Source organism: Methylorubrum suomiense (genome assembly GCF_022179765.1).
GTDB lineage: Bacteria > Pseudomonadota > Alphaproteobacteria > Rhizobiales > Beijerinckiaceae > Methylobacterium > Methylobacterium suomiense.
The window spans coordinates 332,297-387,743 of record NZ_BPRE01000002.1; the positions used below are offsets into that span (position 1 = coordinate 332,297).

Here is a 55,447-nt window from a genome sequence, read left to right on the forward strand (position 1 = left end):
GCGCGCTGGCACTCACCGGCGGCTTTCTCGCCTTCGTCACCGCGATCGAACGGGCCGAACGCCCACCGACCGGCCGGGCCGACGCCATCGTCGTCATGACCGGTGGATCTCAACGCATCGGCGATGCCATCGATCTGCTGGCGAGCGGCCACGGCCGACGGCTGCTGATCTCCGGGGTCAACGAGCGCACCAGTCGCGACGAGATCGCCCGCCTCAATCCGAACCAGCAGCACTGGATCGATTGCTGCATCGATCTCGACTACCGGGCGCGCAACACCATCGGCAACGCGATCGAGACACGGCGCTGGATGCGACGTCACCGCTTCGGCAGCATCGCCGTGGTGACCTCGAACTACCACATGCCGCGCACCCTGGTGGAACTGCACCATGCGCTCGACGAGGATGAGACGGTCATCCCCTATCCCGTCGTGTCCGACGGCTTCGACATCTCGCGCTGGTGGGCCGACCCGGCCGCAGCTCGGCTCGTCGGGGCCGAGTATCTGAAGTTCCTGGTCGCTTGGCTGCGCACGAAGGTCGAGTCCGACCCGGAGCAATCGCATTTCGCGGTGCTGGTCGGCCGCCGCAAGCCGGTCAAGATGGTGGCCGAGCACCTGATGCGTGAGACGAACTGAACTCGTCGTCGTTGCGCGAATACCGGATCGAGCGGCTCGCCCGCGGCATGGGCAGGACACCGCCGGTTCACATTGCCAGGTCTCGGCGGGGCCCTCTCGTCGCGGCGACCGAACGGGCCCAACCGATCGTCAGCTGAGCGCCTCACGAAACGCCCTCAGGTTCGAGCGCATCATGTCCAGATAGGTCGGCGCCGTGCTGGTCGGACCACTGAGAGCGTCCGAGAACAATCGGCCGCCGACCTTGGCGCCGCTCTCACGGGCGATCTGCTGCATCAGGCGTGGATCGGCGATGCTCTCGACGAAGACGGCCGGAATTTTGTCACGGCGGATCTGACGAATGATGCGGGCGACGTCCTTCGGCCCGGCCTCGCTGTTGGTCGAGATGCCTTGCGGTGCCAGGAAGCGAAGACCGTAGGCCGCCGCGTAGTAGCCGAAGGAATCGTGGGTCGTGATCACGCGGCGCTGACTCTCGGGAATCTGCGACAATGCCGTGCGAATCTCGTTCTCGAGAGCGTCCAGCTGCGCGCGATAGGCTTCGGCCCGCGCAGCGTAATCCGCGGCGTGATCCGGATCGGCCTTGGCCAGGGCATCACGGATGTTGGTGACGTAGATCTTCACGTTGGCCACGCTCTGCCACGCATGCGGGTCAGGATGCTCGCCGGCTTCAGCGCCATGGGTATGATCGTGGTCGTGATCTTCACTGGCCGGGATCGTCGTGATGCCGTTCGACGCCGTGACGACCGGCGCCCTGGTGCCGGAGGCTCGGATCAGACGCTCGATCCAGCCCTCGAAGCCGAGCCCGTTGACGACCACGAGATCGGCCTCGGCCACGCGGCGCGCATCACCGGGCGCCGGGCTGTAGCCGTGTGCGTCGGCGTCCGGTCCGACGAGACTCGTCACCGCAACCCGCTCGCCGCCGACCTGAGTGACGAGATCGGCCAGGATCGAGAAGGTCGCCACCACTTTCAGCTTGGCTTCGCCGGCCGCCGCGGCAACCGGCACCAGTGCCGCCAGCACGACGAGGATCCTCAACAGCGCCCGACTCATTCCATCCACCCCCGATCAAGGTGGGTTCGCCATAATGTAACATTATCACATCGCCAAGGCGCAAAGCCCGATGTGCACGGCAATCGCGCAGAGCGGACGTCGGAACCGAAACGGCGGCGAGGGCTCGGAGGCGGCGTGCAAATCCTGAGTCGCCGCGCCGATCGAAGTGAGCGTGGACCCTCCGAGCCCGGCACCGGTTCGGTGAACATGGACAACCTGTCATATGACGGACACGCTGCGGTGAGGCGAGCTTGTCCATTCTTGTCGGTTCGGGGGAAGGCACTGACGGGATGGAGGAGATCCATGCTAAAACGTAGGTTGGTGGGCATTGTCGCCCTGGCCTTCGCCGGGATCGGTACGGCGGCTCTGGCACAGACTTTCCCTCAGCCCGGTGGACGGTCGGATCCGTTTGCCCGTGGCCATTGGCAGGGACGCTGGAATGCCTTGTCGCCCGAGGATCGGGCGGCCTTCGCCGATGCCCGTATCGCCGCCTTGCGCGCCGGTTTGAAGCTCACGCCTGACCAAGAGAAGTTGTGGCCGCCGGTGGAGGCCGCGATTCGCGATCTCGCCAAGCAGCGCGACGCGCAACGAGCGGCCCGACGCGAGCGCGGACGCATGGTGGACGACGCTCCGGGGACCCTGCGCGGCATGGCCGACGCGGCTACGGCCCGCGGCGAGGCGCTCCGCAAGCTGGCCGATGCCACCGCGCCGCTCTTCGCCACCCTCGACGACAGCCAGAAGCGTCGCGCCATGGTGCTGGCCCGGCCTCTCCGACCCGGCGGCGAGGGCCGCGGCTGGCATCACCGCCACGGTCATGACCGCGACTAGGTCGCACCGCGCTTGATCCGCAGCCGCTGCGGCGGCAAACACCGCGGGGAGTCGGGCGAACGCCCCGCGGACACGATACGGATCGAAATGGCGCGCCGGCCGCTCCTGAGGGGCGACACCCTTCCCCTGCTCGGCCGGGTCTGGCGCGAATGGCTCTCCCCGCATCGCGGCACGCTCGCCGTCGTGCTGGTGCTGATCGCCTTGGTCGGCGCAGCCACCGGTCTCTACCCGGTCCTCATCAAGGCGGCCTTCGACGCATTCGACCACAAGGACGCATCGGGCTTGGCCTATGGTCCCCTCGTCGTCATCGCGGTGACGTCGGTGCGCGGGTTCGCCCTGTTCGGCCAGACCGTGCTGACGAACCGGGTCGTCACGCGGGTGGAGGCGGACATGCAGGCCGCCCTCTACGCCCATCTGATCGACGCCGATCTGGCGCAGTTGGGCCGAGAGAGTCCCGCCGCCTTCACCCAGCGCTTCACCACCGACTTCGCCTTCATCAAGGAGGCGCTCACCCGTATCTCGACCGTGCTCCTGCGCGATCTCGCCATGCTGATCGCGCTGGTGATCGCGCTGGTCTGGATGGACCCGCTGCTAACGCTCGCGGCCGCCGTCACCGTGCCCTTCGTCGCCGGGCCGATCGGCAAGGTCGGCAAGAAGCTGCGCCGGGTTTCGACCACGACCCAGGAACAGATGGGCCGAACCGCCAGCCTCATCACCGAAAGTCTTCAGGGTGCGCGCGTGGCCAAGACCTATGCGCTTGAAGGCTATCTCAAGGACCGTGCGGCGGGCGCCCTCGACGAGGTACGCCGCCTCAAGATGAAGGCCGCCAATGCCCGCGGACGGCTCGACCCGCTGCTCGAAGTCGGCGGCGGCGTCGCCGTCGCCGGCGTGCTGGTGCTCGTCGGTCAGCGGGTCATGTCGGGGGACCGGACGGTCGGCGATTTCACCGGCTACGTGACCGCGCTGCTCCTCGCGGCGCAGCCGGCACGGGCCCTCGGCACCCTCAACGCGATCCTTCAGGAAGCGGCGGCCGCGCTCAGCCGCTACTTCGCCCTGATGGACGAGGCGCCCACGATCCGTGAGAAGCCCGACGCGAAGCCGCTGACCGTCACCCACGGCGAGATCCGCTTCGAGGCCGTGCAGTTCCGCTATCGGGCGGACGCCCCGGCGCTGGAGGGTATCGATCTCGTCGTCCCCGCCGGTGATACCACGGCTTTGGTCGGGCGCTCGGGCTCCGGCAAATCCTCGCTCCTCAACCTCGTGCCGCGGCTCCACGACGTCAGTGCCGGCCGGGTGCTGATCGACGGGGTCGATCTGCGCGACGTGACGCTGGCCTCGCTTCGGGCCAATGTCGCCGTGGTGTCGCAAGAGGTGGTGCTGTTCGATGACACGATCGCGGCCAATATCGGCTTCGGTCGTCCCAACGCTTCCCAGGCGGAGATCGAGGCCGCCGCCCGTGCCGCCGCGGCTCACGGTTTCATCGAGCGGCTGACCGAGGGCTACGCGTTCCGCGTCGGTCCGGGCGGGGGGCGTCTGTCCGGCGGGGAGCGCCAGCGCATCTCCCTGGCCCGCGCCTTTCTCAAGGACGCGCCGATCCTGCTCCTCGACGAGGCGACCTCGGCGCTCGATTCGGAGTCGGAGCATCTGGTGCAGGAGGCGTTGGAACGCCTGATGCGGGGCCGCACCACCCTCGTCATCGCCCATCGTCTCTCGACCGTGCGGGAGGCGGGCCGCATTGCCGTGTTGGAAGCGGGCCGCGTGGTCGAGATCGGCCGACACCGAGATCTGGTCGCGGCCGGCGGCGCCTATGCGCGGCTCCACCGGCTGCAATTGTCGGACGACACGGGTCACGACCCGCACGACGCGGCGTCGGCCTGAACCGCTCAGGCGTAAGACGACTGGGCCCGGCAGGTTTCCGGTCGCAGAAAATGATGCCGCCTCTGCCACCGGCCGGAGTCTCGCGCGTATCCCTCGCGGACGAGGACACGCTGCATGACATCGGAACTCTTCGGACGGACCGCCGCAGGCGAACCGGTGACGCGCCATGCGCTCACCCGGGGGACAATGCGCGTCGAGATCATCACCTACGGCGCCGCCATCACGGCCGTCGAGGTGCCGGCGCGCGACGGGACGAGGGCGAACGTCGTGCTCGCGCTCGGCTCGGTCGAAGCCTACGAGACCCTCAGCCCGCATTTCGGTGCGGTGGCGGGCCGCTACGCCAACCGCATCGCTGGCGGGACCTTCACGATCGACGGGCATCGCTACACCCTGCCCATCAATGCGGCGCCGAACACGTTGCATGGCGGACCGAACGGGTTCGGTAAGCGCAATTGGCGCGTGGTGGCCGAGGAGCCCACCCGATTGGCGCTCGCCCGCCGCTCCCCGGACGGCGAAGAGGGTTTTCCGGGCAATCTCGACGTCGAGGTGATCTACAGCCTATTGGACGAGGGCCTTCTCCGTCTCGATTATCGGGCTTGGAGCGACCGTCCCACCATTCTGAACCTGACCAACCACAGCTACTTCAATCTCGCGGGTGAGGGCGCAGGCGACGTGTTCGACCACGAAGTCGAGATCGCCGCCGACGCCTTCACGCCGACCAACGGGACGCAGGTGCCGACCGGCGAGATCCGACCGGTCGAGGGCACGCCGTTCGACTTCCGCACACCGACACCGCTCGGCGCCCGGATCCGGACGGGCGACCCTCAGATCGTGATCGCCAAGGGCTACGACCACAATTTCGTGCTGCGCGGTCCCGTCGACACCTTGCGTCCGGCGGCACGCTGCACGCATCCGGCGAGTGGGAGACGGCTCGACATCGCCACGACGCAGCCCGGTCTGCAGCTCTATACCGGCAACAATCTCGACGGCACGCTGGTCGGTCCATCCGGACAGACCTACCGCTCCGGGGACGGCGTCTGTTTCGAGACGCAGGGATTTCCCGACGCGCCCAACCAGCCCGGTTTCCCCAGCGCGATCCTGCGACCGGGACAGCGCTTCGTGTCGAGTACGACTTATCGTTTCTCCGTGGCTTGACGAGCAGCTCAAGCGGGAAACTGCTTGACAAACAGCTGTCGAATTCTGACATTTCAGTCATGCCAGAAATTCCGGATCGGCCGACGACATTGCCCGCTGCGGTCGAGCGCTTCGTGTTGCACTGGGGCGATCTAGGCGGGCAATGGGGCGTGAATCGCTCCGTCGCGCAGATCCATGCCCTGCTGTACCTATCCGACCGTCCGCTGGCAGCCGAGGATATCGCCGGAACGCTCGGCATCGCCCGTTCGAACGTCTCGACCTCTCTCAAGGAATTGGCTGGCTGGAACTTGATACGGCGCGTGCCGGTCCTGGGCGAGCGGCGCGATTTCTACGTCGCTGAGACGGATCTCTGGGAGATGGTCACGCGCATCGCCGCAGGACGGAAGGAGCGGGAAATCGATCCGGCTATCGCGGCGCTCCGTGCCTGCGTGGCCGAAGCGGAGGGCGATCCGACGGTCGGGGCGGTGGCCGGACGGCGTCTCAAGGTCATGCTGGAGTTCACCGAGACGCTCGACGGCTGGTACGCGCAGATGCTGCGGATACCCCACAACACCTTGGCCAAGCTGATCCGGCTCGGCGCCGGCATCGTTCGCTACTTGCCGGTGCGATAGACGCGAGCGACCCGCGGGGCTCAGCCCGCGAGCAGTGCCCCGGTCGGGCGGTCGGCGCCCCAAATCTTCTCGAGATTGTAGAAGCCGCGTACTTCGGGGCGGAAGATGTGGACCAGCACATCGCCCGCGTCGATGAGCACCCAATCGCAGGCCGGCAAGCCTTCGACGCGGGCATTGCCGAAACCCTGGTTCTTCATCTCTTGGATGATCTTGTCGGCGATCGAACCGACATGACGCTGCGAGCGACCTGAAGCGATGATCATCGTGTCGGCGAGCGAGGTCTTGCCGACGAGGTCGATTTCGACGGTCTCTTCCGCCTTCATCTCGTCGAGACAGCCGAGGGCAAGGGCCTTGAGGGCGCCGGACACGGCGGCCTGGGCATCGGAGCCTGCGGCTCCCTGTTGAAGCGTTGAAGTCAGTGTCTCGGTTCCCGCGCAAGGACGGCCCGTGGCGACATCGCCACCCCAATGAAATTGGCGGCTTTCGCGGAGCTTTTCAAGTTTGCAGAATGCCCTAGTGCCCCGTGTGACGGGACGGCGTCAACACGCGCGTGACGCTGAACGGGCGCGTTCGGCCCGCAGGGCTGTCGAGGAAAGCTCGGAACGGGGGCCGTGAAGGAAGACCCACGCGGGCGGTTCACGGAACGGGAGCGTCGCCGCGTCGGATTCGCGAACACGAGCGGCGGCGAGGCGATGCGCGGCACGGGCACTCAGCGGCGTCATCGTGTGACCGGGACGATCGATCACCGCGATCGGCATCAAGGTCGCAATCGCCTCGAAGTGGCGCCAGCGGTGGAAGCTCCCGAGGGAATCTGCGCCCATGATCCAGACGAAGCGGAGATTGGGACGTCGGCGGCGCAGCCAGCGCAGGAGATCGACGGTGTAGCGGCTACCGATGGCGGCCTCGAAGCCGGTCACATCAATGCGCGGATCGGTGGCGATGGCGCGCGCTTGGGCGATGCGTTCATGCAGCGGCGCCAGCTGGCCGGGATCCTTGAGCGGATTGCCGGGGCTGACGAGCCACCACACCCGGTCGAGCCGCAAACGCCGTAGGGCGGTGCGGCTGACATGGAGGTGTCCCGCATGGGCCGGGTTGAACGAACCGCCGTAGAGGCCGATCCGCAATCCCCCCGGCGCCGGGGGAGGGACGTCCGTGCGCAGCGTCGCCTGCCGTCAGTGCCGGCTCACGGGCGGGTCTGGCCGCTGCCGTGGACGCGATACTTGAAGGTCGTGAGCTGCTCGACGCCGACAGGGCCACGGGCATGCATCCGACCCGTGGCAATGCCGATCTCCGCGCCGAAACCGAACTCGCCGCCATCGGCGAATTGGGTCGAGGCGTTGTGGGCAACGATGGCCGAATCGACCTCGTTGAGGAAGCGGGTCGCCGCTTCGGTATCGTCGGTGATGATCGCATCGGTGTGGTGCGATCCATGGGCCTCGATATGGGCGATGGCGGCATCCAGCCCATCGACCACGCGGGCCGAGATGATGGCATCGAGATACTCGGTCCGCCAATCGGCGTCGTTCGCCGGCGTCACCCTCGGATCGACCGCCCGGACGGCCTCGTCGCCGCGCACGGCGCAACCGGATTCGAGCAGCGCCTCGACCAGCGGCTTCAGGTGGGTTTCGGCGACCGCTGCATCGACCAGCAGCGTCTCGGCAGCACCGCAGATGCCGGTGCGGCGCATCTTGCTGTTCAGCAGGACCGTCCGGGCCATGTCCAGATCGGCGTTTTCCGCCACGTAGACGTGGCAGATCCCGTCGAGATGGGCGAAGACCGGCACCTTGGCCTCGGACTGGACGCGCTCGACCAAGCTGCGACCACCGCGGGGCACGATCACGTCGACGCAGCCATTCAGGCCCGTCAGCATCAGGCCGACCGCCGCGCGGTCCCGCGTCGGCACCAACTGGATCGCGTCGGCGGGCAGGCCGGAGCGGGCCAGTCCCTCGCTCATCGCGCGGGCAAGGGCGGTTGCGGTCCGATGGGAATCGGAGCCCGCCCGTAGGATCGCCGCGTTTCCGGCCTTGAGGCAGAGGGCACCGGCATCCGCCGTGACGTTGGGGCGGCTCTCGAAGATCACGCCGACGACACCGAGCGGCACCGAGATCCGCTCGATCAAGAGGCCATTGGGCCGCTCGAAGGCGGCCAGCTGGCGACCGACCGGATCCGGAAGGGCCGCGACCTTCTCCACTGCATCGGCGATGGCCGTGACGCGGGCCTCGTCGAGGGTCAAACGGTCGATGATCGCGGCGGTCTGACCCGCCGCCTTGGCGGCGCTGACGTCGCGGGCATTCTCGCGCAGGATCGCCGGTGCGGCGCTCCGGATGCTCTCGGCGACAGCGCGCAGAGCCAGATCCTTGGCTTGCGCCGAGGCCAGCGCGATGCCGCGGCTCGCGGCGCGGGCGCGTCGACCGATCTCGGCCATCTGGGTCGCGAGGTCGTCGGCATCCGCAAAATCGGATTTGAGATTCAGGACCGGCACCTTCCCGCTTCCCCGATGATCATTCCATGAGGTCCATATGGATCTCGAACCGCCCCTTTGCACAACCTCAGGGGTACGAACAAGCGCGTAAGACAGATCTCAGGCACGATAGTTCATCGCGCCGCATGGCAGGGGGATGCCCAGAGTGACGGTGCGCGACCGCCTCTCAGGCCCCGGCCATGGCAAGATCGTCCCGATGAATCATTTCGGTACGGCCGGGCTGAAGCGTGTTCAGCGCGATTTCGCGGCTCGATCGTCCGATGATGGCCGCAGCTTCGGCGCTGTCGTAATTGACGAGGCCCCGGCCGAGGACACGCCCCTCCGGCCCGCGGATCAGTACGGCGTCGCCCTTGGCGAAGCGGCCCTCGACGGCGGTGACGCCGACCGGCAGAAGGCTGGCGCCGCCCTGTAGAGCCTGAGCCGCCCCCGCATCGACGACGAGCGTCCCCGACGGTTCGAGCGCTCCGGCGATCCAGGTCTTGCGCGCGGCGGTCGGGGTCGAGCCCGAGAGGAACCACGTGCAGCGCCCGCCCTCCCGGATGCTGCGCAGGGGATTCTTTCCGCGCCCGTCGGCGATGACCATGTGGGTGCCGCCGCTGGCCGCGATCTTGGCCGCCTCGACCTTCGTCCGCATCCCGCCGCGCGACAGTTCCGAGGCGGGGCCGCCGGCCATCGCCTCGATCTCGGGGGTGACGCGGTCGACCACGGGCAGATGCCGTGCCGTCGGATCGGTATGGGGCGGGGCGGTGTAGAGCCCGTCGATGTCGGAGAATAGCACCAGCACGTCGGCGCCGATCATGGTGGCGACGCGTGCCGCGAGGCGGTCATTGTCGCCGTAGCGGATCTCGATGGTCGCGACCGTGTCGTTCTCGTTGACCACGGGGACGGCGCGCACTTCCAGCAGCTTCTGCACGGTGGCGCGGGCGTTGAGATAGCGGCGGCGCTCCTCCGTATCCTTCGGCGTCACCAGCACTTGGCCCGCGATGATGCCGTGATGGCCTAGAACCTCGGTCCAGTGGCGTGCGAGCGCGATCTGCCCGACGGCGGCGGAAGCTTGGCTCTCCTCCAGGCGCAGCGGTCCCGGGGGCAGCCCCAGCACCGTGCGGCCCAGGGCGATGGCGCCGGATGAGACGACAAGGACATCGACCCCGCGGGCATGCAGGTCGGCGATGTCCTCGGCCAGGGCGGCGAGCCAGGCGTGACGCAGACGGCCCCGGGCACTGTCGACGAGCAGGGCGGAGCCGACCTTGACGACGACGCGGCGGAACTCTTCGAGGGCAGGCGGTTGAGGCACGGTCATGGCGAGGCGGTGTCGGAGATCGTGGTTCCTGTGCCCGAACCGAGCGGCCTTGACCAGACGGCCGGGGCGCATGGGTGCCGCCTCCGTACCGGACGACCCGGTTTTCCCTTCCCGACACAAACTCTCTACAACAAGGTGCGATCACGCTTGCCGCCTTTCGGGCCGGCGTCGCTGGCGGGAGAGTGCCGTTGTCCGAGAGCCACGTCCGAGAAAGCGCCCTCCAGGGGCGCCGCGTGCTCGTGGTCGAGGACGATTACTTTTGGGCGGACGAGCTGAGCGCGGGCCTGCGCCGCGTCGGCGTCGCGGTGCTGGGCCCCACGGGTACCATCACGTCGGCCCTGGACCTGCTCGCGCCGGAACCCGATCTCGACGCGGCGGTGATCGATATGAATCTTCGGGGCGAGCGCGCCGATCCGGTGGCCGACCGACTCCTCGAACTGGGCGTGCCGGTCCTGCTCGTGACCGGCTACGAGACGGCCACGTTGTCGCCGGCCTACGCCGCGCTGCCTTGCCTCGAGAAACCGGTCGGGCTCGGCCCCGTCCTGGCAGCCCTGGGCCGATTGCTGCCCCCGGTTTGATTCGGTCCAGGATCGTAAGCGCTATCCGCCGATGCAGCTTTCCCGCGTCTCATCGAGCGGATCCCATACAAGTCCCACCGCGCAGCCGACACGGGTTGATTGCGTCCAAAGGTCGGTGCGGGCGCCGTGGCGGTAGGAGCCCTGTTCCTTGTCCTCATCCATCGCATTCTATGCCGCGGCGGCGGTCGCCGGTGTCGCCTTCGTGGTTCAGCAGGCCGCCAATGCGAAGCTGCGCGGTGCGCTCGGCTCCGGTCTCTGGGCGGGCTTCACCAATTTCGCGGTCGGCGGGGTGGCGGTGCTCGTCCTCATCGCGCTCCTGCGCGAGAGCGTCCCGCCTCTCGCCGCAGCGGGACGGGCCCCTTGGTATGCCTGGATCGGCGGCCTTCTCGGCGCGCTCTACATCGTCGGTTCGGTGTTCCTGCTGCCGCGCATCGGCGCGGCCGCTCTGATTGCGCTGATCCTGGTGGGTCAGATGCTCACGTCATTGGTTTTCGACCATTTCGGCCTGTTGGGCGTACCCGTTCATGAGGCCAACGTACCCCGGATCGTCGGGGCCGTGCTGCTGATAGCCGGTGTCGGCCTGATCAGCGCGTTCTGATGGGGCGGAGATCCCGGCGAGGCCCCGAAGGAACTCGCCGGGTCACGCATCGTTAGCGCGAAAACTTCTTGTACTTCAGCTTCTTGGGGATGATCGAGTCGGTGCCGAGACGGCGCTTCTTGTCGGCCTCGTAATCCGAGAAGTTGCCCTCGAACCACTCGACATGGCTGTCGCCTTCGAAGGCGAGGATATGTGTCGCGATGCGGTTCAGGAACCAGCGATCGTGGCTGATGATGACGGCGCAGCCGGCATAATCCTCCAGCCCCTCTTCGAGTGCCCGCAGGGTCTCCATGTCGAGGTCGTTGGTCGGCTCGTCGAGGAGCAGGACGTTGCCGCCCTTGCGGAGCGTCGCCGCGAGATGAACGCGGTTGCGCTCCCCACCCGAGAGCACCCCGACCTTCTTCTGCTGATCGCCGCCCTTGAAGGCGAAGGCCGCGCAATAGGCGCGCGAATTGATCTCGCGCTTGTTGAAGTAGAGGATGTCGTTGCCGCCCGAGATTTCCTGCCAGACGGTCGAATTCGGGTCGAGCGCATCGCGGGACTGATCGACATAGCCGAGATGCACGCTTTCGCCGATCGCGATCGTGCCGGCATCCGGCTTCTCGTTGCCGGTGATCATTTTGAACAACGTCGTCTTGCCGGCGCCGTTCGGGCCGATCACCCCCACGATGCCGCCCGGTGGCAGCTTGAACGAGAGATCCTCGATCAGCAGGCGGTCGCCGTAGGCCTTGTTGAGGTTTGTGAACTCGATGACGTTCTGGCCCAGGCGCTCGGTGATCGGAATGACGATCTGCGCGGTGGCGTCGACCTTCTGTTGCTGCTTGGCGACCAGTTCCTCGTAGCGGGTGATACGCGCCTTCGACTTGGTCTGACGGGCCTTCGGCGAAGCCGAGATCCACTCCTGCTCGCGGGCAATCGAGCGCTGGCGGGCCATGTCCTCGCGGCCCTCCTGCTCCAGGCGCTTCTGCTTCTGCACCAGCCAGGACGAGTAATTGCCCTCGTAGGGAATGCCCTTGCCGCGATCCAGCTCGAGGATCCAGCCGGTGACGTTGTCGAGGAAGTAGCGATCGTGGGTGACGATCAGGATCGCACCCGGATATTGCCGCAGATGCCCCTCGAGCCAGTTCACCGTCTCGGCGTCCAGGTGGTTGGTCGGCTCGTCGAGGAGCAGGAGTTCCGGCTCCCACAGCAGCAGACGGCACAGGGCGATGCGGCGGCGCTCACCGCCCGACAGCGTGGCGACGGGCTGCTCATCGCTGGGGCAGCCCATGGCTTCCATGGCCTGATCGACCTTCGAGTCGAGCTCCCAGAGGTTCTGCGCCTCGATCTTGTCCTGGAGCGCGGTCATCTCATCCGCGGTCTCATCGGAATAGTTCATGGCGAGTTCGTTATAGCGATCGAGCAGCGCCTGCTTCTCGGCCACGCCCTCCATCACGTTCTCGCGGACCGACTTGTCCGGATCGAGCTGCGGCTCCTGCGGCAGGTAGCCGACGCGCGCACCCTGCGCGACCCAACCGTCGCCGGTGAAGTCCTTGTCGATGCCGGCCATGATCTTGAGCAGCGTCGACTTGCCCGATCCGTTGATACCGAGCACGCCGATTTTGGCGTCGGGGTAGAACGACAGGTTGACGTTATCGAGGACCTTCTTGCCACCTTGGTAGGTCTTGTTGAGACCCCGCATGTGGTAGATAAATTCGCGGGCCATGTGCGCTCGTCCTTGCGAAGGGGGGCCGTGCCGGTCGGGCCGGGTGCGCGCCGCCCCGCGCGAGGACGGCCCCCTCTCGGGACCGAGCCGCGCGGGCGCCTTCCGCTCACGGGTAAAGAATTTGCTGTCCGAGTATCAGGGCCGCCGGGCAGGGGCAAGGACGGGGTCGATTCTGCCGTCATCGCCGTGCGGCAACGAGGTCACGTCCCGGCGACGCGCTCCTCGGGAGGGCCCCGCGTTTCGGGCATGATGACGAGGACGAGGACGAGACCGGCAGCGCCGACGACGGCCAGCCCCAAAAAGGTGCTCTGGCTGCCGAGATGGTCGGCCATGAAGCCCGCCAGAGCCGTGGAGAGCGCTGCGCCGATGCCCATCCCGGTTCCGACCGCTCCCAGAGCGGTGTTGAAACGGCCGGTGCCGCGGGTGAGATCGGACACGATCAGCGGAACCATGACGCCGAGCACCGAGGCGGAGATGCCGTCGAACACTTGGATGGCCACCATCCAGTAGGGGTCGCTGACGAACGCGAAAAGCAGGCCGCGCACGGGCAGGGCCGCGAAGCCGATGACGAGGAGTGGCTTGCGACCCCAGCTCTGGGCAAGCCGTCCGACGAACGGGGCCGTGACCGCTAGAACCGCCTGAGGGACCATGATGCAGGCCGCGACCAGCGCGGTAGCGGTCTCGCTCGCCCGCAGCGTCATGACGGAGCCGACTAGGGGAAGCATGGCGGCATTGGCCAGGAAGAACAGCACCATGCAGGCGGCAAAGCACAGGAGCGCCCGGTTCTTCAGAAGTGCGACCATCCCGCCGGCCGACGGGGTCGTTGCCGGCTCGTCCGCAACTGCGGGACGGGAAAGGTCGGCGCGCCGCGACGGGATGAACCGCAGCGAGATCAGGGCCGGCACAACCAGGGCCCCCGCGAGGTAGAACACCGCGTCGTTGGAAAGGTAGTAGCCGACCGCGCCCATGCTGGCGGCACCGAGGGCGTTGCCGATGGCCGAGAAACTCGCGTTGCGGCCGAGCCGCGCGCCCGCCCGGGCATGGCCGACGAGGCCGATCGAGATCGCCGCGATGGCCGGCGTCAGCACGCAGCTCGCCGCCGAATGGATCGCCATGGCGAGCATGACGATGAGGTAGGTCGGGAAGGCGGCGAGCATCACGGCGCTGGCCCCGACCCAGAAGGCCGAGAAGGCTGCGGCGAAGCGCTTGGAGCGCGAGGCATCGACGAAAGCGCCGCCGGGCATCTGCCCGAGCAGGCTGACGAGGCTCCCCACGGTCAGCGCGAGGCCGATATCGGACTGGGTCCACTTCTGTTGGGTGAAGTAGACGGCCAGAAACGGTCCGAAGCCGGTTTGCAGGTTGGCGATGAAGAAGGTGAAGGCGTCGAGGCCGCGGGCGGCGCTCGACGGGGGAGCGGCGGGGCCGGGCTCGCCCGTTCCCCGGCCGGGTCGACGTGCGGCGCGCCAGCCGGACCGGTCCCGCGGATCGGGCCTGGATATATCGCGTTCGCGCGGCAGGACAGCCCGCCTTTCCGTCACCGGGAGTGCCGTCATTTGTCCGGCGTCTTGTCCTGCGGCCGTGGCGGGGCCGCATCGGCGGGCTTCTCCGCAGCAGGCTTCTCGGCCGCGGGCACGGCGGCCGGCGCCGTCGGCGCCGCGGCCGCCGAATCGGTTTCGGCCGGGGCGGCCGACAGGGCCGGGCTGGAGGCGCCGAGGACCACGATCGGCTCACCGGCCTTGTATTCCGGCGAAACGCGGACCTGATTGCGGTTGAGCTGAAGCACGAGGCGACCGACCTTCCCCTCGGTCGTGAACTTCAGCACCCGCCAATCGACGGCGATCTTGCGCGATCCGACACCGAGGAAGCCGCCGAAATCGATCACGGCCGCGCGCGGGCGGCCGTCCCGATCGATGATCACATCGATGATCCGGCCGAGATCATCGCCGTTCATCGCACGCACGCTCTTGCCCAGGAGGCTCTCGTAATCCTGCGTGTCGAGAACGAGCGCCGGCGTGCCGCCGCTCTGAGTCGGCGCGGCAGCCGGTGGCGCGGCAGCGGGCGCCGCGGGAGGCGCGGCGATGGGAGGCGTCGCAGCGGGCGCATCGGCGGAACCGGTGGGGGTCGCATCGCCGGCGAAGGCCGCCGTGGACAAGAGGGCGATCGCCGATGTCACGATCGTCCGGATCAGTCTGCGCACCCCTTGAGTCCTTTCACCGCCTGGAAATGTCACACGCCCGAGGCCGCGGACGGTCCACGGCCGGTCGGAGCGAAGCGCGCGGATGTCGTAGCGATGCGCGGCAACCACGGCGAAGTTATGGACCGGTCGCGGCGATCCGCAGAACCCGCCCTTCCGCCTCGAATCTCGTGAGGCGGCGCAAGACCCGTCGTGGACGCGAGGGTCGGATCTCTGGTCTTCGCCCCATCCCTGCCTTAGAGCCGTGCAGGAGAAGACGAGAGACACGCGCGGCCGCCGCTGGACGCGGTCGTGACAAGGACGAATCCCATGCCCGTTCCGCCGATCGCTCGTAGAGCGGCCTTCCCCCGATTCTGCGCCCTCGCCCTCCTCGCGGCGAGTCTCGGTGGCTGTCAGGCCTTCAGCGGCGGTGCCGGCGTGATGCCGGAAACCGATATCGGGCCGCCGCCCTCGGCTCGCGGCACCGTCCCGGGCAAGACGATCCGCAACGCGCAGGTCGATGACGACGGGGCACCGTTGCCTTCGACGCCGACCCGTCGTCTCGACCTGCCGAAGAACGTGCGTGGTGAGGGCCGCACGGCCGATGCCGGCTCTCGGCGCATCAGCCGCGACGAACTCGAGGGCACTCAGAGCGGAGGCGGCTCCTCGGGCGGCCTCTCGCCTTCGGTCACCCCGGGCGGCGTCGGCCTCGGCGGCAAGTTCTGACGCCATCGCCGGCCGTCCTTCAGACGGTCGGCGCTTTGCGACCACCCCAATGGTCGTCGAGGCGGCCGCCGAAGGACGGGTCGGAGAACGGATCCTCGCCCGGTCCCTGCGTCGGAGCGCCTTCCAGCTCGGCCGGGTCGATGTCGACCACGTAGCCGCCGAGCTCGACCGAATATGTCAGCGATCGCCAGGGTAGGGGATGATAGGTCTCGCCCAGGCCGAGGAAGCCGCCGAAGGACAGGACGGCGTAGGCCACCTGTCCCGACACCTTGTCGACCATGAAGTTGTGAACAGTGCCGAGGTGACGCCCGGTACCGTCATAGACGGGCGTCCCCTCCACCTTGTCAGAGGCGATGAGCTTAGGCGTCTCGTCGATGGCAATGCCCTCGCCGGCGCTCGGATCGAGTTCCAGGCTCCCGGGCTTTCGCACGCTGCGCTCTGCGGGCAGGTCCGTCGGCATTCACCTCTCCTCGCTGGCTCCCTCGTAGGGGGACCATTCTTGAATGCGGTGCAGCGCGGGCAGTTCCCCTCGGGAAACAGGCGTGCCACCGGTTCCTGACCCCCTCGGCGTGATGCGCGGCGGGGGTGTCGGCCCTTGCGAAGCTCGAAGAAGCTGGCGAAAACCTACCTGATCTGTGGATGGGTGGCTGAATGGGGCCCTCACGCTCTTGGAACGGGCGCGGCACCGCTTAGTTGTTGCACCCTAGCGCCCCGGAACCCCCGGGCTCGTTTCGAATCTGCAGCCGGATCGCAGAACGGAGGGACACCATGGCAACGAAGACGACGGAGAAGAAGGCCGCCGCTCCGAAGAAGACCGCCGCGAAATCCACGGCCACCAAGGCCGAGGCCGGTGCCAAGCCGAACGCACTTCAGCAGCCCCTGAAGCCCTCCGCCGATCTGGCCGCCATTGTCGGCGACAAGCCGCTGCCGCGCGGCGAGGTCGTCAGCAAGGTGTGGGAGCACATCAAGAAGAACAACCTCCAGAATCCCGAGAACAAGCGTGAGATTCTGGCCGACGACAAGCTGAAGAAGATCTTCGGCAAGGACAAGTGCTCGATGTTCGAGATGAACAAGCACCTCGCAGCCCATCTGAAGGGCTGATTGTATCTAGCAAACGGTCCTGCTCGGTGTTGCTTTTGCCGATCAGGACCAGCTCGTGCCTTGCTTCGAGCAGACGAGGAACCCGGTCCGCGTGGGTGGGCCGGGTTTTTGTCATGCGATGTTGCGCAAGACGCCGCCATCTACCCGTAGGGCGGCACCCGTGGTCGCGCTCGCTGCGGGTGTGCAGAGATAGGCCACCATATTGGCCACCTCTTCGGGCTGGGCCAGACGCTTCAGAAGAGAGGTCGGCCGGTTCTCAGCGATGAAGGCGCGTCCCTTCGCGTCGAGATCGCCTTCGCCGCTCCCCATGGATTCGAGAAAGTCGGCCACGCCCTCGGTCAGGGTCGGGCCCGGCAGCACGCTGTTGACGGTGACGCCGCTGCCGCCGACCGTCTCGGCCAAGCCGCGGGACACGGCGAGCTGCGCCGTCTTGGTCACGCCGTAATGGACCATCTCCACGGGGATGTTGATCGCGGATTCGCTGGCGATGAAGACGATCCGGCCCCAGCCGCGCTCGACCATGCCCGGTCCGTAGGCGCGGGCGAGGCGGATCCCGCTCATCACGTTGACTTCGAAGAACCGTCGCCACTCCTGATCGGCGATGTCGAAGAACGGCTTCGGCTCGAAGATGCCTGCATTGTTGATCAGGATATCGACCTTCGGCAGCGATGCGACGAGTTCGGCCGCACCCTCTTCCGTTCCGACGTCACCGACGCCCGCCATGAACGCTGCCCCGGGCATCTCCCCGCGCAGCCGCTCGATGGTGGCGTTTACCCGTTCCCCCGTGCGTCCGTTGATGGCGACCGCGGCACCGAGGCTGCCGAGCGTCTTGGCGATGGCGTAGCCGATGCCGCCGGTCGAACCGGTGACGAGGGCGCTGCGGCCTTTCAGGTCGATATCCATGGCTCCGCTCCGTGGCTTTCCACCCCCCGAGGGCAACGCGTGAAGCGGGGTTCGGGTGCGCGGCGGCGATGGGTCAGCTCTTGGTCCGCCGCAGACCGCTGGCGACGGCGCCTATCAGGGCCAGAGCGACCGCGCACCAGAGCGTCGGCGTGAAGGCGGCGGACGGTCCTCCGGCCGTCAGGCCGAAGGCGACCGCCACCAGCGCGGCGCCCAGCGACTGGCCGACAAGGCGGGCGCTCGATTGCATGCCGCTTGCCCCGCCGCTCCGTTCCCGCGGCGCGCTGGTGATGATGATCTTGTTGTTGGGCGACTGAAACAGTCCGAACCCGATGCCCGCGAGCGTCAACCGCCAGACGATGTCGAGGGTCGCCGGCTGGGACGGCAGCAGCGCCAGCGACGTGATGCCGAAGGCCAAAAGGACGAGGCCGAGAGCGCCGAGCAGCCCCGGGGGGTAGCGGTCGGCGAGCCGTCCGGAAAGCGGGGCGGCGATGGCGATGGCACAGGGCCATGGCGTCAGCAGGAATCCGGTCTGCGCCACCGACAGGCCGAGACCGTCATGGAAGTAGAAGGGCAGGGCGACGTAAGCGACCATCTGCGCCGCGAAGGCACAGATCGAGGCAACCATTGAGAGGGCGAAGGCGGGAATCCGCAGCAGGTCCAGGGGCAGGAGCGGCCGGGTGAGCTGCAATTGGCTGCGCACGAACACGGCGCCGACGATGAGGGATGCGGCGACGCTTGCCAGGGCAAGACTGCGTCGGTTCGGATCGCCGAGCCCGTCCAGGCCGACGATCAGCAGACCGACGGTCAGGGCGTTCAGCGCCGCGCCCTTTAGATCGAAGATGTGCGGCGAGCGCTGCGTGTCCGGCAGCGTCCGCGAACCGAGAGCCAGGGCCAGGAGGCCCACCGGGAGATTGATGAGGAACAGCCAGGGCCAGTCCGCAACGGAGAGCACCGCCGCGGCGATCGTCGGTCCGGCTGCGGAGGCGACGGCGACCACCAGGGCCACGTTGCCGACACCCCGCCCGAGCAGCCGATGCGGATAGATGAAGCGCACGAGGGCGGTGTTGACGCTCATGATCCCGGCCGCCCCCAATCCCTGGACCACGCGCGCCGCCGTGAGACTCGTGAGATCGGGCGCCACGGCGCAGGCCAGCGAGGCCGCCGTGAAGGTCGCGAGACCGATGAGGTAGATCCGGCGGTAGCCCAGGCTCTCGCCCAGGGTCGCCAGCGGAAGGAGCGCCGCGGTGACCGCGATCTGGTAGGCGTTGACCAGAAAGATGGCCTCCGGCGCGGCGACGCCGAGATCGCGGGCGATGACGGGCAGCGCGACATTGACGATGGCACCGTCGAGAACCGCCATGGTCATGGCAAGCGCCATCGCCGAGAACGCCAGGAGGCGTTCCCGAGGCGGCAATCCGTCCGAACCGACCGGCCGCATCAGCGTCTTGCCCCACCAGAAGCGCGGTCGGGGAGGCGCGGGCACGGGCGCCGCCCTATCTGTATCCAATCGACCAAGGAGTCCTCATGCGTTCCATTTCCGCCCTGGCGCTGCTGGCGCTGGCCCTGACCGCGTCGCCGGCCTCCGCCCAGGAGGGGACGGATGTCCCGCTCGGCATCGCGCTCGAAGGCTTCGCCTATCCCCATCCGGTGAAGTACTTGCCGCTGAGCCGCGATCACGAGGCGCAGCGCCTTGCCTACATGGACGTCGCCCCGACGGGGAACGCCAATGGCCGCACGGTTTTTCTGCTGCACGGCCGCAACTTCCCTTCCAGCTACTGGGAGCCGGTGATCCGCGCCCTGGCGGAAGGCGGCTATCGGGTCGTCGTTCCGGATCAGCTCGGATTCGGCAAGTCGTCCAAGCCGGTCAAGCCCTTCACCTTCGACCGGATGGCCGCCGAAACCGTCGCACTGGCCGATTCTCTCGGCCTCCAGCGCTTCGACGTCGTCGCCCATTCCATGGGTGGGATGCTGGGCGTGCGCATGGCGCGAAATTACCCGCAGCGGGTCAATGCCCTGGTGCTCGAGGCGCCGATCGGTCTGGAGGATTACCGCTTCACGGTGCCTCCGGTCTCCGACGACCTGCTCCTTACCCGCGAGGGCGAGCTGACCGCGGACGCCTACCGCAAGCAGCTCATGACGAGCTACAGCCTCTCGCTCCCGGCCTCGGCCATCGAACCCTTCGTTCAGATCCGCGAACGGGTGAAGGGCTCGGGCGAGTATCCCCGCTGGCTGCGCTCCTTCGTGCAATCCTATCAGGCGATCTGGGGCCAGCCGGTCGTCCACGAGATCCCCCTCGTCAAGGCGCCGACGCTGTTCGTGATGGGCGCCAACGACCGCAACGCGCCCGGCAAACCCTTCGCGCCGCCGGAGTTGCGGGCGGGGATGGGTGACAACACGGCCCATGCCCGGGCGCTCGCCGCGCGGATGCCCAATGGCCGCGCGGAGGTCATCGCCAATGTCGGCCACCTCGTCCACATGGAGGCGACCGACATGTTCAACGGGCTGGTGCTCGATTTCCTGGACCGGAACTGACGCGGGAGACGGAGATGGATGTCGGTTTCATCGGGCTTGGCCGAATGGGCCGGGCCATGGCGGCGCGGCTCGTCGGCGCCGGTCATCGCGTCAGGGTGTGGAACCGCTCCCCCGAGGCGGCCCGCGCCGTCGAGGGAGCGGAGGTTGTGGGCAGCCCCGCCGAGGCTTTCTCGGGCGATGCCGCGATCACCATGCTGGCCGATGATGCGGCCCTGCGCGCCGTGGTCATCGAGGGCGGATTGCTCGACGGTGCGGCGCGTCCTGCGGTGCATGTCGGCATGTCAACGATCTCGGTGGCTCTCGCCAAGGAGTTGGCGGCGGTGCATGAGCGGGCGGGCGTTGCCTACGTGTCCGCCCCGGTCTTCGGTCGACCGGATGCGGCGGCGAACGGCGCGCTCAACATCATCGCCGCAGGTGCGGACGACGCGATCACCCCGGTGCAGCCCCTCTTCGACGCCATGGGCACGAAAACCTGGCGCTTCGGGTCCGAGCCCGAGAAGGCCAATGCGGTCAAGCTCGCCGGCAATTTCCTGCTGATTTCGGCCATCGAGGCGATGGGTGAGGCCGCGGCCTTCGCCGAGGGCCACGGCGTTGCCGGGGCCGACGTTCTCGGCATGCTGACGAGCACGCTGTTCGCCTCGCCGGTCTACAAGAACTACGGCGCGATGATCATGGAAGGGCGCTACGAGCCGCCGGGCTTCACGATGCGCCTCGGTCTCAAGGACGTGCGCCTTGCCCTCGAAGCGGGCGAGGCGGCCGCCGTACCGATGCCCTTCGCCAGCGTCCTGCGCGACAATCTGCTGGATGCCATCGCCCACGGCGACGGCGACCGGGATTTTGCCGCTTTGGCGACCGTGGCGGCGCGGCGCAGCGGGCGGTGAGTTACTAGCCCGACGTTCGTAAAATTCCGGGAGGGCCCGTAATCGTCTGGCTGCGCGTCCTTTCGCTGGACTTCCGTTGCGAGCCCGAGCGGGACGGTAGGAACCGCTCAGGCTCGGCTTCTCCATGACGGCAGGCCATCGCGCGCCCTGCCGTCTCCCCATGGGTCAGCGACATTCGGTGACGATGTCGACCCGCTAATCCCCGCGGCTACCGTTTCGTGTTGGCCGCCGTCTGGCCGAACATCACCTTCTTGGCATCCTCGCTCATCGGCTGACCGTGGTTCGGATTGGCCTCAACGGCCTTGGCGTAGGCCGCTTTCGTCGCCGGGCGCGCGGCGATGGCCTCGAACCACCGCTTCAGGTGGGGGTGATCGTCGAGGGACTGACCCTGCTTCTCCCACGGCACGATCCAGGGATAGGCCGCCATGTCGGCAATCGTGTAGTCGGAGCCGGCCACGAAGGCGCGGTCGGCGAGGTGCCGGTCGAGGACGCCGTAGAGTCGATTGGTTTCCTTGACGTACCGGTCGATGGCGTAGGGAATCTTCTCCGGGGCATATTGCGAGAAATGGTGGTTCTGGCCGAGCATCGGCCCCAGGCCGCCCATCTGCCAGAACAGCCATTGCAGCACTTCGGCTCGGCCGCGCAGGTCGCCGGGAAGGAAACGGCCCGTCTTCTCGGCGAGGTAGAGCAGGATCGCCCCGGACTCGAACAGGGAGACCGGCGCGCCGCCATCGACCGGCTCGTGATCGACGATGGCCGGCATGCGGTTGTTCGGCGCGATCTTCAGGAATGCCGGCTCGAATTGCGCACCCTTGCCGATATCCACCGGATGGATTCGGTAGGGTAGGCCGACCTCTTCCAGAAACAGCGTCACCTTATGGCCGTTCGGGGTCGGCCAGTAATGTAGATCGATCATGGGAAGCCTCGTCAGTCCGCGCCCCAGGGAACGGGGCGGCGGCAGGGGTGGCGGCGAAGTGGGAACGCCTGCAGGCCCGGTCAAGCTCGAATGAAAGCGCGACTTGTCCGCTCGCGGGTAAGGGAAGCTTCAAGCACCCCGTGTCTCTCTCGATCCGGCGCAGGAGGTGAGGGAGCAATGGTCTCGGCGGTATCCACGAGCATGGCGGGCCTGAGCGCGGCCTTTCAGCGCTTCGACGGCGCGGCGGCGCGCGTCGCATCCCCCCAATCCGCGACCGATCCCACCGCTGCGGTGGTGGGCACGGTCGAGGCGAAGATCGACGTGGCGATCAACACCGCCGTGCTGAAATCCTCCCTCGAAGCGGAGAAGCGCCTCCTCGATATTCTCGTGTAAGGACGAATCGAGATCAGGCCTTGCTTGCCCGGAAGGAGCCGAGGCGGTATCTCCATCGGGCCCGTCAGGGTGTCGGGGTGTAGCGCAGTCTGGTAGCGCATCTGCTTTGGGAGCAGAGGGTCGTAGGTTCGAATCCTATCGCCCCGACCATGCCCTTCCCGGAGTCGTCGAACCGTCCGATGTCGAGCGCCCGCATCTATCGCCCCGCCAAGGATCCGTCGCAATCCGGGCTGGCGCGCACCAAGCAATGGCTTTTGGAGTTCGATCAGACCGCCCCGCGCGAGACCGATCCGCTCATGGGCTGGACCGGCTCGTCGGACATGCTGCAGCAGGTGCGGCTGGAATTCGACACGGCCGAGGAGGCAGTGGCCTACGCCAAAGCCCAGGGCATCGCGTACCGCGTCGAGGAATCGAAGCCCCCGGTCATCCGGAAGGGCCTCTCCTATTCTGACAATTTCAAATTCAACCGCACCGCGCCCTGGACCCACTGAGGGTCGGGCGCGGTCCGTTCCGAGCGTCTCACCCGTTGCGGTTTCGCTCCGCCCATTCGCGGAACACGTTCGCCTCGCCCGGCAGCTGCAGATACGATACCCGCATCGGCTGCTCGTCGGCCGGTCGGCACAGTTCGGCGTAGATTCCGGCACTCAGCAGGCCCTCCGCCTCCGCCTCCTTCGCCGTGAAGGCGTAATAGCCGCGCTCGACGCCCGCGAGCCGCATCGCCGCGTGGCACATCGGGCAGGGCTGCCCGCTGGCATAGACGATGCTGCCATCGAGCTTCGGTCGTCCGAGCCGTTGGCTCGCCGCGCGAAGGGCCGCCATCTCGGCATGATCGGTTGGATCGTGGCTTTTGTGGATGCCATTCGCGGCCCGGGCCACCACCTCCCCGTCGCGCACGATCACGGCCCCGTAGGGCCGTCCCCCCTCCGCCACGTTCGCCCGTGCGATCTCGACCGCCTCACGCAGATAGGCCGCGTGATCGTTCCCGTCCTCGCTCATGTCGTCATCCTATCCGTGGCTCAGAACGCGTAGCGCACCGTGCAATATGGCAGCCGCTCGGCAAGCAACGCGCGGAAGCGCGTGAGCCACTTCCCCTTCCAGCCGGTGCGGTAGCGCAGATTGTCGCCCCCGCCCTCGGAGCGCTTGGTCTCCTGGATGTCCGGACGCCACAGCAGGGCCTCCGCCTTCGGGTGCCAGCCGAGATTGACCGCGTGCAGACCCGCATTGTGGGTCAGCATGATGATCTCGCATTTGAGCTGGCGTTTGGCGGCCTCCGACAAGCGGTCGTCGATCTCGGCGAAGAGCTCCGCCCAATCCGCCTCCCAGCCTTCGTAGAGGATGACGGGCGAAAAATTGACGTGGACCTCGTAGCCGGCGGCGAGAAAGTCGTCGATGGCCGCGATCCGCTCCGCGATCGGCGCCGTTCGGACGTCGACGATCTTGGCGATCCGGGCTGGCATCAGCGAGAAGCGGATCCGGGTGCGTCCTTGCGGGTCATAATCCAGAAGCTCTCGGTTGACCCATTTGGTGGCGAACGAGGCTTTGGCATTCGGCAGACCCCGGAACAGGGCGACGAGGTCGCGGACATTGTCGCAGATCATGGCATCGACGGAGAGGTCGCCGTTCTCGCCGAGATCGTAGACCCAGGCCGCCTCATCGAATAGATCAGGCTCCGCCAACGGCCCCTGCTTGGCCGCATGACGCGTGATCGCGGCGGCGACCGCCTCGATATTGACGAACAGGGAGATCGGGTTCGAGAAACCTTTGCGGCGCGGCACGTAGCAATAGGCGCAGGCCATGGCGCAGCCGTTGGAGATCGACGGCGCGATGAAGTGGGCCGAGCGTCCGTTCGGGCGCATCGTGAGCCCCTTCTTGACGCCGAGCACCAGCGTCGAGCGCTTGATCCGGACCCAGTCCTCGACCGAGCCCTCGTTCCCGTGCAGCGAGGGAATGTTCCAGTGCGAGGGGACTTCGACGCGCTCGGCCTCGGGGTACCGAGCCAGGATCTCCCGGCCACGCGGGAAGCTCGGGACGGCGGGTTCGAGGAAGATACGATCGATATCGAGAAGCGCGCGGTCGGCCATGATGGTGATATGGCGCTTCGGGCGTTGCGGGTCCGGTGCTGCGGCGAAGAGGCTGTGCGCAAATGTGCCCAGCCTTCGTTCCGGGCCGCGAACAGGGCGAGCGCTCGAAGAGATGTCGAGCGTCGAACGATCGCCTTCGGTCAGATCCGCGCCAGCATCTGCGTCTTCTTGTCGGCGAACTCTGCGTCGGTGAGGACGCCCTTGCGGTGGAGCTCCGCGAGCCGCTCTAGAATCGTCAGGATTTCTTCGGAATCCGTGGTCGGCTGACGCGCCGGGATCGGCTCCGATCGCGCCGGGACCGCAACCGCTCCGCCGGGCGATCCGACGGCCTCATCCGGTTTCGCTCGCGGCGAGCCCTCCGGGGGCGGGCTGACGGGTTCCGAGTCGATCGGCTTGAGGTCCTGCAGCGCGAAGCTCCCGGTCGGTCCGCTGAAGCGGAACGAGGCGCTGCCACCCTGCTGCTGGGAAACGCCGGTCACTTCCCGGTCGCCCAGATCGTAGAGTGCGACGCGGCCGTTGGTCTCGACCGCGAGCCGGCGGCTGGCCGGAAAGAAGGCGTAACGCGTGCCGCCTTGCGCGCCGACGCTCGACGGCACGCCGAGGCCGTCCGGCCACCAATTCCCGGCCCCGGGCACGCCATGCGTTTCCGGCAGCGGAAGCGTCGCAGCGAGTTCGGTACAGAGGGCATCGATTTTCGCCCGGAGCGCGTGGTCGTTCATGCGGCCGACCATGATCATGCCGCCGCGCGACCACTGGCCGAGTCCGCCCAGTTCGGGATGGTCGAACTGGGCCATCGTGCCGTGACCGGCTTCCAAGGCACGGATGAGATGCTGCACCGCCTCGATGCTCACGCCGTGGCGGTCCGCGATCGTCGAAAGGTTCGTCCGCCGCTCGGACGCGTCGTCACGCATGATGGTCCCCGCTTCTCGTCCGACGCCCGGCCGCGCCGCGTCGATCTTCGACCGCAGCGTGAAACGCCCTCGCGCATCAGGAGTTTCGCTCTGGCCCGTCCGGCGAAGCGGTGACGCATCGGTTCGCCGACGCGGCAAGGACGGAAATAATTGCTGCAACGCCACGCCACGGGGGAGCTTCGCCGTGGCGTGAACGTTCACTGACGCGACGGGGCCGCCGCTCAGGGCCCGCCACGGTGACAATTGGAATGACGATGGCCGATCAGGACAGGACTGCGAGCCCCAAGCCCCGCGTCGCGCGCTCGCGCATTCGCGAAGGCTCGCCTCACCCCCGCGGCGCCACCTGGGACGGACGCGGTGTGAATTTCGCGCTGTTCTCGGCCCACGCCACCAAGGTCGAGCTCTGCCTGTTCGACGATGCGGGCGAGAAGGAGATCGAGCGGATCGAGCTGCCCGAATATACGGACGAGGTGTGGCACGGTTACCTGCCGGACGCGCGGCCGGGCACGATCTACGGCTACCGGGTTCACGGCCCCTACGAGCCGGAGGCCGGTCATCGCTTCAACCCGAACAAGTTGCTGATCGACCCCTATGCCAAGGGCTTGGTCGGCACGATCCAGTGGAACCCGGCCCTCTTCGGCTACAAGATGGAGACGGGCGACGACCTGACCTTCGATGATCGCGATTCCGCGCCCTACACCCGCCGCTCACGAGTGATCGACCCGGCCTTCACCTGGGGTCGCGACGAGAAGCCCCGCGTGCCGTGGGAGCGCACGATCATCTATGAAACCCATGTGAAGGGCTTCACCAAGCTGCATCCGGCGGTGCCGGAGAAGCATCGCGGTACCTATGCCGGCATGGGTCACCCGGCGGTCCTCGACTACATCAAAAGTCTCGGCGTCACGTCGGTCGAGCTCCTGCCGGTTCACTCCTTCGTGCAGGACGATTACCTGCAGCAGAAGGACCTCATCAATTACTGGGGCTACAACACGATCTCGTTTTTCACCCCCGCCCGGCGCTACGCGGCGGTGGCGGACTTCGCCTTCTCCGAGTTCAAGGAGATGGTGGCGCGCATGCACGGCGCCGGCCTCGAGGTGATCCTCGACGTGGTCTACAACCACACGGCCGAGGGCAATGAGAAGGGCCCGACCCTCTCTTTCAAGGGCGTCGACAACGCCTCCTATTACCGCCTGCTGCCGAACCAGCCGCGCTACTACATCAACGACACCGGCACCGGGAACACCTTCAACCTGTCCCATCCGCGGGTGTTGCAGCTCGTGACCGACTCCCTGCGCTACTGGGCGACCGAGATGCGGGTCGACGGTTTCCGCTTCGATCTCGCGACGATCCTGGGCCGGGAACCCTACGGCTTCGACGAGGGCGGCGGCTTCCTCGATACCTGCCGCCAGGACCCGGTGCTCAACGACGTCAAGCTCATCGCCGAGCCGTGGGATTGCGGTCCCGGCGGTTATCAGGTCGGCGGCTTCCCTCCCGGCTGGGCCGAGTGGAACGACCGTTTTCGCGACGACGTCCGGGGGTACTGGAAGGGCGACGGAGGTCTTCTGCCGGGTCTCGCCTCGCGCATCACCGCGTCGGCCGACAAGTTCAACAAGCGCGGCCGCCGGCCCTGGGCCTCGGTCAACTTCATCACGGCCCATGACGGCTTCACGTTGAACGACACGGTCTCGTACAACGAGAAGCACAACATGGCCAATGGCGAGGATAACCGTGACGGCCACGGTCACAACCTCTCCTACAATTACGGCGTTGAAGGTCCGACTGACGATCCGGCGATCCGTTCGGTCCGTCTGCGCCAGATGCGCAATCTCCTCGCGACGCTGTTCCTCTCGAAGGGCACGCCGATGTTGCTTGCGGGCGACGAGTTCGCTCGGACGCAGCAGGGGAACAACAACGCCTATTGTCAGGACAACGAGGTGTCCTGGGTGGATTGGGGCGCGATCGGCGAGGAGGAGCGGGATCTCGCCGAGTTCACCCAGCGCCTGATCCTCCTGCGCAACGCCCTGCCGATGCTCTCGCGCGGACGCTTCGTGACGGGCGCCTACGACGAGGAGTTCGGCGTCAAGGACGTGACGTGGCTGACGCCTGCGGGCACCGAGATGGCGCCGGAGAACTGGAACGACGGCAATTCCCGTTCGCTCGCGGTGCTACTCGACGGTCGCGCCCAGGCCTCGGGCATCCACCGGCGCGGAGAGGATGCGACCCTGCTCCTGTTCTACAACGCCTATCACGACGTCGTCGGCTTCACCTTCCCGGACACGCCGGGCGGGACCGCCTGGACGCGGCTCCTCGACACCAACCTGCCCGATGACCAGGACGTGGCGAGCTTTAAGGTCGGCGAGACCTACTCGGTGACGGGACGGTCGATGCTGATGTTCGTGCTCAAGCCCGACGAGAGCCCGGACGGCGAGCACAGCGCGACCGAGCGTTCGTACCAGTTCGTGATGCAGGCGTTCGAGCGCGCGAATGTCGAGAGCGTGCGTTTCGGCATCGATACGGAGGAGTAAGTCCGGTTTGCCGGGTGGGGGGACTCACGGCGCCCCGCCCGGCATGCCAAGAGGGTTTGGCAGTAAGGTATGCCAAGCGACTTGCGAGGGACGAGCGCGGCGATACCCGTGAACGATCCCGTGGGAGAACGGCTTTCCGATGACCGACATTCCCGAGAAGCCGTCCCACGGCGCTCATCCGCGCGTCGAGGCCAGCATCCGCGGTCGTGAATTCGAGTCCGGCAGCAGCATTTTCTTCGCCGCCGTCGAGATGACGCGCATGCCGATGACGGTGGTCGATCCGAACCTGCCCGACCAGCCGATCGTCTTCGTCAACCAAGCCTTCCTGACGATGACGGGCTACGACAAGTCCGAGGTCATCGGCCGCAATTGCCGCTTCCTGCAGGGACCGAACACCGATCCCGAGGCCAAGGCGCGGCTGAAAGCAGCGATTGCGGACCAGACGGATATCGCCCTCGAACTCCAGAATTATCGGAAGGACGGCTCGACCTTCTGGAACGCGTTGTTCGTCAGCCCGGTCTACAATGCCGCCGGCGACCTCGTATACTTCTTCGGCTCGCAGCTCGACATCACCCGCCGCCGGCAAGCGGAGGAATCGCTGCATCAGGCGCAGAAGATGGAAGCGATCGGCCAGCTGACCGGCGGCATCGCCCACGATTTCAACAATCTGCTGCAAGTCATTCTTGGCTACGCGGATTCGCTGGCGACGAATCTCGACCGCCCCGATGCCGACCGCGGCCGGATGACCCGCGCCGTCGGCAATATCCGCGAGGCTGCGGAGCGTGCCTCGACGCTGACGCAACAGCTTCTATCCTTTGCCCGTAAGCAGCGGCTCGAGGGGCGAACCATCAATCTGAATGCTTTGGTCGAGGAAATGCGCCAACTCGCGGAGCGCACCCTCGGCGAGACGATCACCATCAGGACGGATCTCGCCCCCGGCCTCTGGCCCTGCCGCCTCGATCCCACCCAGGCGGAAGTCGCTCTCCTCAACATCCTCATCAATGCCCGCGATGCCATGCCGGAGGGAGGGCGCGTCGGCATCGCGACCCGCAATTGCGAACCGTCTGCCCCCGGCGGGTCGCGGTGCGTTGCCGTCGAGATCTCCGATACGGGATCGGGCATACCCTCGGATGTGCTCGCCCGGGTGATGGATCCGTTCTTCACCACCAAGGAGGAGGGGAAGGGTACAGGGCTCGGGTTGTCCATGGTCTACGGCTTCGCCAAGCAGTCCGGCGGCACCGTCCAGATCGAATCCGTCGTCGGCGAGGGCACCACCGTCCGCCTTCTGTTTCCGGCAAGCGAAGAAACCCGCACCGAGGAGCGTTCGGCGTCCAACGTCGCGTCGCCCGAGCCACAGGGGGGCAGCGAGACGGTCCTCGTCGTGGACGATCGCGCCGACGTCGCCGAACTCGCCCGCGCCATCCTGCGCGATTACGGCTACGGCACGCTCCTGGCCCGCCATGGACGCGAGGCGCTGGAGATTCTCGACGATCACCCCGAGATCGATCTTCTGTTCTCCGATCTGATCATGCCGGGAATGGACGGGTTGACGCTGGCCCGCGAGGCCCGCCGTCGCCGCCCCTCGCTGCGGGTCCTGCTCGCGACGGGCTACGCTGAGGCCAGCCTGGAACGAACCGGATTGCCCCGCCCGGAGTTCGAGATCTTGAACAAGCCGTACCGCCGCGCCGACTTGATCCGGCGGATACGGACAATCCTCGACGCGCCGACGACGTGAGCGGCGCCGACTGACGGGAGAGATCGATGGCCCGCGGCGACAAAGGGAAATACACCGACAAGCAGGTCCGCAAGGCCGAACATATCGCCGAATCCTACGAGGCGCGCGGCGTGCCTGAGAAGGAGGCCGAGTCCCGTGCCTGGGCCACGGTCAACAAGGATGACGGCGGCGGCAAGAAGCCCGGCGGCTCCGGCCGTGGCAAGTCGACGGGACATCCGGCGGCCCACAAGGGCGGCCGAAGCGGCGGCACGGCATCAGCCTCGCGGACGCCCGAACAACGCTCGGCCTCAGCGAAGAAAGCCGCCGAGACGCGCAAGCGCAACGCTGCAGAGAAGGCCGGCTAAGACCGGCCCGAGCCCTCCCCGGCATGGGGGAGGGTTCGGGCATCTGTCTTCAGGCCATCGCGGCCTTGAGGTTCTCGTCGACCTTGTCGAGGAAGCCGTTGGTGGTGAGCCACTTCTGGTCCGGGCCGACGAGCAGCGCGAGATCCTTCGTCATGTGACCGGCCTCGACGGTGTCGACGCAGACCTTCTCCAGCGTCGCGGCGAACTTGGCCAATTCGCCGTTGTCGTCGAGCTTGGCCCGGTGCGACAAGCCGCGGGTCCAGGCGAAGATCGAGGCGATGGAGTTGGTCGAGGTCGCCTTGCCCTTCTGGTGCTCGCGGTAATGGCGGGTCACCGTGCCGTGGGCGGCCTCGGCCTCCACGGTCTGGCCGTCCGGCGTCATCAGAACCGAGGTCATCAGGCCCAGCGAGCCGAAGCCCTGCGCCGCGGTGTCCGACTGCACGTCGCCGTCGTAGTTCTTACACGCCCAGACATACCCGCCCGACCATTTGAGGCAGGACGCCACCATGTCATCGATCAGACGGTGCTCGTAGACGAGGCCGAGGCTCTGGAATTTCGACTTGAACTCCTCGTCGAACACCTTCTGGAACAGATCCTTGAAGCGCCCATCATAGACCTTGAGGATGGTGTTCTTGGTGGACAGGTAGACCGGGTACTTGCGCGCCAGGCCGTAGTTGAACGACGCACGGGCAAAATCGATGATCGATTGATCGAGGTTGTACATCGACATCGCGACGCCGGCCTCGGGGAACTTGAACACTTCCTTCTCGATGACGGTGCCGTCATCGCCCTCGAACTTGATCGTTAGCCGGCCCTTGCCCGGCACCTTGAAGTCGGTGGCGCGGTACTGGTCGCCGTAGGCGTGGCGGCCGATGACGAAGGGCTGGGTCCAACCCGGAACGAGGCGCGGCACGTTCGAGCAGATGATCGGCTCACGGAAGATTACGCCGCCGAGGATGTTGCGGATCGTGCCGTTGGGCGACCGCCACATCTCCTTGAGCTTGAACTCCTCGACGCGGGCCTCGTCCGGCGTGATCGTGGCGCATTTCACACCGACGCCGTGGCGCTTGATCGCCTCCGCGGCATCGACCGTGACCTGATCGTTCGTCGCGTCGCGGTGTTCGACGCCGAGATCGTAATAATCGAGATCGAGATCGAGGTAGGGGTGGATGAGCTTGTTCTTGATCTCCGCCCAGATGATCCGGGTCATCTCATCGCCGTCGAGCTCGACGACCGGATTGGCCACCTTGATCTTCGCCATGTCGGTCCCTCAGTGACCCGGTGCCGCGTGCCCGGCCGGTTGCCGTCCCGCGCGTTCCCGGAACCTCGTCGGCGCCCCTATAACGCACCGCACCACCTCGACAAAGCCGGGCTGCGATCACCTGTTTCGGAGGCGCGATTCTGTCACCGTCCCGCTTCCGGGCGGCTCTGCACGGGGCACGCGAGAACCGCGCCAATTCGGACGACGGGATTCAAACCGGTGTCGCTCCCGGACAAGCGCACAGACCGGCCTCGCTTTACCCGGCCTGGACAAACCTATCCGGCGCTGCGACGACCCGGGCCGGTTCAAGACCTGAAGGAGACACCATGAGCGACCGCATCATCCTGCGCGCCGGCGAAGCCCTCGTCGCCGGCGGCCCGCCCAACACGGCCTCCGAGCCGGAGGTCATCATCGGCGAGCTCGACGGACCGGTCGGAACCGCGCTCGCAACGCTGACCGGCGATCAGGTGGTGGGTCACTCCCGCGTCTTCGCGCTCCTGAACACGGATATCATGGTTCGCCCGGTCACGCTCTGCGTGTCCAAGGTGAGCGTGACCGAGAACAAGTACACCTCGATCCTGATGGGCACGGTCCAATACGCCATCGCCAACGGCGTGCTCGATGCCGTGCGCGCCGGTTACATTCCCAAGGAAAAGGCCAACGATCTCGGCATCATCTGCTCGGTCTGGCTGAGCCCCGGCGTGATTCAGGACCAAAACATCGATCACAAGGCCCTGTTCGACATTCAGCGCCGCGGCATGACCGAGGCGATCCGCAAGGCCATGACCAACGAGCCGTCGATCGACTGGCTCCTGGAGAACCAGGATAAGATCGTCCACAAATATTACCAGATGGGCCTCGACGGTAAGATCTGATCTTTTTGAACTGTTGCGCCGCCGGCTTGGCCGGCGGTGCGCGCGGCTTGGACAGCGCATCGATCACGGGTATCGTCGGAACTCACCGTCTCAGCGAGAGGCCCATGCCCAGCAGCGCCGATCTCGGTCCCCATCTCGAAGGTTATGTTGCGTCCCTCGTACGCGAGGGCCGTTACAGCTCCCGATCCGATGTCCTGCGTGAAGGTGTGAGGCTGATTGAGGAGCGAGAGAAGCGCTTGGCCGCGCTCGACGCCGCCCTCGATCGCGGAATCTCGGATATCGATGCCGGCCGTGTCATCGATGCAGATGAGGTGCGCGCGCGCCTGATCACCAAATACGCTGCCCTGGATACGACATCGGCGCGGAGGGGATGAAGGTCGTCTTCTCACAGGCGGCTCAGGCTGACCTCGAGTCGATTGGCGATTACATCGCTCGTGACAATCCACGTCGGGCCATGGCCTTTGTCGATGAACTCGTCGACTGTGCCGAGCAAATCGTAGACGCTCCCGAAGGTTTTCCCCTCGTCGAACGTTATCGCTCCCGCGGGATCCGCAAGCGTGTCCACAAATCCTACCTGATTTTCTATCGAATTCGGGAATGTCGGATTGAGATCCTTCATATTCTGAATGGTGCGCAGGACTGGGATACTATGGCTCTCGCCACGGATTGATGACATCACGCGCGTGCACCGCCCTCGAACACGCCGCGCGAACGAAGCCCCATGACCGCCCCCATCATCATCCTGGTCGAGCCGCAGCTTGCCGAGAACATCGGCATGACCGCCCGCGCCATGGCGAATTTTGGCCTCTCCGAGCTGCGGTTGGTCGCGCCCAAGAACGGTTGGCCGAAGAAGGGCGTGCGGGAGGCTGCCTCCGGCGCGACGCATGTGCTCGACGAGGCGAAGGTTTTCGCCACTTTGCCCGACGCCATCGCCGACTTGCAGTGCCTGCTCGCGACCACCGCCCGCGAGCGCGGGCAGATGAAGCGTGTCTTCGCGCCGGAGCCGGCCATGGCGGAGGTCGCCGGGCGGATCTCCGCCGGTGAGCGGGTCGGGCTGATGTTCGGGCGCGAGCGGGTCGGGCTGACCAACGACGAGGTGTCGCTCGCGGATGCCATCGTGACCTTCCCGGTGACGGAAGAATTCCCCTCGCTCAATCTCGCCCAGGCCGTGCTGCTGATGGGCTACGAATGGCGCCGTGCCGCAGGGCTGGCCACCCTGCGGTTCTCCGGGGAGATGCTGTCGCCCCCGGCCACGCGGGAAGCGCTGCTGTCGCTGTTTGCGAGCCTCGAGGCGACGTTGGACGGGGTCGGCTTCTACCCGCCGGAGAAGCGCGACATCATCGCCCGCAACATGCGGGACATGCTCCATCGCATGAGCATGACCGAGCAGGACGTGCGGACGTTCCGCGGTGCGCTGCGGGCGCTCGCCCGGTCGGGCGGCACCCGCGGCGAGTAAGCCCCGTCATCGGTCGCCTTCGGCGATCACCCGATGCGGATCACGATCTTGCCGACATGGCTCGCCTCGGCGAGCGCGGCCAGAGCCGCCGGTGCCTCTTCGAAAGCGAAGGTCCGATCGACAACCGGCTTGATGTCGTGCAGGGCGATGGCCCGGTTCATGTCCTCGAACATTTCCCGCGAGCCGACGGCGACGCCGCGCACGAGGCAGCTCGCGCCGAGGATCGCCAGGGGATCGATCGCTTCGCCTTCCGCCAGAAGACCGATGAGACCGATATGGCCGCCGGCCCTGGTCGAGGCGATGGAGCGGGGCAACGTGCCGGTTCCGCCGACTTCCACCACATGATCGACACCCGCGCCGCCGGTCAGGCGGCGCACCTCCAGCTCCCAATCGGGATGCGCAGTGTAATTGATCGTCTCGTGGGCGCCGAGGGCCTTCGCTTTCGCGAGCTTGGCGTCGCTGGATGAGGTGGCGATCACCCGCGCACCCGCAGCCTTCGCGAATTGGATCGCGAACACCGACACGCCGCCTGTACCGAGGGCCAGCACGGTCTCGCCCGCTTTCAACGGCTTGCAGCCGTAGAGGGAATTCCAGGCGGTCACCGCCGCACAGGGGAGCGTCGCTCCCTCCTCGAAGCTCAATCCATCCGGCAACCGCACGAGCCCGTCGGCATCGAACACATGATACTCTGTCAGCACTCCGTCGACCGCGCCGCCCAGGGCGGTCTGCCACATGTCATCGACCTGCGCCCCGCCGAGCCAGCTCTGCGAGAAGATCCCGGCGACCCGCTCGCCACCCTTGAAGCGGCGCACGCCCTCGCCGACCCCGACGACCTCGCCCGCTCCGTCCGAGACGGGAATCAACCGGTCGAGATTGATCGCGAAAGGATAGCGATTCTGCGCGATCAGCAGATCGCGATAATTGAGCGAGGCGGCGCGCATGCGCACCAGCACCTGCCCACGGCCGGGCTCGGGCGCGGGCCGCTCGACGAGGCTCCAACTGTCGAGCCCCTTGGCGGCGGACATCTCGTAAGCGCGCATCGCATCTGTTCCCTGCTTGGCGTCGCGATCGCATATGGGGAAAAAGCGCCTCCTTGGCGACCTTTCCGCCACCGCCGCATCGATGTACCCCGCGCCGCCATCATCGGCGAAGAAGCGGATACGATCGCTTGGGATATCTTTGACGCTAAATATCTGAGATCAATAGCCTCAAAGATTCGGTCATGGCAGTTTCTATTTGGCCCACAATTAACACATATCATTATTCGTATTCGAATGAATGCTTACGCTGAATTCGATCATGTGGAAAATACGCGAAGTCGGAGGTCCTGTGGCCAGAGTCGCGTGTGGGAGACGTATGCGCACGTCCGGCTAACCCCAGGCGCGTCGCTCGCCAACCGCATCCGCACGTAATCAGCGTTGACTGTATCTTTTTGTGTGATCTATCAGTTATAGCAAGATGCATATTTATCCGCAGCGAGGTCGCCGTGAACCGCCCGTTCGTCCGGTCCACCCTTCTTATGGCTTGGGTTTGCCTTTTCGCCGGGCCCGGCGCAGCCTCGGATCATGGCGTTGATACCGAGCATCTGTTCGGCTTCACGGAGGGATCGGATATCGGTGCGCCGCCGGAGAAGGAGCTCGAATCCGAGACCACGGCGCGGCTCGGCAAGCGCGGCGGCTCCTTCCGAGCGGTGGATTCCGCGCTGGTCCTGAAGGTGCCGTTGAGCGACCGTTTCCGCCTCGCGCCCGGTCTCGCCTTCGCCGGCTACCGGATGCGCGGCGTACCGGGTCTGGACGATCGGGAGGTTGCCGCCTTGGCGGGTGGGTTCGTCGAGACCCGGGCGCGGCTCTGGACCCGGGCGGAAGCGCCGTTCGGGCTCACGCTCAACACGGTCGTCGGTGCGAGCCGGCTCGACGCGGCCACCGGTCTCGGCGCCCGCGGCTTATCGATCGAGGCGGGTTTGCTGATGGACCGGGAGATCGTACCCGGTGACGTCGTCGCCGGCTTGAACATCGTCTACGCGTTGGGCCGGTCACGGATCGACGGGATCGCGGGCGATCAACAGGCCTCAAATCTCGAAATTTCGGGTGCCTTGGCCAAGCGCATCGTGCCGGGCCTCTTCCTCGGCATGGAGGCTCGGTATCTCCGTGCCTATTCCGGGCTGGGCCTCGACCGTTTCGTCGGCCAAGCCGTCTATCTCGGGCCGACCGTCTACAAGGAACTGACGGAGGAGACCTGGATGTCGTTCACCTGGGGCACGCAGATTTCGGGAAGTGAGGCGCGCGCGGGTGAGGATCGCGACCTGACCAATTTCGACCGGCATCAGGTGCGGCTACGCGTGGGCACGCATTTCTAGAACGGTGAACGCAGATCAGGGTCTGATCTCGATGGGCGTGCCGACATCGACGCGGGCATAGATCTCCCGCATCTCGGCATTGGTCACGCCGATGCAGCCCTGCGTCCAGTCCATCATGCGGTGGAGGCGACCGGCCCAGGAGAATCCGTTCATCAGGCCGTGGACCATGATGTCGCCGCCGGGCGCCTCACCGCGAGCCTGTGCCGCCGCCGCATCGGCAGGGGAGGGGTAGGACACCTTGAGGGAGAGATGGGCGACGCTTTTCGGATTGCGGAAGGCGATTGAATAGATCCCCTCGGGCGTACGCCCGTCGCCCTCGCGGGTCTTTGGGCCGGCCGGCGTGAAGCCGAGGGAAACCGGATAGGTGGCCAGCACCTGCTCGCCCCGAAGAAGCGTCAGGCGGCGAGCCGCCTTCTCGACCAAAATTCGGTCGGCCCGCTCCGGTTCGGGCAGCAGCGGGGGCTCGGTGCGGCCGATCTGGAGAAACTCCGCCACGGCGACACCACCCGCGCCGAGCCCGATCAGGGTGACGGCGACGACGATGCGACGGCGCATCGGAATCAGCCGATCTTCGCCAGAGCCTGCTCGATATCGGCGATCAGGTCCTCGGGATCTTCGAGGCCGATCGATAGCCGCACGGTCTCGGGACCGACGCAGGCCGCCGCACGCTCCTCGGGGCGCAGCTGCCGGTGGGTGGTGGTGGCCGGGTGGATCGCCAGCGTCTTGATCTCCCCGATATTCACGAGGTGCGAGACGAGTTCGAGCGCGGCGATGAAGGCGAGCGCCGCCGGCTCGCCGCCCTTCAGCGCGAAGGTGAAGATCGAGCCCGGACCCTGCGGACAGTATCGGTTGGCCAGTTCCTCACCGGTCTGGCCCGGCAGGGCCGGATAGCTGACCCATTCCACCGCAGGATGGTCCTTGAGGAAGGCCGCGATCCGCTTGGCGTTGGCGCAGTGACGTTCCATGCGCAGCGGCAGGGTCTCGATGCCGGTCAGCGTCAGGAAGGCGTTCATGGGCGAGAGGCCGGGGCCGAGATCGCGCAGGCCGAACAGGCGGCAGGCCACGGCGAAGGGCGTCTCGGGGAAGCGCTCGCTGACGATCAACCCGTCATAATCGGGCCAGGGATCGTTGATGAGATTGTAGCGCGAGCCCTTCGATGCCCAATCGAACGTGCCGCCGTCGCAGATCATGCCGCCAATCACCTGCCCCGAGCCGCCGAGGAACTTCGAGGTCGAGTGCACGACGATATCCGCGCCATACGCGATCGGGCGGATGAGGGCCGGGGAGGCGAGGGTGTTGTCGATGACGAGGGGTAGGCCGTGCCGCTTGGCGACCGCGGCGATCCCCTCGATGTCCATCACGGTGGCGCAGGGATTGACGATCGACTCGCAGATGATCGCCTTGGTCTCCGGCGTGATCGCCCGCTCGAAAGCTTCGGGCGTCAGGTCGGTGGCGAATTGCGGCTTCAGATCGTAGCGACCGTCGAGCCGGCGCATCAGGCCGAGGGAGCCGCCGAACAGGCGCGGCGAGGCGACGTAGGCATCGCCCGACTGCATCAGCGTCATCATCACGAGGAGCACGGCCGACTGGCCCGAGGAGACGGCGACGGCCGCCTTGGCGCCTTCCAACGCCGCCACCCGGCGCTCCAGCGCGGCCACGGTCGGGTTCGAGCCGCGCGAGTACGAGAAGCCGGTCTTGCGCATCGCGAAGATGTCGGCGGCCTGCTCGGTGGAGTCGAAGACGAAGCCGTTGGTGAAGTAGATCGGCTGCACGCGCGCGCCCGTGGCGGGATCGGGAGCGGCCCCGGCATGGACCGCCTGCGTGGCAAGACGGTAGGTTTTCGGCTCCGGGCTCATGGTGCGACCTGACAAGAACGGTGTGGCCGGTCTTCTGCCGCGAAAAGCCTCCCGGTGGAACCCCGCCGGTGCGGAACGGGTCTGCGACGCTGGGATGCATCGCGAGCGTGGCAGCGTCAGGACTTCGGACCGGCTCGGCACCGTCCTGTCAGAATGTTGCGAGCGCGGCGACTCGGGAGACGACCAGACATCCTGCGTGAACCACGCATCACGCCTGGATCGGGGTCGTTCGTGTGCGGCCCCGATAGGATGGTGTTGTCGAGGCGATGCCAGCCGGTCGTTAGCGGACGTGAACGTTCGCGGCCTCAGGCGGCGCGCTTGAGGCAGGCCTTGAGGGTGCGGACCAGCATGGTCGGCGCGTAGGGCTTGGGAATGAAGCGCGCGCCCTCCGGCATATCCCCCGGGCCGGGCGTGCCCATGCCCGAAACGATCAGGACCGGAATCTCGGGCCACCGATGGGCCACGAGACGGGCGAGGGCAAAGCCGTCCATCGATCCCATCGGCATATCGACGTCGGTCATCAGAATCCCGACGTCCGGCCGGTCCTTCAACACATCGAGCGCCCGGTCGGCATGCGGCGCCTCCAGGACGGAGAAGCCGGCCTCGGCCAGGGTGTCGGACGCTTCCATCAGCAGCAGGCCATCGTCTTCGACGAGGAGGACGACGGGTTGCGCTGTGGTGTCTTCTGTCATCGCGGATGCAAACGATCTCGGGCCCGGGAGAGTTGCGGCCTAATTCGCACCTGCAGCAAGGTCAAGGAACCCCTCGCTGCTATCCCTGGGCGATAGCGCCGCGCCGGCCCCACCGTTATGCGTGCAGGGGCGCCGGTTTCGAGACTGGATGGGCTGCCGGAATCGGGGTCGTTCGGACGCGGTCGAGGGCCTCCGGACGGGGGCCGCCGGTCGCCCAATCGAGCAGCTCGACGGTGTGCAGGATCGGAATCTCCGTTCCCTTCCCGATCTGCGTGGCGCAGCCGATATTGCCGGTGGCGATCAGGTCGGGCCGCATCCGCTCGATATTGGCGACCTTGCGTTCGCGAAGGCGTCCGGCGATTTCGGGCTGGAGGATGTTGTAGGTGCCGGCCGAGCCGCAGCAGATATGGCCCTCGGGCACGTCCTTCACCGTGAAGCCCGCCGCCTTGAGCAAAGTCTTCGGCTCGGTGCGGATGGCTTGCCCGTGCTGCATCGAGCAGGCGGAGTGGTAGGCAACCACGAGGTCGGTATCCTCCACCGGGGGCAGCAGACCGATCAGGGCCATGTACTCGGTCACGTCCTTGGCGATGGCCGAGACCCGCTTCGCCTTCTCGGCATAGGCGGGATCATCGCGGAACATGAAGCCGTAATCCTTGATCGTCGTGCCGCAGCCGGAGGCGGTGACGACGATCGCGTCGAGACCCTCTCCATCCATCTCTGCGATCCAGGCATCGATGGTGCGCTTGGCATGGGCATGGGCGGAATCCTCCTTGCCCATGTGATGGGTCAGCGCTCCGCAGCAGCCCTCGCCCTTCGGCTGGACCACCTCGACGCCATGGCGGTTGAGAAGACGGATCGCTGCCTCGTTGAAATCGGGGCGCAGCACGCTCTGGGCACAGCCCCGCAAGAGCGCGACCCGGCCGCGGCGCTTGCCCGGCCCGGCATCGCGACCCGTCTGGAAGAGATCGCTCACCTCCTGCGCCGAGGTATCGGCGGGGAAGATTCCCGGCCTGTCGGTGGGATTGCGGTTGGGCAGCTGGGCCGGTGCGAGGTCGAGCATGGCCGCGAGGCGGTTGCCGACGCGGGGCACGCGGGCGACCAGCGGCCGCAACGGCGCGCCGATCTTCGCCGCGAGCAGAGCGAGGCGAAAGCGGTTCGGGTAGGGAAGCACGAGGGCGAGCACCTGCCGCAGCAGCCGGTCGGTCAGGGGGCGCTTGTAGGTCTTCTCGATATGGGTGCGGGCATGATCGACGAGGTGCATATAATGCACGCCCGACGGGCAGGTCGTCATGCAGGACAGGCAGGAGAGACAGCGATCGACATGCTTCACCACCTCGCGGCTGGCCGCCTTGCCGCCTTCCAGCATGTCCTTGATGAGGTAGATGCGTCCTCGCGGGGAATCGAGTTCGTCGCCCAGGAGAAGATAGGTCGGGCAGGTCGCGGTACAGAATCCGCAATGCACACACGTGCGCAGGATCTTTTCCGAAGCCGCCATCGCGGGATCGGCGAGCTGCCCGGGGGAGAAGCTGGTCTGCACGGCGCGTCCTCGGCCTGATTGTTCTTTGAGACTGGCAGCTTGGTCTGGAGGCGTTCTTAGAACTGTACCAGATGCCTGCGCAATGCGTTCCGCGTCGCAGGGTCGTGGATCAGCGGTCGTCCGCAGTGCCGTTCGAGGACAGCGTGAATATCGTCCGCGACGTCGCTGTTCGACGGATGCTGCAACCGCCGATGCGCTCCGAACCGGTTGAGCAGGATCGAGACCGCGATTTCGGGCCTGCGGCGCGACGCCGACAGGCCCGACGATGCCCTCACCGATCCCGTGAGACGGTGAGAAGGCGGGCGATGAACCAGATCGGCACCACGACCGCGGCGCCCGCCAGAATCCAGCGGCCGAAATCGTGGAAGGTCTCGAAGCCCAGATCGATTAGGTGTCGCGACAGATCGTAGATCTGCCAGAACAGCAGGCCCGGCGTCAGGCCGAGCATCGCCATCACGGCGCCGACCAGCACCGACAGGAAGAGCAGCTTCACCGCCACCGCGGCGGGCGAGCCACCGAGAAAGCGGTTCAGTCCCGAGCGTTGGCGCGGTGCGCCGTAACGCGGATCGGCGTAGCCGCTCTGCCCCGGCGGTAAGCCGCGCCGCGTATCGTGATCGCCGATCATGCCGTCCGGTCCCTCATCCACGCCCAACGATCCACAGCGACGTTGCTTCGCCGCCACAGCCGTGTGAAACCGCGCGCCCCTTCCCGTCGTTGGACGCATTCGCGGCTTCTGGCAGATGGCACCGGGACGCGTTCCGCTCAAGATGGCGGGCTGCCGACGAGCGGCCCATACGGGAACCCGAGAAAGGCCCCATGATCGACCACGCCTTGTTCGATCCGGCGACGATCGATCCGGAGACCAAGACGCTCAACGCCGAGATCGTGGCTGCCCATGCCGCGCAGCCCGACCCGTGGTCGCTGCCGATCGCGGAGGTGCGCGCCCGTCGTCGCGAGGGCACCAAGGCCTCCCCGGCCATGCCGCGCAGCGCCCGGGCCGAGACCCTGACGATCGACGGTCCCGGCGGGCCCCTCTCGCTGCGGGTGATCCGACCGAAGGGCAAGGCGCGCGGCGCCTATCTCCATATCCATCGCGGCGGCTGGGTCTGGGGCGCGGCCGACGAGCAGGACCCCTGGCTGGAGCGGATCGCCGATGCCTGTGGCTTCATCTGCCTGTCGGTCGAGTATCGTCTGGCGCCCGAGCATCCTTATCCCGCGGCGCTGGAGGATTGTGAGGCTGCCGCTCTCTGGCTCGCCGGGCCCGGCCGCCGCGAACTCGGCGTTACCGCCCTGACCATCGGCGGGGAATCGGTCGGCGCGCATCTCGCCGTCATGGTGCTCTTGCGCCTGCGTGACCGGCACGGCCTCACCCGCGCCTTTCGCGGCGCCAATCTCAATGCCGGCTTCTACGATCTCGGCCTGACGCCGAGCGTGCGGCTCTGGGGTGAGGAGCGCCTCGTCATCAACTGCACCGACCTCGAGCGCTTCGCCGACGGCTATGTCCGCGAGGGCATCGATCGCCGCCGGCCCGATGTGTCGCCGCTCTACGCCGATCTGAAGGGTCTGCCTCCGGCTCTGTTCACGGTCGGCACCGCCGATCCGCTGCTCGACGACACGCTCTACATGTCGGCCCGCTGGGCCGCCGCCGGCAATGGCGGCCACACGGCGGTCTATGCCGGAGGCTGCCACGTCTTCGTGCGCTATCCCGGCCCCCTGACCGAGCGGGCACTCGAGTTGATCGACCGCTTCCTGATGGCGCTGGCGTGACGCGGATGACGGGGCGCGCCCCGCGCCTTACCTGAGCGGCGTGCCCCCTTCCCATCTCCCGCCGCTCTTCGCCGAGTGGTTCTCCGACCGTGGCTGGCAGCCCCGTCCGCATCAGCTCGAACTGCTCGCCACGGTACGGGGGGGACGCTCCGCCCTGCTCGTCGCCCCCACGGGTGCCGGTAAGACGCTGGCCGGATTCCTGCCGAGCCTCGTCGAGCTATCGGAGGCGGGCAAAGGTCGACGGGGGCTGCACACCCTCTACGTCTCCCCGCTCAAGGCGCTCGCCGTCGATATCGCCCGCAACCTCGACGCCCCGATTGCCGGGATGAACCTTCCGGTCACGGTCGAGACCCGTACCGGTGACACCCCCGCCCACAAGCGGACCCGCCAGATCGCCCGGCCGCCGGACATTCTGCTGACGACGCCGGAGCAGCTCTCGCTGCTTCTTGCCCATCGCGAGGCGGAGGGTCTGTTCGCCGGATTGCGGACGGTGGTGCTCGACGAGTTGCACGCGCTCGTGACCTCGAAACGCGGCGATCTCCTCGCCCTGGCGCTGGCCCGGCTGCGCCGGTTGGCGCCGGGCCTGCGGGCGATCGGCCTGTCGGCGACCGTGCGCGAGCCGGACGAGCTTCGAAAGTATCTGGTGTCGCAAACGCCCTCGCGGTCGCAAGCGGCGGAGCAGGCGGTCGCGGCGCCGGCCGCGGCCCCTGCGATGGCCGACCTCGTCGTGGCCGGCGGCGGCGCCAAACCCGACCTGCACATGCTCGACATCGGGCGCACGTTGCCGCTCGCCGGCCACACCGCCCGGCACGCCATGCCGGCGATCTACGACCTGATCCGCGCGCATCGCACGGTACTGGTCTTCGTCAACACCAGGCTTCAGGCCGAATACACCTTTCAGGAGCTGTGGCGGCTGAACGAGGACACGCTGCCGATCGCGCTTCACCACGGCTCGCTCGACGCCTCGCAGCGCCGCCGGGTCGAGGCCGCGATGGCGGCGGGGCAGTTGCGGGCCATCGTCTGCACCGCGACGCTCGACCTCGGGATCGATTGGGGCGATGTCGACCTCGTGGTCAATGTCGGCGCGCCGAAGGGCGCGAGCCGGATCATGCAGCGGATCGGCCGGGCCAACCACCGCATGGACGAGCCCTCGAAGGCCTATCTGGTCCCCGGCAATCGCTTCGAGATGCTCGAATGCCGCGCCGCCCTCGATGCCGTGGAAGAGGCGGCGCAGGACACGCCGGATGCGCGCATCGGGGCTCCCGACGTGCTTGCCCAGCACGTCCTCGGCATGGCCTGCGCCGACGCCTTCGATCCCCTCGACCTCTACGACGAGATCGTCTCCGCCGCTCCCTATGCCGGACTGACCTGGGAGGAGTTCGAGGCGGTGGTCGATTACGTCGCCACCGGCGGCTACGCCCTGCGCGCCTACGAGCGCTTCGCCAAGATCCTCAGAGGGGCGGACGGCAAGTGGCGGGTGCGCGACGCGCGCGTGGCGCAGCAATACCGCATGAATGTCGGCACCATCGTGGAATCGACCCACGTGAAGGTTCGGCTCGCCCGGCACCTGCGCGGCAAGCCCGGCACGGTGATCCCGAAGACCGGCAAGGTGCTCGGCGAGATCGAGGAGGACTTCTGCGAGACCCTGACGGTCGGCGACACCTTCCTGTTCGCGGGCGAGGTTCTGCGCTTCGAGGGGCTGGCGGAGGACGAGTGCATGGCGACCCGGGCCGGTCCCGGCACCGATCCGGCCATTCCCTCCTATGCCGGATCGAAATTCCCGCTCTCGACCTTCCTCGCCGCACGGGTGCGAGCCATCATCGCCGACCCGTTCGAGTGGGACCGGCTGCCGCCCCAACTCGCGACCTACCTGGCGCAGCAGCGTCGCCATTCGCTGCTGCCGGGCGAGCGCGACCTGTTGGTCGAGACGTTTCCGCGGTCGGGGCGATACTACCTCACGGCCTTCCCGTTCGAGGGGCGGCTCGCGCACCAGACCCTCGGCATGTTGCTGACGCGCCGCCTCGAGCGGGCGCGGCTGCGTCCCCTGGGCTTTGCCGCGAACGATTACGGCATCGCGATCTGGATGACGAAGGATGTGAGCGAGCGCATTGCCCTCTCGCCCAGCTTCGTCGAGGCCTTGTTCGATGAGGACATGCTCGGCGACGATCTGGAGGCGTGGCTCGACGAGTCCGCGATGATGAAGCGGACGTTCCGGCAATGCGCCGTCATCGCCGGCCTGATCGAGCGGCGGTTTCCCGGCCAGAAGAAAACGGGTCGGCAGGTCACGATCTCCACCGATCTGATCTACGACGTGCTGCGCCGCCACCAGCCCGACCACCTTCTGCTGCGCGCTGCGCGGCAGGATGCGGCAACCGGACTCCTCGACGTGACCCGCCTCGGCATGATGCTGAGGCGCATCCGGGGGCGAATCATCCACCGATCCCTCGACCGGGTCTCGCCGCTCTCCGTATCCGTCATGCTCGAAATTGGGCGCGAGCGGGTCTACGGAGAGGGGGCCGACGATATCCTGGCCGAGGCGGAAGCCGCGTTGCTCGAAGAGGCACTCGGCTGATCGAGAAGCGCCCCTCAACCCGACGACCCGTTGAGGATGCGACCTTGGCACTGGCCAAACGACTTGAGAAAACCGTGAAGGGCACCGACCTGTCGCTCGCCGGGGAGGCATTGAGCCTCGACCGCAGCGGTGCCCTGTGGCTGCCCGAACACCGCACGCTGGTCGTGTCCGACCTTCATCTGGAGAAGGGGTCGGCCTACGCCGCCCGGTCCGGTCAGTTCCTGCCGCCCTTTGACACGCGGGAGACGCTGTCCTGCCTGCACGAGGCGATCCAGCGGCTCGATCCGGCCTGCGTCGTCGCGCTCGGCGATTCCTTCCACGATGCCCGAGGGCCTGAGCGGATGGAGCCGGGCGACCGGGCGATGATCGCGGCCTTGCAGGAAGGGCGTGACTGGGTCTGGATCGCGGGCAACCACGATGCCGCGGTGAGTGAGGGGGTCGGCGGGCGCTATTGCGAGACCTTGACCCTCGGCGGCCTGACCCTGCGCCACGAGCCGTTGGTGGGCGCAGGCGACGGAGAGATCGCCGGCCACCTGCATCCCTGCGGCAAGGTCAGCATGCGCGGGCGTTCGGTGCGTCGCCGGTGTTTCGTGAGCGACGGTCGCCGCCTCGTCATGCCGGCCTTCGGGGCCTATACCGGTGGTCTGAACGTGCGCGACGTCGCCTTCGAGCCGCTGTTTGCCAACGGTTTCACCGCCTACCTGCTCGGTGACGGACGCGTCTTCGCCATCGGTCGGTCCATGCTCGGTCGCGACTGAGGGGGCCGCTCAGGTCTTGTCGGCGGTGTCCGTCTCAGGGGTATCGTCGAGCCGCGCGATCAGCTCGCGAAAGCGGTCGGGAATCGGTTGCTGTACGACGGAATCGTAGAGCGCTCGCAGATGATTGCCGATCCGCTGCTGGCTCTGGTCGTTCAGCTTGCCGCGCATTGCACTGGGCCGGTCGCCGGAACTCTCGCCGGCCGGCACGTCCTCTGTCATTCTCGGTCGATCCCCTTGCCGCCGCTTCGGCTCGCGATGACTCGCCGCGATTGTGTTGCGGCTTGACATGAGTCATGGCTGCAGCAGCAACGCCGCCATACGGGTTCGGTTCCGCGAGGCTTCAGGAACGGACGGGGCCCCGCCGCGTTAGCGGCGCATTGATAACGACGAAGAGCGCAGAGGCTCAGGGGAATCCATGTCGACAGCACAATTGGTCGTGCAGCACCTGCCTTACCTGCGCCGCTACGCCCGAGCCCTCACGGGCAGCCAAGTGGCCGGCGATGCTTATGTTGCGGCCACGCTGGAGACGCTGGTCAATGAGCCGGAGACCCTCGGCCGCTCGACCAACGTCAAGGCCGATCTGTTCCGTGTCTTCACCCGGATCTGGAACTCGCTCTCCGTGAATGGCCACAGCGAGCAGGTGCAGCACGATCTCCCGGCGGAAGTCCGCCTCGGCCAGATCACGCCGCTGCCGCGTCAGGCCTTCCTGCTCTCCTGTCTCGAAGGCTTCTCTGAGGAGGATGCCGGCGTCATTCTCGATGTGGACGTCGCCAAGGTGCGCGACCTCGTCGACGAGGCGGGCCGCGAGCTGGCCGCCGACATGGCCACGGAGATCCTCATCATCGAGGACGAACCGCTGATCGCGATGGACCTGGAGGCCCTGGTCGAAGGTCTGGGTCACAACGTCATCGGCGTCGCCCGCACCCGCACCGAGGCGATCAAGATCGCGTCCGACGGCAAGCGTCCCGGCCTGATCCTGGCGGACATTCAGCTCGCCGACGGCTCGTCCGGCCTCGACGCGGTGAACGACCTTCTCAAGACCTTCGAGGTGCCGGTGATCTTCATCACCGCCTATCCGGAGCGCTTCCTCACCGGCGAGCGGCCGGAGCCGGCCTTCCTCATCGCGAAGCCGTTCCAGCCCGCCAACGTCTCGGCGGTCATCAGCCAAGCGCTGTTCTTCCAGCAGAGCGCCCGCCGCCGCGAAGCCCGCAGCGCCTGATCCGAACGGTCTGACGAAACAAAGGGGCGCTGATCCGGCCGGATCGGCGCCCCTTTCGCGTTCGGTGAAGCGTCCGAGCGCGTTTGTGCAACGATGAGCCGGCGAAGAATCTGAAATACAGGGATGGGTGTCCGGCCCTAGGGACGTCCGGTGGCACCCCGGAACCCCTGTCGTGACGCTGGATGATCTCGGAGTACCGGTGCACCCGGCCGCGACACAATGTCAGCCCAGGAAAGCAATTCCGACGTTTCGACGCCGTCGCAGTCGTTTCCTTCCGCCGAATCCCGCCGCCGCGAGACGGCCTATCCCCGGCCTCGCTTTCACCCTGGCAGAGGCCTTGCTTCGTCGAATCCCCGAGGGACACTGGCCGGATCGAACAAATTTCCGGACCTTGTGGGGGCGAAGATGGCGGCTGGTTCGCGGCGTTTCTTCCGCGGCGTCGGGCGGAGCTTGCGGGGATCATGGTCCGGCCGGTCGGCCGGGTTCGGTCTTTGCCTGTTCGCCGGGCTGTTGACGACACACGGTCCGGTGCGCGGGGCGGTCGATGCTTCCGAAATCGTCCCACCGACGCGGTTCACGGACCCCCTCCTCGGTCCGTCCGACGCAATGCCCGCCCGCGTCGCGCTCGGACCGCAGGGGCGCGACGTCCGACTGTCGGGGGAACTGACCGAAGGCGTGGCGGATCGCTTGGCCCGCCTCCTCGACGCGCATCCCGATGTCGAGCGCATCCATTTGACGAGCGAGGGCGGCCTCGTGGACGAAGGGGCTGCCGTCGGTGCGCTCGTAGCGCGGCGCGGCCTCGTGACATACGTCCCGGATTATTGCGTGTCCGCCTGCACCCTGGCCTTCGTGCGCGGACGGGAGCGTCTCGTTCTGGAGGGAGCACGGCTCGGTTTCCACGCCCCCTATGAAGCGGGACCCTTCGGCATCGAGATCGAGGCCGACAGCGCACCTGAGCGGGCGGCCTACCTTGCCGCCGGGATCGAGCCGGCCTTCGTCGATGCCGCGCTGAAGGTGCGCCCCGACGATCTGATGGTCCCCGACGCAGCCCGCCTCATCGCGGCCCGCGTCGCCACCGGCGTGGTGGATGTCTACCGCTTCCCCGATTCCACCCTCGATGACGGCCCGGACCCCATCCAGGCCAGGGCCTTGGTCCTGCGCAGCGTTCCGATCCTCACGGAGATCGAGAGGGCGGCCCCGGACATCGTTCGGGACCTCGTCGCATGGTATCTCGACGGCTACGCACAGGGCCGATCAGAAGGCGAAGCGATCGATGGTCTCCGGCGCAGAGCCGCCCGCGTCGTTGCGGGAGCTTTTCGAGAGGCGGAACCGACGACGCTCCTCGCCCTCGGGCGTACGACCCTGCGCATGCTCAACCGTGTCGGGCCCGAACGGGACGGCACCTGCGCCGCCGCAAGCGAGGGTTTGGGTGCCGTGCTGACCCGCAGCGGCATCGGCGAGTCCGAATTGGCCATCGCCCGGGCGATCTTTCCGCGACATCCCGTCCTCGACCCATCACCGGAAACCTCGCCGCTCGCCTCGCGCGACTGTGCCGACCTGCGCCGCGCCTTTAGCGCCGCCCTCGCTCACCCCTCGCCCGAAGCCGCACGGGCGCTGCGCCCGCTCTTCTTCCCCGAGGGATCTTTCGCCCATGTCACGGCGCAGGCAGAGTGACACGACCTGCCTCCGCGCGGCCGGAGGTTCCGAAATCGGCCATCCACCTGGGTTTTTGCGGCGCATTTCGATGGACCGACGGGGTCGATATGCGCGGGGAAGGGGCCGGATCGCTCCCACAACCGATTGCAAGGTCCTTGGCCTCCGCTCTAGACCCATTGGTGCGCCGTCATAGGACCGGCTGCGAGGGAAGAACGGCGTGAGGACAAGGGCATGAGCCTCGGGATCGCGAGCGGAACCGGCGCAGGTTTCGGCCTCACACGGCCGGCTCCCCCCGTCGCGGTCGATCTGCGGCTCTACGGTCTTCTCGATGTCGGGGTCTTGGGGGGCGACGCCGCGGTTCTGGCCGAACTCGCGGCGGCCTCGGTCGCCGGCGGGGTGACCCTCCTGCAGTACCGCGAGAAGGACATCGGCGATGCCCGGGCCGCGCTCGCCCGGATCCGAGCGATCCGCGCCGCGGTCGCCGGCCGCGTTCCGGTGCTGATCAACGATCGGGTGGATCTGGCGCTCGCGGCGGGCGCCGAGGGCGTGCATCTCGGACAATCGGACCTCCACCCGGAAGAGGCCCGGCGTCTCCTCGGCCCCAAGGCGATCATCGGTCTGACAGTGAAGTCCGGTGCACAGGCGGACGAGCTCTACCGCCTGCCGATCGACTATGCCTGCATCGGCGGCGTCTTCGCCACGACGAGCAAGGACAATCCCGACCCACCGGTCGGCCTCGATGGCCTGCAGCGGATCGTGTTCCGTGCCCGCCTCGCCCGTGGGCAGGCTCTGCCGCTCGGCGCCATTGCCGGCATCGATGCCGGTAACGCGGCCTCCGTGATCCGTGCCGGGGCCGATGGTGTCGCCCTGATCGGGGCCCTGTTCAAGGGCGGGGACACCGAGGGCAGGGCGCGAGATCTTCGCGCGCGGATCGATGAAGCTCTGAACGCACGGACATCGTGAGGCGCTCGCGGGCCGGCGGGGGAACTCAGGCGGATACACGGCGTCGAACTGACCCGGTCGAGCTGTCCGCTTAGGGCTCATGGGGGAACGCGGAGGCCGTGGCGGATGAGGCGTTCTGGGGGGCAGATCAATCCAGGCGGCCTTTCCGGTGCGACGGCGTGGTCCTTGCCTTCCGTCCCTCCCATCACGGGTCGAGATCCGGTCGGCAAAGCCGTTGGCATCTGTCTTGAGATCGGTCGCAACAGCATCATGACGCGGAAGGATCGACCGTGGCGGGCTTCGTCTGAGAATGGGTGAACCGTCCGATGCCCTGGTGTTGTGTCGTGGCGGCGAAGCCCTGACGAATGGCGCACGGCATGACAGGGGCCCGTAATGAACCGCTGGGTCGCGTCGCACCCGGTGCCTGCTTGCGCGATGTTGCGGATCATCGCCGTGATGACCGGCGTGGGTAGCGCGAAGGTCGCGGCCCGGCTTGAGGAGGGGACGCAATGACCTCGCTGCTGCTGCGAAACGCCGATGTCCTCGTCACCATGGACAGTGCCCGTCGCGAGATCCGCGGCGGCGGCGTCTATATCGAGGACAATCGGATCGTCGCGGTCGGGCCCGCCGAGACTGTGCCGGACAGGGCGGACGAGGTGATCGACATGGCCGGGCATGTCGTGCTGCCCGGGCTCGTCAACACCCACCATCACATGTTCCAGACCCTGACCCGCGCCTTGCCGGGGGCGCAGGATGCTGAGCTGTTCGGCTGGCTCAGGGCGCTCTATCCGATCTGGGCACGGCTGACGCCGGAGATGATTTACGTCTCGACCCAGACTGCGATGGCCGAACTGATCCTGTCCGGCTGCACGACCTCCAGCGATCACCTCTACCTTTATCCGAACGGCTGCCGCCTCGACGATTCGATCGAGGCGGCGGACGGCATCGGCATGCGCTTCCACGCCGCCCGTGGCGCCATGAGCGTCGGCGAGAGCGAGGGCGGCCTGCCGCCGGACGCCCTCGTCGAGGATGAGGGCGCGATCCTCGCCGAGACCCGCCGTCTGATCGAGCGCTGGCATGATCCGGATCGCTACGCCATGCGCCGGATCGTGGTGGCGCCCTGCTCGCCCTTCTCGGTCAGCCGCGATCTGATGCGGGAATCGGCCGGACTCGCCCGAGCCTACGGTGTCGGTCTGCACACCCATCTTGCCGAGACGGCCGACGACGTCGCCTATAGCCGCGAGCGGTTCGGGATGACGCCGGCCGAGTACGCGGCCGAACTCGGCTGGGTCGGGCAGGACGTGTGGCACGCACACTGCGTGAAGCTCGACGAGGCCGGCATCCGCCTGTTCGGACGGACCCGCACTGGCGTCGCGCACTGCCCGTGTTCGAACATGCGCCTCGCCTCGGGCATCGCGCCGATCGGCCGGATGCGTTGCGAGGGGGTCAGCGTCGGCCTCGGCGTCGACGGCTCCGCCTCCAATGACGGTTCGCATATGCTGGGTGAGGCGCGCCAGGCCATGCTGCTGGCCCGGGTCGGGTTCGGTCCCACCGCCATGACCGGCCGGGAGGCGCTCGAAATCGCCACCCGTGGTGGCGCCCAGGTGCTCGATCGCGACGATATCGGGGCTCTGGAGCCCGGCATGGCGGCGGACGTGGTCGCCTTCGATCTGCGTGGCCTGGAAACCGCGGGCGCCCTGCACGATCCCGTTGCCGCGCTCGTCTTCTGCGCGCCCCAGCGGGTGGCCTGGAGCATCATCAACGGCCGCGTGATCGTGCGCGAAGGACGCCTCACCACCGTCGACAGCCGCGCATTGGCCGCCCGCCACAACAAGCTGGCGGCCGACCTCGTACGCGGCGAGGCGTGATCCCGCTGAGCAGCAGCCTTATCCAATTCCGGAGCCGCTTCGATGACCGCCTCGTCCTACAATCCAGCCTGCGGCGGCCTGCCACCACAGAGTGCCTTGATGACGGGCCGGGCCGTGTTCACAGAGGCCTATGCCGTGATTCCGCGCGGCGTCATGAGCGACATCGTCACCAGCCTATTGCCGTTCTGGGAGGGCACGCGGGCCTGGATGCTGTCACGTCCGCTCTCGGGATTTTCCGAGACCTTCGCGCAATATCTGATGGAGGTGGCGCCCGGCGGTGGCAGCGATCAGCCGGAGCCCGATCCGGGTGCCGAGGGCGTGCTGTTCGTGGTCGGTGGCGGGCTGCGCCTCACGCTCGACGGCATCACGCACAGCCTGCGCTCCGGCAGCTACGTCTATTGTCCGCCCGGCGTGACATGGAGCCTGCGCAACGACGGAGCGGAGCCGGCGCGCTTCCATTGGATTCGGAAAGCCTATGAGCGCGTTTCCGGGATCGAACCGCCCGCAGCCTTCGTCGCGTTCGAGCCCGACATCGACCCGGTCTCCATGCCGGACACACAGGGAGCGTGGGCGACGACACGCTTCGTATCGCCCGACGATCTGCGACACGACATGCACGTCAACATCGTCACCTTGCAGCCTGGCGCCTCGATTCCATTCGAAGAGACGCATGTGATGGAGCACGGCCTGTTCGTGCTGGAGGGCAAGGCGGTCTACCGGCTCAACCGGGATTGGGTCGAGGTGCAGGCCGGCGACTTCCTCTGGCTGCGCGCGTTCTGCCCTCAGGCCTGTTACGCGGGCGGCCCCGGCCCGTTTCGCTACCTGCTCTACAAGGACGTGAATCGCCACGCCGCGCTGACGCCCTTCCGTTCGGCCCGATGAGCGCGCGTACGATCCGCGTCGCGCCCCTGACGCCGTCCGCATTCGCGGCGTTCGGCACGGTCATCGACAAATCCGCCGCCGCGCCGCGCCCGATGAATGCCGGTAAGGCGCGCCGCTACCATGATCTCGCGCAGGTGTTGGTGGCGGGCGACGACAGCCATGTGGTCATCGGTCATGTCGAGGCCGAGCCCTACGCCTTGCCCCTGCGTCTCAGCCTCGTCGAGCGCCATCCCCTCGGTGCCCAGGCCTTCGTGCCGTTAAACGCGGCGCCGTTCCTGGTCGTGGTCTGCCCCGACGAAGGCGGGCGACCGGGGACGCCATTGGCGTTCCTCACCGCACCGGGGCAGGGGATCTGCTACCGGATCGGCATCTGGCACGGTGTCCTGACCCCGCTCGGCGCGGCTCAAGACTTCCTGGTCATCGACCGCGGCGGCGTCGGCCCCAATCTCGAAGAGCACGTCTTCGATGAGCCGTGGCTCATCGTCGAAGCGGATACGGCCGACCAACGCCGCACTCTGCCCTGATCCGTCCACCCACTGCGCCGAGCGCGCAGCGGTTTCGGTGCCGTTTCGCATTCGTCGACACGCAGCCTTAGGCTTGCCAAAACCGACCCATCCGTCTAAGACCCGGCCACGATCGCGGACCGCCCAAACGGGCCTGTTCCGGCATCGACGCCGCAATAGCTCAGCTGGTAGAGCACCTCATTCGTAATGAGGGGGTCGGGGGTTCGAATCCCTCTTGCGGCACCACTACTTAGCTCTACTCTGCTTACTGGAAACGCTCTCCGGTAAGCACATAGTAAGCACCTTGCCGAAACCGCCCGTACCGTTTCCGAGCTGTTCACGGCGAAGGCCGTCATCAACGAGGATGTGAACTGCCTGGTGACGGCGAAACTCGACGGCAAAACGCATCGCGCTTCGCTCTCTGACGGCTACGCGGTCGACCTGTCCGCGACCGTGGAGGCAAGCGCTTTCGTCGGGTCGGTGCTCGGTAAGAAGGACAGCGCACCGGCGACCAGTCGCAGCGCGTCGCGGACGGCGATCCTTGCTGGCGCGGGTGGTGAAGGCGTGAGCGCCCCTGGTCATCTTGTCGAGGCAGAGCCTGATGGCCACGCCGTCGTGATGGTTGGACATGAGGTGGCTGGCACCGGCTCCCCCAATGCTGAGTATTCCGGCCCAGGCAATCAAGGATCCGACCGGGCGCATGATGGGTCGGCATCTGAATCGGGAAGCCGGCGCCGCGTACCTTTCTGAATGGTTCGCTGCACGTGAGGAGGGCAGCGAATGTTCAAAGACCCACTGGGCCACGCCTTGAAGCGCTACCTCGCCGAGGGCGATCGCACGAACCCGGTGCGCATACAGGAACAGCCGAGACCTATGCGCTAGTGGCAGTTCCCGCCGACGCTGGTTCTGGTCGGCTGAGCGTTCGCTCTGGCCGTACGGCGGCTGTGGCCTTCAGGGTGAGGTAAAACTTCGATTCTGTGGCCCGCGGTACCCTTCGCGAAGACTGTGTCCGATGCTGGTATCCGAGACGACTTCCACCAAGCTTTTTCCCCAAGCGGCCGAGTGGAAGCTACAGCTCCCGACTCGTCGCGGGGACCGATCGCCGGATCCTCGCCCAGCCGCAGTGATATGGGCGATGATGCATGAGGACGCTGCAGATCTCGTTGATTGCTTCGGTACAGAGGCGTCAGCTCGCGGTTGAACGGCAACGCAGTTGTTTGCCGTCCACCCCAGCATAGAAACCTAGGGCCGGTTCTGGACGCTGCGCTTGAGCGAGCCTCGGACGCGACGCAGCCTAATTACAAGAATGCAGACGGACATCGTCGGCGATGGGTGCGTATGCTCATTCGAGATCAAGGACTAGGTGGTCAAGCGCGCTCTGACGGTGCCATTCAACGACCCGGCTCCGGTTGTAAACGGCAGGAAATGAGCGAATGCACCAGTCAGACTGCGCATTCCCTAACAGCCAGCCGGCGGATCTCGCGATAATGGCGATGAACGTTTTCGTAAATCTGCTCAAGGAGGCTACCGTGCAAAAACGTGAAGGCTCTGACGTCGAGGCCGCCACCGATGCTCTGCTACGGTGCATCTTTGAGAGTGAGCGCGTTGGCGCAACCTTCAGTGCGGTATGCGATGGAGGGGTACTCACGACCTGGCAGGTGCCCGGGAGGGCTCAGCTTGGGCCGGATCTTGGCTGTGTCGGCGCAGACCCGGATGGAGACGCCTATTGGGGAAAGCTCATTCTCTTAGGCGAAGGCCTTTATGCAGCTGGAGGCCTTGATGCGTTGGATGAAGCAAATATGCATATTGTTCAAATGGACCCACAGCATTCGGATTGGCGCGCAATGGTGTTGGAAAGTGTGTGGTTCAATATCGGGCGCGGGACTTAATGCGATTGCAACGGAGGGGAGCAGACACCACGCATCAGGCTTGCTCTTCTCGAGCGCGAAGCTCGCACAAACGGACAGGTGAGCATCTCTTATCGTAGCAATGTCGGAATGCATCACCTCTAATACCAGCGCCTCCGCGCCTCGACTAGGCAAAGCGCGGATCCTGTAATCTCAGCTTAGTAAACTCCGCAGAGGCCAGGCCCCCCTGGAAAGAAGGGTCTTGCCGACTCGGGACGTTCACTTCTCCCGAATCCAGGCGCCGCTATGCAAGATCTTCAGGGCCAGTATTCCGGAAATTGTACTGATGTTTTCGCGCATTAAGGCTTTTCGCGGCGTCCAGTATAGCAGATTGGATTGGGCCGAAGCGACTGCGAAGCATGTTCACCCTGTCACGAGAAACGTGGTATTTTCCATTCAGCTCTTCCATTATTTCAGCAAAATCACTTGCGCTGCATTCCTGCCCTTTCAGTGCGGCAGCAAGAGTGTCCGCCGTAGCCATCATCTTAAGATCGCGCTTGATTTCGATTGTCGAAGGAAGCCGGATTCTTCGTCCGAAGCGTAGCATTGTAGTCATAGCCGCAAACCTTCTATTAGTTAATTTGTTATCCGAAGACGACGCAGATTAAAAAACATTCATTGATTCATTGGCACCTACAAAAGGTAACTAATTTTGCAGCATTTATGTTCCGGCGACATTCTCTAAATATTATAAAATAACATATCTAATATTATGTCAAGGGAAGCACCAATAACTCGATTGAAAATGCATGGTAAGCTACGGGAATGACTTCGGAGAGGGCTAGAGGGCATGTATGTTGAGCTCAAGCCCCTTTTACTCATTAATTTATACGATTAAATTAGACAATATAAATGTCATTATTAGACATGAATGAGTAACTATCGTAATATGATTTTAGACAAATACAAGTTACATAATTGCTTTACAATATCAATGCTTGTTATATTAATAAAAGTATTTACAGAAATCTATTGTAGAAATCTTGTAATATGAGATCCTGATTATGAAAGTTAATGTACAATAATATTTAGAAAATAATATTTTAAAAGGCACTTGAATATGTGATTATGGCAACCAATATGTATGTTGAAGTACATTCAAAAAACGATTTTGAGGATAAACGTGTTCCAATGACCGTCTTGAATTTTCTGAGTCGCGGCAGCAAAGTCGGCGCGGCAAATAAAAATCAGCTGGTTAATAGCCCCAATCGGAAACAACCACACAAGATAGATGGGCTCAAACCAAGCCTATCTGTAGCTCCAAGTTCAGCTTGGTATTATGATGCTGCTATTCGCGAAGAGCTT

At 66.4% G+C, this 55,447-nt stretch carries 56 protein-coding genes and 2 tRNA genes (2 of these 58 cut by a window edge); 35 read left to right on the plus strand and 23 right to left on the minus strand.

What is annotated here, in order from left to right; genetic code table 11:
• On the plus strand, positions 1-632 hold the 3' portion of the coding sequence (locus MFF26_RS04940) for a YdcF family protein (RefSeq protein ID WP_137829077.1). It extends 70 nt beyond the left edge of the window; only the last 632 of its 702 coding nucleotides appear in the window; its start codon lies beyond the left edge, outside the window; the stop codon is at positions 630-632.
• A gap of 129 nt (positions 633-761) precedes the next feature.
• On the opposite strand, the gene MFF26_RS04945 is transcribed toward MFF26_RS04940, so the two are convergent.
• A complete protein-coding gene (locus tag MFF26_RS04945) occupies positions 762-1,679 on the minus strand; it encodes a metal ABC transporter substrate-binding protein (RefSeq protein ID WP_137829078.1) in 918 nt (305 codons plus the stop codon).
• Between the two features lie 303 nt (positions 1,680-1,982).
• On the opposite strand from MFF26_RS04945, the gene MFF26_RS04950 reads away from it, so the two are divergent.
• The 4 genes from MFF26_RS04950 (at position 1,983) to MFF26_RS04965 (ending at position 6,151) form a co-directional block, all read left to right on the plus strand.
• On the plus strand, positions 1,983-2,507 hold the full coding sequence (locus MFF26_RS04950) for a Spy/CpxP family protein refolding chaperone (RefSeq protein WP_137829079.1): 525 nt from the start codon (positions 1,983-1,985) through the stop codon (positions 2,505-2,507).
• An 87-nt stretch (positions 2,508-2,594) separates the two neighbouring features.
• Positions 2,595-4,385: an ABC transporter ATP-binding protein gene (locus MFF26_RS04955; RefSeq protein ID WP_238307673.1), complete on the plus strand. Its 1,791-nt coding sequence runs from the start codon at positions 2,595-2,597 to the stop codon at positions 4,383-4,385.
• A 114-nt stretch (positions 4,386-4,499) separates the two neighbouring features.
• Positions 4,500-5,540, plus strand: a complete 1,041-nt coding sequence (locus MFF26_RS04960) for an aldose epimerase family protein (RefSeq protein WP_137829081.1) — start codon at positions 4,500-4,502, stop codon at positions 5,538-5,540.
• Positions 5,541-5,599: 59 nt separating this feature from the next.
• On the plus strand, positions 5,600-6,151 hold the full coding sequence (locus MFF26_RS04965) for a GbsR/MarR family transcriptional regulator (RefSeq protein WP_137829082.1): 552 nt from the start codon (positions 5,600-5,602) through the stop codon (positions 6,149-6,151).
• Between the two features lie 20 nt (positions 6,152-6,171).
• On the opposite strand, the gene rsfS is transcribed toward MFF26_RS04965, so the two are convergent.
• The 4 genes from rsfS to proB all read right to left on the minus strand — a co-directional run bounded on the left by rsfS (position 6,172) and on the right by proB (position 9,933).
• The gene (gene rsfS, locus MFF26_RS04970; protein ID WP_308447731.1) at positions 6,172-6,474 is read right to left on the minus strand and encodes a ribosome silencing factor; all 303 of its coding nucleotides are present in this window, start codon (positions 6,472-6,474) and stop codon (positions 6,172-6,174) included.
• Between the two features lie 216 nt (positions 6,475-6,690).
• Positions 6,691-7,275 (minus strand): nicotinate-nucleotide adenylyltransferase, encoded by a 585-nt coding sequence (locus MFF26_RS04975; protein ID WP_137829084.1) that lies wholly within the window; start codon positions 7,273-7,275, stop codon positions 6,691-6,693.
• 59 nt (positions 7,276-7,334) lie between these two features.
• Positions 7,335-8,633, minus strand: coding sequence for a glutamate-5-semialdehyde dehydrogenase (locus MFF26_RS04980; RefSeq protein ID WP_137829085.1), 1,299 nt, complete (start codon positions 8,631-8,633; stop codon positions 7,335-7,337).
• A 166-nt stretch (positions 8,634-8,799) separates the two neighbouring features.
• Positions 8,800-9,933, minus strand: coding sequence for a glutamate 5-kinase (proB, locus tag MFF26_RS04985; protein ID WP_137829148.1), 1,134 nt, complete (start codon positions 9,931-9,933; stop codon positions 8,800-8,802).
• A gap of 188 nt (positions 9,934-10,121) precedes the next feature.
• Between proB and MFF26_RS04990 the strand changes: the two genes are divergently transcribed.
• Positions 10,122-10,511: a response regulator gene (locus tag MFF26_RS04990; RefSeq protein WP_137829086.1), complete on the plus strand. Its 390-nt coding sequence runs from the start codon at positions 10,122-10,124 to the stop codon at positions 10,509-10,511.
• Between the two features lie 148 nt (positions 10,512-10,659).
• Positions 10,660-11,109, plus strand: coding sequence for a DMT family transporter (locus MFF26_RS04995; protein ID WP_171015451.1), 450 nt, complete (start codon positions 10,660-10,662; stop codon positions 11,107-11,109).
• Positions 11,110-11,161: 52 nt separating this feature from the next.
• Here MFF26_RS04995 and ettA read toward each other — a convergent pair whose 3' ends face one another.
• The 3 genes from ettA to MFF26_RS05010 all read right to left on the minus strand — a co-directional run bounded on the left by ettA (position 11,162) and on the right by MFF26_RS05010 (position 15,011).
• Positions 11,162-12,814 (minus strand): energy-dependent translational throttle protein EttA, encoded by a 1,653-nt coding sequence (gene ettA, locus MFF26_RS05000; protein WP_137829087.1) that lies wholly within the window; start codon positions 12,812-12,814, stop codon positions 11,162-11,164.
• A 200-nt stretch (positions 12,815-13,014) separates the two neighbouring features.
• Positions 13,015-14,367, minus strand: a complete 1,353-nt coding sequence (locus tag MFF26_RS05005) for an MFS transporter (protein ID WP_137829088.1) — start codon at positions 14,365-14,367, stop codon at positions 13,015-13,017.
• Entirely contained in the window at positions 14,364-15,011 is a 648-nt protein-coding gene (locus MFF26_RS05010; protein WP_137829089.1) for a PRC-barrel domain-containing protein, read from the minus strand. The genes MFF26_RS05005 and MFF26_RS05010 overlap by 4 nt, the downstream gene beginning before the upstream one ends.
• A 306-nt stretch (positions 15,012-15,317) precedes the next feature.
• Here MFF26_RS05010 and MFF26_RS05015 point away from each other — a divergent pair, with 306 nt between their 5' ends.
• Complete coding sequence (locus MFF26_RS05015; protein ID WP_137829090.1) at positions 15,318-15,713, plus strand: hypothetical protein; 396 nt, start codon at positions 15,318-15,320, stop codon at positions 15,711-15,713.
• Between the two features lie 19 nt (positions 15,714-15,732).
• Here the strand turns inward: MFF26_RS05015 and MFF26_RS05020 are convergent, their stop codons facing one another.
• Positions 15,733-16,173: a PRC-barrel domain-containing protein gene (locus MFF26_RS05020; RefSeq protein ID WP_137829091.1), complete on the minus strand. Its 441-nt coding sequence runs from the start codon at positions 16,171-16,173 to the stop codon at positions 15,733-15,735.
• 308 nt (positions 16,174-16,481) lie between these two features.
• Between MFF26_RS05020 and MFF26_RS05025 the strand changes: the two genes are divergently transcribed.
• Complete coding sequence (locus MFF26_RS05025) at positions 16,482-16,814, plus strand: SWIB/MDM2 domain-containing protein (RefSeq protein WP_137829092.1); 333 nt, start codon at positions 16,482-16,484, stop codon at positions 16,812-16,814.
• Between the two features lie 111 nt (positions 16,815-16,925).
• Here MFF26_RS05025 and MFF26_RS05030 read toward each other — a convergent pair whose 3' ends face one another.
• The gene (locus MFF26_RS05030) at positions 16,926-17,717 is read right to left on the minus strand and encodes an SDR family NAD(P)-dependent oxidoreductase (RefSeq protein WP_137829093.1); all 792 of its coding nucleotides are present in this window, start codon (positions 17,715-17,717) and stop codon (positions 16,926-16,928) included.
• A 73-nt stretch (positions 17,718-17,790) separates the two neighbouring features.
• Positions 17,791-19,155, minus strand: a complete 1,365-nt coding sequence (locus tag MFF26_RS05035) for an MFS transporter (RefSeq protein ID WP_238307717.1) — start codon at positions 19,153-19,155, stop codon at positions 17,791-17,793.
• Positions 19,156-19,241: 86 nt separating this feature from the next.
• Here MFF26_RS05035 and MFF26_RS05040 point away from each other — a divergent pair, with 86 nt between their 5' ends.
• Entirely contained in the window at positions 19,242-20,249 is a 1,008-nt protein-coding gene (locus MFF26_RS05040) for an alpha/beta fold hydrolase (RefSeq protein WP_137829094.1), read from the plus strand.
• A 14-nt stretch (positions 20,250-20,263) separates the two neighbouring features.
• Positions 20,264-21,130: an NAD(P)-dependent oxidoreductase gene (locus MFF26_RS05045; protein WP_137829095.1), complete on the plus strand. Its 867-nt coding sequence runs from the start codon at positions 20,264-20,266 to the stop codon at positions 21,128-21,130.
• Between the two features lie 208 nt (positions 21,131-21,338).
• Here MFF26_RS05045 and MFF26_RS05050 read toward each other — a convergent pair whose 3' ends face one another.
• Positions 21,339-22,046, minus strand: coding sequence for a glutathione binding-like protein (locus tag MFF26_RS05050; protein WP_137829096.1), 708 nt, complete (start codon positions 22,044-22,046; stop codon positions 21,339-21,341).
• Positions 22,047-22,247: 201 nt separating this feature from the next.
• Here MFF26_RS05050 and MFF26_RS05055 point away from each other — a divergent pair, with 201 nt between their 5' ends.
• From MFF26_RS05055 to MFF26_RS05065, 3 genes are all read left to right on the plus strand, one after another.
• On the plus strand, positions 22,248-22,439 hold the full coding sequence (locus tag MFF26_RS05055) for a hypothetical protein (protein ID WP_238307676.1): 192 nt from the start codon (positions 22,248-22,250) through the stop codon (positions 22,437-22,439).
• A gap of 73 nt (positions 22,440-22,512) precedes the next feature.
• Positions 22,513-22,589 (plus strand) — tRNA-Pro (locus MFF26_RS05060).
• Between the two features lie 29 nt (positions 22,590-22,618).
• Positions 22,619-22,930, plus strand: a complete 312-nt coding sequence (locus MFF26_RS05065) for an ETC complex I subunit (protein ID WP_171015452.1) — start codon at positions 22,619-22,621, stop codon at positions 22,928-22,930.
• Positions 22,931-22,958: 28 nt separating this feature from the next.
• Here MFF26_RS05065 and MFF26_RS05070 read toward each other — a convergent pair whose 3' ends face one another.
• The 3 genes from MFF26_RS05070 to MFF26_RS05080 all read right to left on the minus strand — a co-directional run bounded on the left by MFF26_RS05070 (position 22,959) and on the right by MFF26_RS05080 (position 25,431).
• Positions 22,959-23,435, minus strand: coding sequence for a nucleoside deaminase (locus MFF26_RS05070; protein WP_238307677.1), 477 nt, complete (start codon positions 23,433-23,435; stop codon positions 22,959-22,961).
• Between the two features lie 20 nt (positions 23,436-23,455).
• Entirely contained in the window at positions 23,456-24,520 is a 1,065-nt protein-coding gene (locus MFF26_RS05075) for a spore photoproduct lyase family protein (RefSeq protein ID WP_238307678.1), read from the minus strand.
• Positions 24,521-24,660: 140 nt separating this feature from the next.
• Positions 24,661-25,431, minus strand: a complete 771-nt coding sequence (locus MFF26_RS05080; protein ID WP_137829101.1) for an SHOCT domain-containing protein — start codon at positions 25,429-25,431, stop codon at positions 24,661-24,663.
• 254 nt (positions 25,432-25,685) lie between these two features.
• Between MFF26_RS05080 and glgX the strand changes: the two genes are divergently transcribed.
• The 3 genes from glgX to MFF26_RS05095 all read left to right on the plus strand — a co-directional run bounded on the left by glgX (position 25,686) and on the right by MFF26_RS05095 (position 30,035).
• Entirely contained in the window at positions 25,686-27,956 is a 2,271-nt protein-coding gene (gene glgX / locus MFF26_RS05085) for a glycogen debranching protein GlgX (RefSeq protein ID WP_137829151.1), read from the plus strand.
• Between the two features lie 139 nt (positions 27,957-28,095).
• On the plus strand, positions 28,096-29,691 hold the full coding sequence (locus tag MFF26_RS05090) for a histidine kinase famiy protein (RefSeq protein ID WP_238307680.1): 1,596 nt from the start codon (positions 28,096-28,098) through the stop codon (positions 29,689-29,691).
• 26 nt (positions 29,692-29,717) lie between these two features.
• Positions 29,718-30,035: a plasmid stabilization protein gene (locus MFF26_RS05095; RefSeq protein ID WP_137829103.1), complete on the plus strand. Its 318-nt coding sequence runs from the start codon at positions 29,718-29,720 to the stop codon at positions 30,033-30,035.
• Positions 30,036-30,084: 49 nt separating this feature from the next.
• On the opposite strand, the gene MFF26_RS05100 is transcribed toward MFF26_RS05095, so the two are convergent.
• Positions 30,085-31,296, minus strand: coding sequence for an NADP-dependent isocitrate dehydrogenase (locus MFF26_RS05100; RefSeq protein WP_137829104.1), 1,212 nt, complete (start codon positions 31,294-31,296; stop codon positions 30,085-30,087).
• A 326-nt stretch (positions 31,297-31,622) separates the two neighbouring features.
• Here MFF26_RS05100 and MFF26_RS05105 point away from each other — a divergent pair, with 326 nt between their 5' ends.
• The 4 genes from MFF26_RS05105 (at position 31,623) to MFF26_RS05120 (ending at position 33,627) form a co-directional block, all read left to right on the plus strand.
• On the plus strand, positions 31,623-32,171 hold the full coding sequence (locus tag MFF26_RS05105) for a formaldehyde-activating enzyme (RefSeq protein WP_137829105.1): 549 nt from the start codon (positions 31,623-31,625) through the stop codon (positions 32,169-32,171).
• 104 nt (positions 32,172-32,275) lie between these two features.
• Complete coding sequence (locus MFF26_RS05110) at positions 32,276-32,545, plus strand: type II toxin-antitoxin system ParD family antitoxin (RefSeq protein ID WP_137829152.1); 270 nt, start codon at positions 32,276-32,278, stop codon at positions 32,543-32,545.
• The gene (locus tag MFF26_RS05115) at positions 32,542-32,841 is read left to right on the plus strand and encodes a type II toxin-antitoxin system RelE/ParE family toxin (RefSeq protein ID WP_137829106.1); all 300 of its coding nucleotides are present in this window, start codon (positions 32,542-32,544) and stop codon (positions 32,839-32,841) included. Before MFF26_RS05110 ends, MFF26_RS05115 begins: the two co-directional genes overlap by 4 nt.
• Before the next feature lie 51 nt (positions 32,842-32,892).
• Positions 32,893-33,627, plus strand: a complete 735-nt coding sequence (locus MFF26_RS05120) for an RNA methyltransferase (protein ID WP_137829107.1) — start codon at positions 32,893-32,895, stop codon at positions 33,625-33,627.
• A gap of 26 nt (positions 33,628-33,653) precedes the next feature.
• Here the strand turns inward: MFF26_RS05120 and MFF26_RS05125 are convergent, their stop codons facing one another.
• The gene (locus tag MFF26_RS05125) at positions 33,654-34,667 is read right to left on the minus strand and encodes a zinc-dependent alcohol dehydrogenase family protein (protein WP_137829108.1); all 1,014 of its coding nucleotides are present in this window, start codon (positions 34,665-34,667) and stop codon (positions 33,654-33,656) included.
• 479 nt (positions 34,668-35,146) lie between these two features.
• Between MFF26_RS05125 and MFF26_RS05130 the strand changes: the two genes are divergently transcribed.
• Positions 35,147-35,983: a DUF6662 family protein gene (locus MFF26_RS05130; RefSeq protein ID WP_137829153.1), complete on the plus strand. Its 837-nt coding sequence runs from the start codon at positions 35,147-35,149 to the stop codon at positions 35,981-35,983.
• A gap of 15 nt (positions 35,984-35,998) precedes the next feature.
• Here MFF26_RS05130 and MFF26_RS05135 read toward each other — a convergent pair whose 3' ends face one another.
• The 5 genes from MFF26_RS05135 to MFF26_RS05155 form a co-directional block, all read right to left on the minus strand.
• The gene (locus MFF26_RS05135; protein WP_137829109.1) at positions 35,999-36,538 is read right to left on the minus strand and encodes a L,D-transpeptidase family protein; all 540 of its coding nucleotides are present in this window, start codon (positions 36,536-36,538) and stop codon (positions 35,999-36,001) included.
• Between the two features lie 5 nt (positions 36,539-36,543).
• The gene (locus tag MFF26_RS05140; RefSeq protein ID WP_137829110.1) at positions 36,544-37,839 is read right to left on the minus strand and encodes an O-acetylhomoserine aminocarboxypropyltransferase/cysteine synthase family protein; all 1,296 of its coding nucleotides are present in this window, start codon (positions 37,837-37,839) and stop codon (positions 36,544-36,546) included.
• 305 nt (positions 37,840-38,144) lie between these two features.
• Entirely contained in the window at positions 38,145-38,531 is a 387-nt protein-coding gene (locus MFF26_RS05145; protein WP_137829111.1) for a response regulator, read from the minus strand.
• 115 nt (positions 38,532-38,646) lie between these two features.
• The gene (locus tag MFF26_RS05150; RefSeq protein WP_137829112.1) at positions 38,647-40,068 is read right to left on the minus strand and encodes a heterodisulfide reductase-related iron-sulfur binding cluster; all 1,422 of its coding nucleotides are present in this window, start codon (positions 40,066-40,068) and stop codon (positions 38,647-38,649) included.
• 271 nt (positions 40,069-40,339) lie between these two features.
• A complete protein-coding gene (locus MFF26_RS05155) occupies positions 40,340-40,693 on the minus strand; it encodes a DUF6460 domain-containing protein (protein ID WP_137829154.1) in 354 nt (117 codons plus the stop codon).
• Positions 40,694-40,884: 191 nt separating this feature from the next.
• Between MFF26_RS05155 and MFF26_RS05160 the strand changes: the two genes are divergently transcribed.
• Genes MFF26_RS05160 through pdeM form a run of 3 tightly spaced genes read left to right on the plus strand, consistent with a single transcriptional unit; the run spans position 40,885 to position 45,165 of the window.
• Positions 40,885-41,835 (plus strand): alpha/beta hydrolase, encoded by a 951-nt coding sequence (locus tag MFF26_RS05160; protein WP_137829113.1) that lies wholly within the window; start codon positions 40,885-40,887, stop codon positions 41,833-41,835.
• Positions 41,836-41,875: 40 nt separating this feature from the next.
• Positions 41,876-44,407 carry a ligase-associated DNA damage response DEXH box helicase gene (locus MFF26_RS05165; RefSeq protein WP_137829114.1) on the plus strand — a complete coding sequence of 844 codons (2,532 nt, stop codon included), beginning with the start codon at positions 41,876-41,878 and terminating at the stop codon, positions 44,405-44,407.
• Positions 44,408-44,451: 44 nt separating this feature from the next.
• Positions 44,452-45,165 carry a ligase-associated DNA damage response endonuclease PdeM gene (gene pdeM / locus MFF26_RS05170; RefSeq protein WP_137829115.1) on the plus strand — a complete coding sequence of 238 codons (714 nt, stop codon included), beginning with the start codon at positions 44,452-44,454 and terminating at the stop codon, positions 45,163-45,165.
• A 9-nt stretch (positions 45,166-45,174) separates the two neighbouring features.
• Here pdeM and MFF26_RS05175 read toward each other — a convergent pair whose 3' ends face one another.
• Positions 45,175-45,384: a NepR family anti-sigma factor gene (locus MFF26_RS05175; RefSeq protein ID WP_137829116.1), complete on the minus strand. Its 210-nt coding sequence runs from the start codon at positions 45,382-45,384 to the stop codon at positions 45,175-45,177.
• A gap of 196 nt (positions 45,385-45,580) precedes the next feature.
• On the opposite strand from MFF26_RS05175, the gene MFF26_RS05180 reads away from it, so the two are divergent.
• From MFF26_RS05180 to MFF26_RS05225, 10 genes are all read left to right on the plus strand, one after another.
• Positions 45,581-46,384 (plus strand): response regulator, encoded by an 804-nt coding sequence (locus MFF26_RS05180; RefSeq protein WP_137829117.1) that lies wholly within the window; start codon positions 45,581-45,583, stop codon positions 46,382-46,384.
• Between the two features lie 606 nt (positions 46,385-46,990).
• A complete protein-coding gene (locus MFF26_RS05185; RefSeq protein ID WP_238307681.1) occupies positions 46,991-48,058 on the plus strand; it encodes a COG3904 family protein in 1,068 nt (355 codons plus the stop codon).
• A gap of 213 nt (positions 48,059-48,271) precedes the next feature.
• Positions 48,272-49,003, plus strand: coding sequence for a thiamine phosphate synthase (gene thiE / locus MFF26_RS05190; RefSeq protein WP_137829119.1), 732 nt, complete (start codon positions 48,272-48,274; stop codon positions 49,001-49,003).
• Positions 49,004-49,491: 488 nt separating this feature from the next.
• Complete coding sequence (locus MFF26_RS05195; RefSeq protein WP_137829120.1) at positions 49,492-50,850, plus strand: 8-oxoguanine deaminase; 1,359 nt, start codon at positions 49,492-49,494, stop codon at positions 50,848-50,850.
• 42 nt (positions 50,851-50,892) lie between these two features.
• Positions 50,893-51,732 (plus strand): bifunctional allantoicase/(S)-ureidoglycine aminohydrolase, encoded by an 840-nt coding sequence (locus MFF26_RS05200; RefSeq protein WP_137829121.1) that lies wholly within the window; start codon positions 50,893-50,895, stop codon positions 51,730-51,732.
• Positions 51,729-52,256 carry an ureidoglycolate lyase gene (locus MFF26_RS05205; RefSeq protein WP_137829122.1) on the plus strand — a complete coding sequence of 176 codons (528 nt, stop codon included), beginning with the start codon at positions 51,729-51,731 and terminating at the stop codon, positions 52,254-52,256. The genes MFF26_RS05200 and MFF26_RS05205 overlap by 4 nt, the downstream gene beginning before the upstream one ends.
• A 149-nt stretch (positions 52,257-52,405) precedes the next feature.
• Positions 52,406-52,481 (plus strand) — tRNA-Thr (locus MFF26_RS05210).
• Positions 52,482-52,613: 132 nt separating this feature from the next.
• Positions 52,614-52,985, plus strand: coding sequence for a hypothetical protein (locus MFF26_RS05215; RefSeq protein ID WP_210236194.1), 372 nt, complete (start codon positions 52,614-52,616; stop codon positions 52,983-52,985).
• Between the two features lie 683 nt (positions 52,986-53,668).
• Entirely contained in the window at positions 53,669-54,124 is a 456-nt protein-coding gene (locus tag MFF26_RS05220; RefSeq protein ID WP_238307682.1) for a hypothetical protein, read from the plus strand.
• Between the two features lie 1,086 nt (positions 54,125-55,210).
• On the plus strand, positions 55,211-55,447 hold the 5' portion of the coding sequence (locus MFF26_RS05225; RefSeq protein ID WP_238307684.1) for a hypothetical protein. Its footprint extends 27 nt past the window's final position; 237 of the gene's 264 nt are visible here — the first part of the coding sequence; its start codon is at positions 55,211-55,213; the stop codon falls past the right edge of the window.

Excerpts from the sequence above, each read along its gene's own strand:
- MFF26_RS04945 (WP_137829078.1), bottom strand. The coding sequence starts at position 1,679 with ATGAGTCGGGCGCTGTTGAGGATCCTCGTCGTGCTGGCGGCACTGGTG.
- MFF26_RS04950 (WP_137829079.1), top strand. The coding sequence starts at position 1,983 with ATGCTAAAACGTAGGTTGGTGGGCATTGTCGCCCTGGCCTTCGCCGGG.
- MFF26_RS04955 (WP_238307673.1), top strand. The coding sequence starts at position 2,595 with ATGGCGCGCCGGCCGCTCCTGAGGGGCGACACCCTTCCCCTGCTCGGC.
- MFF26_RS04960 (WP_137829081.1), top strand. The coding sequence starts at position 4,500 with ATGACATCGGAACTCTTCGGACGGACCGCCGCAGGCGAACCGGTGACG.
- MFF26_RS04965 (WP_137829082.1), top strand. The coding sequence starts at position 5,600 with ATGCCAGAAATTCCGGATCGGCCGACGACATTGCCCGCTGCGGTCGAG.
- rsfS (WP_308447731.1), bottom strand. The coding sequence starts at position 6,474 with ATGAAGGCGGAAGAGACCGTCGAAATCGACCTCGTCGGCAAGACCTCG.
- proB (WP_137829148.1), bottom strand. The coding sequence starts at position 9,933 with ATGACCGTGCCTCAACCGCCTGCCCTCGAAGAGTTCCGCCGCGTCGTC.
- ettA (WP_137829087.1), bottom strand. The coding sequence starts at position 12,814 with ATGGCCCGCGAATTTATCTACCACATGCGGGGTCTCAACAAGACCTAC.
- MFF26_RS05005 (WP_137829088.1), bottom strand. The coding sequence starts at position 14,367 with ATGACGGCACTCCCGGTGACGGAAAGGCGGGCTGTCCTGCCGCGCGAA.
- MFF26_RS05015 (WP_137829090.1), top strand. The coding sequence starts at position 15,318 with ATGCCCGTTCCGCCGATCGCTCGTAGAGCGGCCTTCCCCCGATTCTGC.
- MFF26_RS05020 (WP_137829091.1), bottom strand. The coding sequence starts at position 16,173 with ATGCCGACGGACCTGCCCGCAGAGCGCAGCGTGCGAAAGCCCGGGAGC.
- MFF26_RS05025 (WP_137829092.1), top strand. The coding sequence starts at position 16,482 with ATGGCAACGAAGACGACGGAGAAGAAGGCCGCCGCTCCGAAGAAGACC.
- MFF26_RS05030 (WP_137829093.1), bottom strand. The coding sequence starts at position 17,717 with ATGGATATCGACCTGAAAGGCCGCAGCGCCCTCGTCACCGGTTCGACC.
- MFF26_RS05035 (WP_238307717.1), bottom strand. The coding sequence starts at position 19,155 with ATGCGGCCGGTCGGTTCGGACGGATTGCCGCCTCGGGAACGCCTCCTG.
- MFF26_RS05040 (WP_137829094.1), top strand. The coding sequence starts at position 19,242 with ATGCGTTCCATTTCCGCCCTGGCGCTGCTGGCGCTGGCCCTGACCGCG.
- MFF26_RS05045 (WP_137829095.1), top strand. The coding sequence starts at position 20,264 with ATGGATGTCGGTTTCATCGGGCTTGGCCGAATGGGCCGGGCCATGGCG.
- MFF26_RS05050 (WP_137829096.1), bottom strand. The coding sequence starts at position 22,046 with ATGATCGATCTACATTACTGGCCGACCCCGAACGGCCATAAGGTGACG.
- MFF26_RS05055 (WP_238307676.1), top strand. The coding sequence starts at position 22,248 with ATGGCGGGCCTGAGCGCGGCCTTTCAGCGCTTCGACGGCGCGGCGGCG.
- MFF26_RS05065 (WP_171015452.1), top strand. The coding sequence starts at position 22,619 with ATGTCGAGCGCCCGCATCTATCGCCCCGCCAAGGATCCGTCGCAATCC.
- MFF26_RS05070 (WP_238307677.1), bottom strand. The coding sequence starts at position 23,435 with ATGAGCGAGGACGGGAACGATCACGCGGCCTATCTGCGTGAGGCGGTC.
- MFF26_RS05075 (WP_238307678.1), bottom strand. The coding sequence starts at position 24,520 with ATGGCCGACCGCGCGCTTCTCGATATCGATCGTATCTTCCTCGAACCC.
- MFF26_RS05080 (WP_137829101.1), bottom strand. The coding sequence starts at position 25,431 with ATGCGTGACGACGCGTCCGAGCGGCGGACGAACCTTTCGACGATCGCG.
- glgX (WP_137829151.1), top strand. The coding sequence starts at position 25,686 with ATGGCCGATCAGGACAGGACTGCGAGCCCCAAGCCCCGCGTCGCGCGC.
- MFF26_RS05090 (WP_238307680.1), top strand. The coding sequence starts at position 28,096 with ATGACCGACATTCCCGAGAAGCCGTCCCACGGCGCTCATCCGCGCGTC.
- MFF26_RS05095 (WP_137829103.1), top strand. The coding sequence starts at position 29,718 with ATGGCCCGCGGCGACAAAGGGAAATACACCGACAAGCAGGTCCGCAAG.
- MFF26_RS05100 (WP_137829104.1), bottom strand. The coding sequence starts at position 31,296 with ATGGCGAAGATCAAGGTGGCCAATCCGGTCGTCGAGCTCGACGGCGAT.
- MFF26_RS05105 (WP_137829105.1), top strand. The coding sequence starts at position 31,623 with ATGAGCGACCGCATCATCCTGCGCGCCGGCGAAGCCCTCGTCGCCGGC.
- MFF26_RS05110 (WP_137829152.1), top strand. The coding sequence starts at position 32,276 with ATGCCCAGCAGCGCCGATCTCGGTCCCCATCTCGAAGGTTATGTTGCG.
- MFF26_RS05115 (WP_137829106.1), top strand. The coding sequence starts at position 32,542 with ATGAAGGTCGTCTTCTCACAGGCGGCTCAGGCTGACCTCGAGTCGATT.
- MFF26_RS05120 (WP_137829107.1), top strand. The coding sequence starts at position 32,893 with ATGACCGCCCCCATCATCATCCTGGTCGAGCCGCAGCTTGCCGAGAAC.
- MFF26_RS05125 (WP_137829108.1), bottom strand. The coding sequence starts at position 34,667 with ATGCGCGCTTACGAGATGTCCGCCGCCAAGGGGCTCGACAGTTGGAGC.
- MFF26_RS05130 (WP_137829153.1), top strand. The coding sequence starts at position 35,147 with ATGGCTTGGGTTTGCCTTTTCGCCGGGCCCGGCGCAGCCTCGGATCAT.
- MFF26_RS05135 (WP_137829109.1), bottom strand. The coding sequence starts at position 36,538 with ATGCGCCGTCGCATCGTCGTCGCCGTCACCCTGATCGGGCTCGGCGCG.
- MFF26_RS05140 (WP_137829110.1), bottom strand. The coding sequence starts at position 37,839 with ATGAGCCCGGAGCCGAAAACCTACCGTCTTGCCACGCAGGCGGTCCAT.
- MFF26_RS05145 (WP_137829111.1), bottom strand. The coding sequence starts at position 38,531 with ATGACAGAAGACACCACAGCGCAACCCGTCGTCCTCCTCGTCGAAGAC.
- MFF26_RS05155 (WP_137829154.1), bottom strand. The coding sequence starts at position 40,693 with ATGATCGGCGATCACGATACGCGGCGCGGCTTACCGCCGGGGCAGAGC.
- MFF26_RS05160 (WP_137829113.1), top strand. The coding sequence starts at position 40,885 with ATGATCGACCACGCCTTGTTCGATCCGGCGACGATCGATCCGGAGACC.
- MFF26_RS05175 (WP_137829116.1), bottom strand. The coding sequence starts at position 45,384 with ATGACAGAGGACGTGCCGGCCGGCGAGAGTTCCGGCGACCGGCCCAGT.
- MFF26_RS05180 (WP_137829117.1), top strand. The coding sequence starts at position 45,581 with ATGTCGACAGCACAATTGGTCGTGCAGCACCTGCCTTACCTGCGCCGC.
- MFF26_RS05185 (WP_238307681.1), top strand. The coding sequence starts at position 46,991 with ATGCCCGCCCGCGTCGCGCTCGGACCGCAGGGGCGCGACGTCCGACTG.
- thiE (WP_137829119.1), top strand. The coding sequence starts at position 48,272 with ATGAGCCTCGGGATCGCGAGCGGAACCGGCGCAGGTTTCGGCCTCACA.
- MFF26_RS05195 (WP_137829120.1), top strand. The coding sequence starts at position 49,492 with ATGACCTCGCTGCTGCTGCGAAACGCCGATGTCCTCGTCACCATGGAC.
- MFF26_RS05200 (WP_137829121.1), top strand. The coding sequence starts at position 50,893 with ATGACCGCCTCGTCCTACAATCCAGCCTGCGGCGGCCTGCCACCACAG.
- MFF26_RS05205 (WP_137829122.1), top strand. The coding sequence starts at position 51,729 with ATGAGCGCGCGTACGATCCGCGTCGCGCCCCTGACGCCGTCCGCATTC.
- MFF26_RS05220 (WP_238307682.1), top strand. The coding sequence starts at position 53,669 with ATGCACCAGTCAGACTGCGCATTCCCTAACAGCCAGCCGGCGGATCTC.